This window comes from Bacteroides sp. NSJ-48 (genome assembly GCF_014287405.1).
Taxonomy (GTDB): domain Bacteria; phylum Bacteroidota; class Bacteroidia; order Bacteroidales; family Bacteroidaceae; genus Bacteroides; species Bacteroides stercoris.
The window spans coordinates 1-54154 of the sequence record NZ_JACOOD010000026.1 but is presented as its reverse complement, the minus strand read 5'-3'; the positions used below and the strand labels follow the sequence as shown (position 1 = coordinate 54154).

The window sequence follows — 54154 nt, the reverse complement described above, 5'->3', positions numbered from 1 at the left end:
GATAGAATTATGTGAGAAAGCACCGAAAAATGGCAATAAGAATGGCATATGAAGTGGTCATGTCCTATCATCTTCATATGCCATCTTATTTTTTAGGGACATTTACTGAATATCCCTAACCTAAAGATGAAATGGATAATGGGGTATTCTTCGGATGCAGAGTTATACCGCTTGGGTCTTAGGGTGTGGCAGGACTGTCCCCGGCGGGAAGAAGCCGGACTGTGAGTACCCGTTTTGTAGAGGCATCGATGCGGAAACGGTTGTCCGTTCTTTCACCTATCAGCCAGATAATCTCTTCGCCGCAACATAATACCCATTGCTGCTCTTTGCGCAAAAGGGAGAACTTCCGGTCGGTCATATAGTCGCTTACTTTTTTCCGGCCTTTCATGCCGAATGGAATAAAAGAGTCCCCTTGTCGCCAGGGGCGCAGAAGGAGAGGATGTGTCAGTTTGTCCGCATCAAAGCAGGCAGTGCTCTTGTCGCGGGGAATGACAAAGTCCGGGGTAAAGGCATACTCTTCCATTGCCAGTGCGGGTTGTATGGGTTGTCGGTGTGCTTCAATCAGCAGATATTCGCGGTCTTTCACAATGCACCAATATTCCGAAGTGAAGATTTTTCCCGGCTGTCCTTCCAGCGAACGGTATATGTCTCCGATTTGGGCGGTGTTAAAGCCGAGCGGGTATAGGATTTCAAACAGTAATGTTGCGGGGGCCGGTTCCTGCATCAGTCTCTCGATGCAGATGCCCTCTGCTGTCCGCACCCGTTTTATGCCTTCGTTTATCCCTTGTTTATATATGGCGGATGCGCCATCCAGATGCTCGGCGGTATTGAGAATGCTTTCTTTGACGGATGGGTTGATTTCCTGCATCATGGGCAACAGGTTCAAGCGTATTTTGTTACGAGTGTATTCATCCTGCAGATTGGTGCTGTCTGTTACGTAATCCTGCCCTATGCGGTTCAGATAACTGATGATTTCTTTGCGTTCCAGGCAAAGCAGCGGACGTACGATGTGCCCGTTTTTGGGGCGTATTCCCCGTAACCCGTTGATGCCCGTACCACGTATCAGGTTCAGCAGGAGGGTTTCCACGCTGTCGTCCTGGTGATGGGCTACGGCAATGGCGTCGGCATTGATTTTCTGCCGTATTTCCTCAAACCATCCGTAACGCAGTTCGCGTGCGGCCATTTCAATGGAGATATGCCGTTCTTCGGCAGTGCGCGCGGTGTCGAAGTGGACGGTGTGTAGCGACACTTGTTGTTTTACGCACAGTTGGCGGACAAATGCCTCATCTCTGTCGGATTCTGCACCTCGCAGGTGAAAATTACAGTGCGCAGCTTCGCAGTCGTAGCCCGATGCTTGCAACAGTCGTAATAAAGCGACGGAATCCGCACCGCCGCTTAGGGCGACAAGTACCTTGTCTGTCGGTTGCAAAAGCTGTTTCCGGTTGATATATTGTGCTACTTTTTCCTTTTCCATAGCGGCAAATATACATGTTTCTTCCCGGATTTTGTTACTTCCGTGCCGAAAGGTTGCTTTGGCAGACCGTTGTCAGCTTGCTTACAATGCAGAATCGGCTCTCTTTGATGTCTCTTATTTAAAAACATTCTAAATTATTTGCGCTATACGGACTTATCCTTTATCTTTGCGGCAAAAATAAAAAAGGCAGAAAACTATGCGTTTGTCCGAATTGAAAACCGGTGAGAAGGGAGTAATCGTTAAAGTGCTGGGACACGGAGGTTTCCGTAAGCGAATCGTGGAAATGGGATTTATCAAGGGGAAAACCGTTGAGGTGTTGCTGAACGCCCCTCTAAAAGACCCCATCAAGTATAAGGTGATGGGATATGAAATCTCTTTACGGCGTCAGGAAGCTGAGATGATTGAGATTGTCGGTGAAAAGGAAATGTGTCGGGAGTCCGTGCAGCTCGACTATCACGAGGGGTGGAGCGAAGATATGCGTTTGGACGAAGAGGAACTGAAACGTATCGCTTTGGGAAAACGCCGCACCATCAATGTCGCTTTGGTGGGTAATCCCAATTGCGGCAAGACATCCCTTTTCAACATCGCCTCGGGTTCGCACGAGCATGTGGGTAATTACAGCGGTGTCACCGTAGATGCTAAAGAGGGGTATTTTGACTTTCAGGGGTATCATTTCCGCATTGTCGACTTGCCTGGCACTTATTCGCTCTCTGCCTATTCTCCCGAAGAGATTTATGTGCGCCATCACATCATCAACGAAACTCCGGATATCATTATTAATGTGGTGGACTCTTCCAATCTGGAGCGGAACCTGTATCTCACCACCCAGTTAATTGACATGAACGTGCGCATGGTTATTGCGCTTAACATGTACGACGAACTGGAAGCAAGCGGGAACACGTTGGATTACGTAAAACTCGGTCAGTTGTTTGGCGTGCCGATGCTGCCTACCATCAGCCGCACCGGAAAAGGCATAGAACAGCTTTTCCATATTATCATCGGTATTTACGAGGGTGGTGATTTTCTGGATAAAAAAGGTAAGATACGTGCCGAAATCCTGAATGATTTGCGCAACTGGCACAAGGAGTATGTACCCGACCACGATTTTGGCACTCACAAGGAGGAGAAAGAGCATCCGGCAGGCTTCTACCGCCACATCCACATCAATCACGGGCCGGAATTGGAGCGGAGCATTGAAGAGGTGAAACGCATAATCAGTGTCAACGAGAATATACGGTATAAATACTCCACGCGCTTTCTTGCTATTAAGTTGCTGGAGAATGACGAGGATTTGGAGAAGACCGTACAGGAGTTTCCCAATGGGAAGGATATTATTGAAGTCCGTAACCGTGAAGTACAACGCCTGCGCAATGCAATAAACGAAGATAGCGAGCAGGCCATTACAGATGCCAAATACGGTTTTATCGCCGGCGCGCTTCGCGAAACCTATGTGGACAAGCAAGAGGATACGGCACGTACAACGCGTGTGATAGATTCCATTGTGACGCATCGCGTATGGGGGTATCCCATCTTTTTTCTGTTCCTGTATCTGATGTTTGAAGGAACATTCATCTTGGGAGATTATCCCATGCAGGGCATTGAATGGCTGGTAGGTGCGTTGGGCAGTCTGGTGCGTGACAACATGTCTGAAGGGCCGCTGAAGGATTTGTTGGTGGACGGCATTATCGGCGGTGTAGGCGGGGTGATTGTCTTTTTGCCCAATATCTTGATTCTATATTTCTTCATATCTTTGATGGAGGATTCCGGATATATGGCGCGTGCCGCCTTTATCATGGATAAGATAATGCATAAGATGGGACTACACGGCAAGTCCTTTATCCCTCTGATTATGGGATTCGGTTGCAATGTACCGGCTATTATGGCCTCGCGTACTATTGAAAACCGGAAGAGCCGACTGGTGACCATGCTTATCAATCCGCTGATGTCGTGCAGTGCACGTTTGCCTATTTATTTGCTGTTGGTGGGGGCGTTTTTCCCGAACAATGCCAGTTTGGTATTGCTGATAATCTATGCTATCGGCATTTTACTGGCTGTGGTTATGGCACGGCTTTTCTGTCGCTTTCTGGTAAAGGGAGATGACACGCCGTTTGTTATGGAGCTTCCTCCTTACCGCATACCGACGTCGAAGTCCATTTTTCGCCATACTTGGGAGAAAGGCGCGCAATATCTGCGCAAAATGGGAGGTATCATCATGGTGGCTTCCATTGTGATATGGGCGTTGGGGTATTATCCGGACCACGATGCATATCAGGATGTGGCCGAGCAGCAGGAAAACTCGTATATCGGCAGAATAGGCAAGGCTGTGGAACCGGTGATAGCGCCGTTAGGTTTTGATTGGAAACTGGGTGTCGGTATCCTTTCCGGTGTAGGGGCCAAGGAACTGGTGGTAAGTACGCTGGGAGTTCTGTATGCAGATGATGCCGAAGCCGATGCGGTGAGCTTGGGCGAACGGATTCCGATTACTCCGTTGGTGGCTTTTGGCTATATGGTGTTTGTATTGATATATTTCCCGTGCATCGCCACCTTAGCGGCCATTAAAGGAGAATCGGGCAGTTGGAAATGGGCTTTGTTTGCAGCGGTGTACACTACTGTCCTTGCATGGGTGATGTCCTTTGCAATTTATCAGATAGGGGGGCTGTTTGGATGAGTAATTGGCAAAATTGGGCGGTAGCTCTCATCTTATTGTTGTGTATCGTCCGTATCGGACAGCGTGTTTATGCTTTTTTCATGAAAGTAAGAGAAAAGCGTAATCCTTGCGAGAATTGTGCAACAGGCTGTGAATTAAAGCAATTGTACGAAAAGAAACGCTCGGAATGCAGTGGCGGTAAAAAAGAAATAAAGAAAAAATGCTGTTGATAGTTGGTAGTTTCAAAAAAATGACTACCTTTGCAACCGCAAACGAGAAAGATTGGTTCCTTGGATGAGTGGCTTAGTCAGCGGTCTGCAAAACCGTGTACGGCGGTTCGAATCCGCCAGGAACCTCAATAATCCCTCTCAGATTATTTCTGAGAGGGATTTTCTTTTGGGCACGTTCGGCACGAGCATTGTCTAACGGGGAGCAACGTAAAAATCTAGAACATCGGTAACTGATAAATGAATCCCACCGATACTCTGTTTGTAGAATAGTTCTCTTGTCCGAGTGCTTTGGCGCGGGCGGTGAAGTCATAGGAACGTCCTACGTATGTAAGGAAGAAATGCAAGTTGGTATTCATAGGATAGAACTCCACACCGGCAAAATAACCCCATGCAGTGCGGTATTTGCCTTTTTCCAAATCTCCCTGCTGTTTGGTGAGAGATGCTGTTTCATACATTCCTTTTACGAAAGCGTTCCATTTAGGCAGGAAACGGTAATTCAACTTGGTTACCATTGAAAAATATCCGGCATCGAAAGCATTGTGTCCTTCCATACTGCCCGTTATCCCTGTCATGATACCCTTGCGGTCGATACCTTCTTTGGAGTACATGAAGTCGAGGAACATGTTGAACTTATTCAAGTTCAATTCATTACCAAATGCAAAATAATAAAGATTCTTGTCCTTTGCTTCGTTCATGATAGAGGCGGACCAGCGTGTCTTGAATATGTCATTGAAATTACCGTTCCAGTTCAGGGTGTACACAAGCGGCAGCTTGCCCGATTCTATGGCAGGCTGTTCGCCGTCTTCGGTTTCAACCCCATACGTCTTGTTGAAAGAGCCGTTGCGGCTGTCCAGTATTTGCAGGTTCAGCTGTTGGTGGGTATTGATGTCATATCCGATGTTCAAACCGGTCATGAAGTTACTCATGTTCTCAATCATATCGCTGTATTCATATATTTCGATAGGATTCAGGTCGAACTCGATACCGCCGTATGCGGTGCATTGCTTACCGGCAAAAATAGAAAATCCTTTTCCCAGTTTCACACCTATCCCTGCAATGTCAATGGAAGTAGGAAGGTTGTCTATGTTGCCGCTACTGTCGTTCGAGCGGTTCAGCCGTTGTCTGTATCGGTACGAAAGCCAGTTGTTGATATTTCCTTTGGCTTCAATGCGGAGTTGTCTCATTTTGAAAGCTCCCTCTTCGAAGCCGTCGCGGAAGTTTGCATCGAAGCTGCCCTGCATATTAAGGAATAAGTTGAACTTATCTTGTTTTTTCTTTACATTGGTGAGTTCTTCAAACAGGGTCTTGTTTTCAAGGAACTTCTCGTTCTTCTCCGTGCTTTGGGCGTACATGATTTGTGTACAGCCCGCAGCCAGAAGTATAAATGTGAGTTTCTTTATCATTTCTATCTGTTTTTAATATTCGTTGAAATATTCCTGAATCTGTTTCCAATCGGTGGTTTTGGTCAGTGCAAGCATCAGCAGGACACGTGCTTTCTGGGGATTCAGTTCCTGTGATGCGACAAACTGATACTGTGCGTCGTCTACTTCTGCATCGAGCGAAGTGGGACCCGTCGGCACTCTTGACGAACGGACTACGAGAATACCTTTCTTGCGGGCTTCCGTTAATACGGGGAATATATTCTTGTGGATGTTTCCATTGCCTACTCCTGCATGGATGATACCCTTATAGCCATTGCTCAGCATCGGAGTCACCATGTCAGCCTCGATGTTTGAATAGCTGTAGACAATTCCCACTTTGGGGAGTGAGTTCAGATTGGTAACATCAAATACCGAGCGGGTGGTGTGTTTCTTTACAGACGACATATTATACGTGACCTTGCCGTTCAATACATAACCGAGTGCACCCGCGTTAGGGGCTTGGAAGGTCTGCACGTCAACAGTGTTCATCTTCAATACGCTTGCAGCACCAAGCACGCTTCCGTTCATTGCCACTAAAACGCCTTTCCCTTTGGACTCTTTTGCTCCGGCCACAACGACGGCATTGTATAAGTTAAGAGGTCCGTCGGCACTGATAGCGGTAGAGGGGCGCATTGCTCCGACCAGAACTACCGGCTTGTCGCTCTTGACTGTCAGGTTGAGGAAATAGGCCGTTTCTTCCATCGTATCGGTTCCGTGGGTAATTACGATGCCGTCGATGTCAGAGCGTTTCAGAAGCTGGTTAATTTTCTTTGCAAGAGTCAGCCATACATCATCGTTCATGTCTTGTGAACCTATCTTGACGATTTGTTCGCCGGTTACGTTAGCTATGTTTTTAAGTTCGGGCACGGCATCGAGCAGGGTACCGATGGCTACCTGTCCGGCAGTATAGTTGGTAGCGGTTGCAGATGTTCCGGTTCCGGCAATGGTTCCGCCGGTGGCAAGGATATGGATGTTAGGCTTCTGCTGAGCGAAAGCCATTGTGACGGAAAGCAGTAGCATAACGGCTACCATGCTGAGTTTTTCTAATCTTTTCATGACTTAATTTGTTTAAATTAAAAAATAGGTTAAAGGTAAATATGCTTAGAAAAATTGTATGAATAATAATCCCAAGGCTATGGCAACTGCCGTAGAGACGATACCCGGCATCATAAAAGAGTGGTTGAGTATATATTTGCCGATTCGGGTGGTTCCTGTACGGTCAAAGTTGATGGCTGCAACTACGGTAGGGTAGTTCGGGATGAAGAAATACCCGTTTACGGCAGGAAACATGGCTATCAGCATATATGGCGATATGCCCAAAGCAATGCCCAGCGGTACTAAAGCGCGTACTGTGGCTGCCTGGCTGTACAGCAGGATAGACATGACGAACAAAGCGATGCCGAACAGCCAGGGCATCTGGCGTACGATACCTTCGATAGAGGCGGTGAGTTGTGCCATATTTCCATTCAGAAATGTATCGCCCATCCAGGCAATGCCGAAGATGGCGATTACAGCCTGCATTCCAGCAGGGAAGACAGAGCCTTGTGTTGCTTTTATTCCGTCTGTCCTGGTTGCCAGCAGAATGAGGGCGGCAGCCGAAAGCATGATGATTTCGATAATGGCGGACATCCCTAAGGAAACTGTTTTTCCGTCAATCAGGAAAGAAGGACGCATCCCTTCGAATGAGCCGAAAAGAACGATGAATGCCGTGGCAAGGATAAATATGAGTACCGAAATCATAGCATGGCGTTTGTTTGTTACATCGTCGATTTTCACTTTCTTACCGTCGAAGTAGCCTTCTGCCATACGTTTTTGATATTCCGGGTCGTCAATCAGTTCTTTTCCCACGCGCATGGAGCACAATGCGCCTACCAGTACGCCGAGGATTGTTGCCGGAATCGTTATTTTGAGTATGTCGAATAAAGTGATGTCGAATCCGGCAAGCAGACCGAGCAGTGCAACCGTAGCCGCCGAAATGGGACTTGCCGTGATAGCCTGCTGTGAAGCGATGACAGCGATACCCAGCGGACGCTCAGGTCTGATTTTGGTTTCGGTTGCAACTTCGGCAATGACGGGAAGAACCGAGTATGCCACGTGTCCTGTACCGGCTACGAAAGTAAACAGGTAGGTGACGATGGGGCTGAGGATAGTAACCTGAGACGGGTTCTTGCGCAGCAGTTTTTCCGCTAACTTTACCATGTAATCAAGTCCGCCGGCCGCCTGCATGCAGGAAGCTGCGGAAATAACGGCGGCTATCATCAACATTACGTCTATCGGTGGTGCAGTGGGTTGTAAGCCAAATACAAAAGTCAGTATGCCCAAACCTACGCCGCCCATTACTCCGAGACCTATGCCGCCTAAGCGTGCACCTATGATAATAGCGGTCAGTACAAATAATAATTGTAAAACCATATACTTATTATTTAAAAAATTAGATAAGGTTGTTATGTTCTCTACTATTGGCTAATTTCTAAAATAATCCCTTATATAACAATAACAGGGGGGAAATTTGTTGTATTTATTATTTTATATTTTCTAAATTAAGCATATATTAACTATTTAATGGTTTGGAGTGATAATCCTGTGTGTTCTTACATTTTGTCATATTATATATAGTAATATGTGTATAAAAAGGCTTGTATTAAATGTTGTTAACCTAATAATAAGTATTATTGTTTACAAAACAATTTATGTTATCTTTGGTTATTCTTTGGTGACCGCTTATTGAAATAGTTAATAAACATATATTATGAAAGAAGAACTATCTACAAAAACTCGCACAGAAAGCGATTTAATCGGCAGCCGTGAAATACCGGAAAGCGCCATGTATGGAGTACAGACTCTCAGAGGTATCGAGAATTTCCGTATCAGTAAATTTCATCTGAACGAATATCCTTTGTTTATCAACGCTCTTGCCATTACCAAAATGGGAGCAGCCATTGCCAATTCCGAACTTGGTCTGCTTACCGGGCAGCAAACGGATGCTATCCTTAAAGCCTGTAAGGAGATACTCGAAGGCAAGCACCACGAGCAGTTCCCGGTAGACATGATTCAGGGGGGAGCAGGCACCACTACCAATATGAATGCCAATGAGGTAATAGCTAATCGCGCGCTTGAAATCATGGGACATAAACGCGGCGAATACCAATACTGTTCACCGAACGATCACGTCAATCGCTCGCAGTCCACCAATGACGCTTATCCTACTGCCATACATATAGGAATGTATTATACCCACCTTAAACTTGTGAAACATTTTGAGGAGTTGATCGATGCGTTCCAACGCAAAGCCGAAGCGTTTAAACACATCATTAAAATGGGACGTACGCAGTTGGAAGATGCCGTGCCCATGACTCTCGGACAGACATTCAACGGATTTGCCAGCATTTTGCGCAATGAGATAAAGAACCTGAACTTTGCGGCAGAGGAATTCCTTACGGTCAATATGGGAGCTACCGCCATTGGCACGGGTATTGCGGCAGAACCGGAATATGCGGAGAAATGTGTGAAGGCTTTGTCGAAGCTTACCGGATGGGACGTGAAACTGTCCGGTGACTTGGTGGGAGCTACTTCGGATACTTCTTGCCTTGTAGGCTACTCCTCGGCTATGCGAAGAGTTGCGGTGAAGATGAACAAGATATGCAATGACCTTCGTCTGCTTGCATCCGGTCCGCGTTGCGGATTGGGAGAAATCAATCTTCCCGCCATGCAGCCGGGGTCTTCCATTATGCCGGGTAAGGTCAATCCGGTTATCCCTGAGGTAATGAATCAGATATCCTATAAGGTAATCGGCAACGACCTTTGTGTGGCTATGAGTGGCGAAGCTGCTCAAATGGAGCTGAATGCAATGGAACCCGTAATGGCGCAATGTTGTTTTGAGTCTGCCGATTTGCTGATGAACGGATTCGATACCCTGCGCACGCTCTGTATCGACGGAATTACAGCTAATGAGGAAGTATGCCGCAGATATGTACACGATAGCATCGGTGTGGTTACGGCTCTTAATCCGGTTATCGGTTATAAAAATTCTACCAAGATAGCCAAAGAAGCTCTTGCAACGGGAAAAGGTGTCTATGAACTGGTTCTGGAACACAATATACTTCCCAAAGAAGATTTGGATACTATCCTGAAGCCCGAAAACATGATTAAGCCCGTGAAGTTGGACATAAAACCCAATATCTAAGGAACGGGCTTTCGGAGCGGTAAGGCTTTGAATATAAGTTGCGCGGATTTATACAAGACGGTTTATGAATGACTGAACGGTCATTAGATGCTGTCTGTGTAAATCCGCGCATTTCGTGTGGGGTATGAGTTAAATATTTGCAAAGAGTTCATACTCTATTTGTTTTGTTATGCCTAATTAGTTTCTTTTGTGACAGGAAATCTATTTATGAATACTTAAAAACAAAGAAAAATGAAGCGACTCAGATCATTGGTACTTGGCCTATTCGCATTGTGCAGCATGGTAGGTATGGCGCAGGAAGCAGAGGCAGACGATACCGGTTATATTGTGAAAGTGGGGCAGGTGGCTCCCGATTTTACCGTTACGCTGACAGACGGCAGGACCGTTACGCTTTCTGATTTCCGTGGCAAGGTGGTTATGTTGCAGTTTACGGCAAGCTGGTGTGGTGTATGCCGTAAGGAGATGCCTTTTATCGAAAAGGATATATGGCAGAAGCATAAGTCCGATCCGGATTTCATGTTAATGGGCATCGACCGTGACGAGCCGTTGAATAAAGTCATAGCTTTTGGCAAGTCCACGGGCGTTACCTATCCGTTGGGATTGGACCCGGGGGCTGATATTTTCGCCAAATATGCGTTGCGTCAAGCTGGTATTACCCGTAATGTATTGATTGATAAGGAAGGACGCATCGTGATGCTCACCCGCCTTTATAATCCGGAAGAGTTCTCGGCTTTGGTTAAGAAGATTGATGAACTTCTGAAATAACCTGTTCCCGTTTAGAACGAAAAGCTTGTTCCGGCATTTAGCGACATCATGATGTCGCTCCCCTGCACATTATCCTGCATTAGCAGTTCCTTGCCGTAAATGCGGATTTTGGGTTCGAGGAATACCTTGAAGCGGCGACCCACCCGGTAAGATGTTTGCAGTCCCGCTTCTCCGCCGATAAAGAAGCGGTTCTCATGTTTCATCCGCATAGAAGCCACTATTCCGGCAAATAGCTGTACGTCGTATTTGCGTTCGGGGTCATATCCCGTCATCAGATTGGTAAGGTTCAGCATATAGTCAAGGCTTCCGCTTGCCATATCATATTCCAAGGTTTTCCCTTTTCGGTCTGTGGACAGAGGTCCGTAATCCGCTGCTAAACGGAGCGATGATAATGGAGTGAAAATGCGCCCTGCACTTATCGTGGCCATGTAGTCGAAGTAGCGTTTCGGTTCGTATCGCTTCATTTGTATGGGAACGGAGAAACCGATTGCGCCGCTTACAAAGAAAGAAGGCTTAAACAAATCACGGTTTAAAGAGCGTGCCATGCGGTTTTCTTCATCGCTACGTTGTATCTCGATACCTATATTGATACTGTACAGATTATCTGTGAACTTTTTTGCCACGTATCTGCCTTCTTCCTTTTCGTTGGTCTTTAATGAATAGGATGCCAGACTGGTGCGTGGCTCTGCAAATAAAGAAACATCGCCCCAAAGCCGGTATTTAAATTGCAAGCCGCCTGTAAATCCCGTATATCCGCCTTTTGCGGGCCGATAACCATTTTCTTTTTGAATATATCCCAGTTCGCCGCCTGCCAATACATTGACGGAGAATTTAGGATTGAGTTGCCTGCCGTTAAAAAAATAAGTGGCATCCAGCATACCTTCCAGGCGTCCCCCGGCGTATGCGGACATCTCATAAAACTCTTCACCGGCCGAACTCGCCGAAGAGGCAATAACTTTCTTATGCCAGGTATCGGCCGATTTGAATGCCGACAGTCGTAAGCCGAATGCCGGTATCAGCCATTTGCCGGCAGACAGGCTGATGTGCGGGCCGATGGAGTTTGTCAGTCCCATTTCACTTGTCAGGCGGGAAGCTTGAAACTGCCCGCCGGCAGCGATGCTGATAAAGGTATTGTCCAAAAAATGATTGCCTTCCAGTATGCGTATTTTGCCGAAGGGTTTCCATGCTTTCAGGCGGTAGTTCATTCCTACGGTCGCACCGTAGGTCATGTCATATTTATGCCAGTTCTTTTGGAAGGAATGGTCTATGCCGTCACTCATAATGGTGAAGCGGGGTTCCAGATAAAAGTCCACATGTGCGGTAGGATGCAGTTTCAGTTGGAAACCTAAATGCAGGTCGGCCACATGTTCCACTCTGCCTGCCAGTGAAGATAATTGATAGCCGACTCCCGCTATAGTCAGAAACTCGAAGATACGTCCGGGATTGTAGCCGTTGACATAGGATGATACATTCAGCAGATAATCCGCCTGCAGTCCGAAACGCAATAAGGTTTCGTTATCAATTTTGCGCGAGAAGTTACCCGCCAGCAATGAGGCACGCAGGGCATGGGCGGGGGCGAACTGCCAATTAGCGGCGATACCGCCCACGGGACCGGTGTTGAAATCCGTGTTTCCGCGCGGAATCATTTTGTCCATGCCGCCAAACAAGGAGATATACACATTGTTTTTCCATAGTGTGTCGAAAGGCACTGCATCCGGATGCTGGTAACGTCTTTGGAACATCTGCCGGGTAGCATCGAATCCTATGCCGACGGTATCTTTAGGATGCGTTGCCGGAGAAGGATTATTGCCCGTTTGCTGTTGGGCAAAGGCAAAAGGTATCAGTGTGTGCAGTATAATCAATATAATCAGTGGTTTCTTCATGATGTTCAACTCTCCATATCCGTTTAATAAAGTTTCCAGTCGCCCTGGTCGTAATATTCCATAAATTCCTTGCTGATTTCACCGTCGTTAACGGCTATTTTGTAGTATTTCTCATCCAGTTTGACGATTTCTTCCAACTTCTTGCAGGCTTCGTCAAAGTCGAGGGCGTTATCGTAGCTCCATTCATACAGTTTCTTTTCCCGGATGTAAATCACCAGTTTCATGTATTTAGTCATGGCCGTTTCAGGCAGTTCTTCCAATGCTTTCTGTGCTTCTTTGTTGTAATTGTCCGTCTCCATAGCCATGCACATTACAATATTATTGAGCGGTGACGACTCCTTTACCAATTTGAATACCTTTTTACGTTCCTCGCCCTCCTTTACGGTGGCTGCACCCCGGTAGTCGTAGTATCCACCCAGACAGTTGGCAAATGCCTTTATCATCTGGAAGCGTTCGGTATTCGGAAGTTTGTCGGCAAGGATGCTGGCCTCTTCAAAGTTATAGGCGCGTATGTACATTGCGAGCTGGTTGGCAACGATTGTTTCGGGGTTTACTTCAGTCTTGGTTATGCTGATGCCGTCATTGAAAGAGTCCACCATGTTCACTTTCCGCTTAAGGTCAATCAGGGGTTTCAGTATCTCTACGTCAAAAGTATCCCTGCGCAGCAGTGCTATTGCAAGGTTGTTTGCCGCCAGAATCCACGGCTTTTCTTTCCCTTTCGTGTCGTAGGCCATTGTTTCCCTGTAAGCGCGCCGATAGAGTTTCTCCGCTTCTTCCGGGGCTTTTATCATCCGGAACAAATGCCAGTACTCGTATCGGGTAAACGATTTTTTGCCATCGGCGTATTGAGGGTCGTGCAAGTATTTGTCCAATATTTCATCCGGATTCAGTTCACGGAATATTTCATGTTTGTATTCGTACTGTACGGTGCGTAGTTTGGGCAGCCGTTCTTTGATGATGGTGGAGTAGTAGGGCAGACGCGATACGGCGGCAAACTGCGCATCCGGATTCTTATATTTCCCGGTGATTTCCCTTATCTCCCGCGCTTCCGCAGTGAGGCTGTCCCGTTCCAGTAAATCGGCTACTTCATTCCAAGTGGCAACACGGGTTTCCGTAGGATGTTTGTATACCCGGCTCCATTTGGCGGCAGGTATTACCGAAGTGATTTTCCGTAGGGCGAAAGCCGTTCGTTGCTTGGCAAGCGCAAGGTTGCTGGCATAGCGTCCTTCGGGAGACGATACGCCGGTTATCTTAAATTCTTTCAGTGTGGTGCCCTCACCGTTTACGATGTTCATCAGGTCTTCCTGCAACTTGTTCATCTGCACTGTGTTGGCAGAGTCGGCAGGATCCAGCTCAGCCTTGCCCACAAGGAATGTCAGCGAAATATTGCCTGCCGTATTCCGGCGTTCGCGCCGGGGCGTTTCCTTGTATTTATCGGGGTCTAATTCAAAATCGGGGAACGAGAACTCCAGAAACTGCAACGGGCGTTTTATTTTGCAGGTAGTCATTTTCCATTCCGCTTCGTATGTAGGGTGGGTATAGTCTGCTATAATAACTTTGGACAATACACTGTAAATGCGTCTGGGGTCTGGTACGGGTACCGAGTCGTTGATGTCCAGGTTGAAGCGTGTGGCATCCAGTTGGCGGCGGGTATTGATATAGGGAGCCAGTTTGTCGTTCCTGATGTCGTAGGCCATGCGGCGGTCTTGCGTCAGTCCGTATTCGGGGCCGTCCATGACTGTCGGGTCCATGTAGCTCACTATCTCTTCGGTGGTACAGTCCATGATATAAGGTTGCATGATGAGCCGGCGGTTGGGCGCGCCGTAATTGCTGGGAATGGCTACCGAGTTGTTTACAATCAGTTTGTTGCCCACTATTTTCCCGGCTACGGGCCGGGGTTGCGGGTTTGGGTTTTCTGCCACAACTTCCACCTCCTCAAGAGCGATACCGCCGTCGATGTTGGCGTTTATCTCCTGTTTGTAATTCACTTCGCGCAGTTCGTTTTTCATTTGCACGTTAAAGATTAGCGCGCCGTTTTCCGCTACACGTATTTCATAGTATCCGTCGGCGCCCGCCACGGCATCGGCGTCGAAGAGCAATGTTCCGCCACCGCCGGTTTCAAGCGCTTTCAGGGCATCGCGTGCCGAGGCCACAGTATTGAAAGCAAAAATACGCACGGTCTCTCCCATGGGGAAGGGGCGCGGCTTTTTTTCACCTTCGGGCAGGTTCAGCACTTTGCCGGACACGATAGTGATTTGTTGCGCCATGCTTGATGCGGAAGATAAAATCATAGCAATGCAAACGGCTGATGTTATGATGAAATTTTTCATGGCGGTTATTCTTTATTTGAAGATATAGGATATGGAGACACCTATTTTGATAGGCAGCAGTTTGTAGCCGTTGGCGTTGGCTTGTGCCGTTCCGTCGGTATAGTCCTCTATGTTATCGTTTTTGTAGTATTGTTTTTGCTTGAAGTACACGGCGCCGAATCCGCCGTAAAACTCTACGTTGAGGCGTCGGCTCAGGTTCAGCGCATAGCCGAAGGTAATCCCGGCGCCGGCAGCATCGCCCTGATAGATGCGGTCTCCCCATGTGATGTCGTAGGACACGCCGAGAGCGGCTATTCCCACAAATTCCCGTGTCATGGGGCGTCCGTTAAACCAATAGCGGTATTCGGGCAGAAGACCTATCATTTTGGCTTTGTTGCCGTAGATGTTGACTGCGCCGAAAGCCGAGATGTCGATACTGCTCCGTTCGCCCACAACGAATTCGCAGCCGATGTTGGGAGCCATGGCGGCAAGCATCAGACCGTTGGTCTTTACTGCCAGTTGCTGGGCGTGCAGGGTAGGGAAACTGCAAAGTAGCAGCAGAAAGAAGATGCTGCTTAAAGAGAGTGTATGGTGATTGGTTTTCGGCATATCGGTTTTTAGCGTTTTGTTGGTTGGGATTTGTAAGTTCCGTTCTATTGAAATGTATGTTCCGTACCCTTGTTCCAGTCGTTTACGGAAGCTTTTGCAGCCATGCTTTGCGTATATAGGATGTTGAGGGTGGTTATGCTGCCGGCTTCCAGTACGATTAGCGGGGGAGTGTTTGCACCGGCATCGGCTTCGTCGAACACTACGATGTCTTTTTCGCTTCCGTCCGGCTCTTTTATACTGAATGTCAAGCGGCGGAGCGCACTGATAGTCTCATGCCCGTATGGCAGCAGCAGATAATCCTTTTGAATGCCGGCTGTTCCGGGGATAAGGTTGAGCGGGGATGCTTCGTTCCGGTAATCGGAGCTGACGGATGTACCGGTGTCCGGATTGTCGGATGTGATGTCGCCTGTTTGCAGATCCATTGTCCCTGTTTGTCCCTCACGGGTGGTAAAACCGATGCTTTGCAACACCGGGTATGAGTCCGCCGTATATTCGGGGTGGTCGGTGGATATGTTGAGGCGTAGCCGTGCCAAGGCATGTTTCAAGGAGACGGCAATGCCTGCTGCGGTTGCAGCCGCTTTCTTGCTGCCTTTGGTTTCACCGGTGTAAAGGTAGTCTGTGGCGTCCTTTGCTTCCAGAGCGGCGGTAACGGGAATGGATACTTTACCGTTTTCGTCTGCAGCGGCTGTTGCCGTATAAGGGTAATAACCGTACAGATAGAGCGTGTCCTGCCGGGCAGGGTAGTACACTTTTGTTCCTTCCGGCTGCAAACTCAGTTGTCCGCCCTCTGCATATTGATAGGGAAGATTCTGCAAGTATGGGGTGCTGAAATTACTGTCTCTCATCAGGAATATACCTATTTCATCTCCTGTATTCAGGGCCGTGCCTTCAATGACGCTCCGGCTGACGGTAGTCTCTACGGTGCATACCGATGCCCTCAGCCGCACTTCCACAGCCCTCTCCCCGTCATCGGGAAGAGGAACTGTGGCAGTGTCTGTGTCGCATCCTGCCAGTAACAGGAATGCGAGGCCGAACAGGTACGATATGTTTTTCTTTTTACTCATTACACTTTTTCTGTTTTTATGCGGGTGCTTTCCGCCTTTACTCTATGGGTACGTCTACGGAGTCACCGCCCGGTTTCCAGGTAGTTAAAGTGGCGGTAGCGTTGATTTGTTGGGTGGCGTAGATGCCGATACGTACGTTGTAGTAATAGCCGGCATAGAACAAGTTATCACTTTTGCCTGAATCGAGGGCGGGAGCGGGAGCATTGACGGGGATGTCGCGTACAATCAGGTCTTGCGGCACTCCACTGGCATCGGGAGCCATGATGGTGACGTCCATCAGGAATTGTTCCATGTCCGGTTTCACCATCAGATAGCCTTGTATCAGCGGGTTGGTGCTTGACACGCCGTTAAGCGTATATTGTCCGTCTTCGTATTTCTGGACATAAATGTCTTTGGAAACTTCGACGGTTCCGTCGGCATTGTCGTCCGTAAAAGTAATATTGCCTTTGCCGTCGTCGGTGGCTTCCCGCATAAGCAGTGAACCGTTGTCGGTAAAGGTCAGTTTCCCGGTCAGAACGTTGAGGGTGGCCGTTGTGCCGTGGCTTTTGATGGTGATATTCTTCACTTTCATGTTTTGGACGGCTGTTCTGTCCTCTTCGGACTGCTCGGTGGCGGGAATCACGGAGAAACGCAACTGTGCCAGTTGGTGCTCGAAGTTGATGTTGGGTATCCACGGATAGTCCTGTAACTTTTCAGAGGCTGCCTGGTTCAGTTCGTGGTGATACTTCAACTGGCGGATGTATTGGGCTTTATAGCCGGTCAGGGAAGCGTCGTTCTTTACATCCTTTTTCAGGTAAATGCTGTTTGGCGCTATCTCTCCGGCGGTGGCATTGTTCCAGATGATGTCCTGCGAGCCGTCGAAGCGGGCGAATGTTATTTCCGGCTTTGCGGCACTTATGGTTTGGCCTTCCTGATAAGGGGCGTAGCCGTAGAAGCTATAGTCGTATTTCTTCTGCATCGGGTAGTAGTACACACCGTTTGCGGCATTGTTTTTATATAATGTGATTTTCTGTGCCAGGTCATTCTCCAAACCGTCCGGCTTTACATCGGACCCGTCTTGCTTGGGCCAGGCGGTTACTGCTGCCTGTATATTGTTCAGCAGAATTCCGTAGTTCTCCGTATCGCCCCATGCTGCGGCTCTGTTGACATCGGTAATGGCGGTGTTGGTTGTAGCGTCATTGGTGGCAAGGGCGAAAATGCCCAATCGGGTAGTAGCGCCTTCTGCCTCATCGTATAGCTTATCCAGCGGTGCGCGTGTTACGCCTACGCTGGCTCCTATACGTGTCTCTATTCCACCCAATTGGATGATTAGCCGTCCGTCCGGCGATTCGAAGTCGTTGTCGCTGACCGGTTGTTCTATTACGATATCCTCGTTTTGCGAGCAGGCTGTCATGCAAAGGGCGGCTGCCAGCATCCATAAATTCTTTTTCATGATTGTAGTGAGTAATTGGTTAAACATATCGTTGCTCTCCTATGTTCCTCGGTATGGTACTTCCGGTACCATGCTTTGGTATTCCTTGTACCAACGTTTGGTAGCTTCCGTACCAACAGTTGGTAGCTCCTGTACCACGCTTTGGTATTTCAAGTACCAACGGTTGGTAGTTCTCGTACCGCCCGTTGGTAGTTGGATTGTCCTCAGGAGTTATTTCCCGATAGAGGAGCCGGTTCTTATTTTCCGTCTTCGATGTCGGTTTCAATGTCACCACCGTCTTCCCATGCGGTCAGCACTGCGGTAACCTCTATCTTTTCGAAGCCATAGATTGTAATGTATACGTTGTAAGAAGCACCGGCCTTGAATTCTTTCACATCTTTTGAAATCTTGGACTGGTCGATGATTAAGGGAGTATCCAGCTTCTCAACTTCTTTGTATGTAATCTTGTCACCGTCTGTTTCGTCTTTTGTATCTTCTACGTATTGTTTAAGGTCTATGGACAAGTTGATGTTTCCGTTAGGGAAAAACATAACAGGTTCACCCACTTGAGTTCCTTTAGCGTCGGGGTCACCTTCTGCCGGAATATTTTCGTGGCCGTAAGGATACTTGGGCACTACCGGAGTGATTAAACCTTTGTCCGGGTCTAACTTGTTTTTGTTATCAACATCTTTACTGCATACAACAAAAGGAGCGGTGGAGGCTCCGTTTCTTGCGGAAGTCGTAGTAGCCAGATCCATGTCGACAACATTTACCATGTCTTTCAAGGTAATCTTAGTAACTTGCATACCGAGTGTATTATCCTGGCCGTCAGTGCTTTTGCGTTCCATCCAATTGCTGCCTTCATATTTATAGCCGGCTGCGCTTTCACTGCCAGCCCTTACGAAAAACTTCAAACGTGCCAGCTGATGGTTGAATTTCAGGACAGGAACAATTCCTTTACGGGCTGTACGGGCGCCGAACTGGTATTTCATAAGTTCCGTCCACTCGCCGCTTAGCTTGGTAGCTATGTCTTTATATAAACTTTGGTCATTGGAAGCATCGTTCTCGGCCATATCTATGGTACTGGCTGCCAATAAGTCTTGAGTACCGTTGATTGTTACATTCTTTACTTTCTTCTCATCTGCCGTAATGGTTGCATCATCGTGGGTTGCATCGTCAACATGATAACCGTAGAATGTATAGGTGCCGTTGGTCGGGTAGTATTTGTATTGAATCACGCCGTTGTCGGTATCTTCTACATAATTGTTATAGATTCTGATTGCACCGTTATTGCCTTCGGTTGCTTTGGGAGCTCTGAACTGGAGAGTTGCGTTATCGAGAATCGGAGTTTTTGCTCCTTCAGCGCCTTCTTCGGCTTCTAAGCCGGTGGCTCTGTCTACCATGTGGATATACAGTCGTTGGCTGTTCCACTTGTTGTTCTCGCCTTCTACATCGCCCACAGAGCCGGTTCCTCTGCTGAGGGCCGTAACCGTAGGTACGTCCACGCCTAATGCAATCACTGCCTTGTCATTGTTGTCGTCCGGATTACCGATACCCGGATCATTGTCCTTTGAACAGCTGCTCATTACTGCGAGCGCCATTGCTGCATAGAAAAATTGCTTTTTCATACTTCATTGAATTTTTAATTAATAAAAGAAAATATATAAATCTCTGTCTGTTTCAATTTTATTCTTCTCCTATCTCTATATCTCCACCGTTTACCCACGAGGCAGCCTGTACATTCAGCTTTATATCCTGCGGACCGTATATATAGGCGCTGATGTTATATTCGCGTCCGCCCATAAATCCACTGGAGAGATAAGCGCCGTTTTCGTCTTTGTTGTACACGGCATCCTTTAAGTCGTAGCTGAAAGTCGTGATATAGGGTTCACTCCCGGTTGCGTCGGGATAATATACCGTATTTATAAGGAGCGTGGCATTGTTGCCCGGCGGCAGCAGGAAAACCCCGCCGTCTGTTGCCGGACGCTGGTTTACTTCCTTGTCCGCATCTTCTTCCCTTACTTGCATCGGATAGAGTGATTTTCCTTCTTCATCGGTCCAAGCTATTTCTTTTCCCTCTGCATCACGTGCCGGTAATTTTCCCCGCTCTCCGTCTGTGGGGAAATGGACGCCTACGTTTGCAGGGTCGGACGAGGCTACAGTGAAAACGCCTTTGTTGACGCATTCTATCCAGACACCCGTGATGTAAACGATGTCTTTCGTGCTTTTGCTGGCAGGATAGAATTTTAACTTGACGTATGAAAGCTGATGCTTCATGCGGATTATGGGCCAGATGTTGCGGCGTGCCGTGTACGTGCCGTAATAGCAGCTGCGCATGAGCTGGCGTTCATCGGCGCCGAGCTGTTTCAGGCGGGCAGCCTGTTCGCTGTAGTCGGCAGCTATCTTTCGTCCGTTTTCCACGTCTTCTATCAGCGCTTTGAGGTCGGCGGCAGCGGCGCACATCAGGTCTTGCGAGCCGTCTACGGTGACATCGAAACAGATACGGTCTGCTTCGCGCTTCACTTCGCCCACTTGCGCATTGTCGTAGTAATAAGCAAAGAAGTTGAAGGCGTCGAATTCTTCCTGCAAATTGTAATAGGGGATGTAACCGGAACTTTTCCAGTTAATGAACGAGCCGTTTCCTGCATAAGCCGCCCGTTTGCCGTGCAGTTTGCATTGCTCGGCGGTGAGTCCCAGTGCCGTGCATTCTTCGGCGGAGATTTCGTCCAGACTGCCGTCGATGAGGCAATAGCGCCGGTCGGCATCTTCAGCACGGCGATGGGCATAGGTCATTCCGTTGGGATTATCGCGCCGGAATGCGTATACGAAGAAAGTGCCGTCGGCTATGCGTTTGCTGAAGTTTGTTTCGTCTGTGGGATTCAGTACTCCCGCACCGCGTGTCAACACATTATATATAGGGTCGCTGAATGCTACCATGACGGGCAGTTGCGTCTGGTCGCCCTGGTTGTCCTGATGATTAGGGTCATAGAGCGACTCGTCGCCGGTGTACAGATTACCGCAACCGGTAACAAGCAGCAGTATGCACCATAACGGCAGAATAAGTTTGTGCCGGTGTCTCCGCTTTTGCATGCTATTGCTATATGTCAGGCGTTTCATCTTTATATCTCTATTATTATGTCATCGTCCGGATTGGTGGGATCGTGCGGTTGCCATCCCATGCCGGTATCGTTGGGTACTATCTGGTCGGCCTTTATTACTAAAGGTGTTGTGATTTCGATGTTTACATCTTCTTTGCTGTAACGCAGGTATATTTTGCCGTCGCGCACTTCAATGAGCTGCGCTGCGGTCAGTTCGTCATAGGGATTGATGGCGCCGTAGATGTAGCGGCTGTTTTTTACGGGATTGCCTTCCTCATCCAATACCGGTGCACCGGAAGAATCCAGTTGGGGAGTGGATACCTGCAAGGCAACTTGCAGGATGCCCGGTCCGTTGAGATGTCCTTTTGCCGCGCTGGGGATGACGCCGAGGGTGTGGAAATGGACCACGCATCGGTAAGTACCCTCTCCGGTTTGCGTAAACTCGTCCGGTTGTACCTGATGTGCCATCCGGTAGAGGCGGGTGGTGTCCAGACAGGCGTCGGCGATGTTGAAGCGTCCGCAAGCGCCGGACAATTCGATGATGGGCGCCGAGAGGTCTTCTCTTTTTATGTTTCCTTCGGTGCGGATATTGAAGACGATATTGATACGCTGGCTGATGCGTTGCATATCAAAATCCAGGATGGTCAGTTGTCCGGTTTGGATGTTTATGTTCTTTTGCACCGCATAGAATATGGGCGACTTTATTTCCTGCAGGTATTCATCGTCAGGATTGAAATCGGGCAGGTCATTGCCCTCTACAATGTCGGGCTTTTCATTGCCCATACTGCTGATTTGCAGATAAAGGTCTTTCACGCTTACCTTATTGTCGTGGATGTAATTGTCCAGATTTTCTATGCTGATGATGGGAGTAGGGGACTGTTCCGTATCGCCTGTCTGTGCCGGAACATCCGCATTCTGCTCGTTGATGATAAAAATGTTGTACTCACCTCCGCGCAAGTAAAAAGAAGAAGCGGTTTCTTCCGGACTCTCTATTGAGTTATCTTCCGAATTTTCTTTTGCATTTGAAGCAGTCCGGGTGTCGGAAGACGTTTCCTGTTGTGTTATGTTATTATTTGTGGCAGGGTCTATGGATGTATTGATGATGCCGCGGGTGCGCCAGGTGTTTATGATACGGCTTGCTACGATGTGCATTTCTGCCGGAATCTCATCTTTGCTGATGTCGCCCCAGTTGAGCCGTACACGCATGTCGGTGATGTGCGGATGTTCCGCTTCCGGACAGAGGTCTACCGAGGTGCAGGCACAGATGCAGCACAGCAGGCTGAGGGCAAGGTATGTCAGTGTCTTGTTCTTCATCCTTTATCCTCCTTTTCATCTTCTTCTTCACCGGAAGCATCTCCCTTTTCTTTGTTGGTGGCTTCCGCTTCCGGCTTTCCGTCTTTTTTCCGGTTTTTCCCGGAGTCTTTATCTTTCTTCTCTTTCTTTTCCTTGGTATGCAGTTTGGCTTTCTTGGCAGCACGTTTGCCACGTTTGGCAGAATCTTGTATTTCGGCTTTCTGCATCAATTGGTCTTCACGTACTTTCAGTGCCTTGCGTATGGCCTTTTCCTGCTCGGAAGTGAGTGTATCGCTAAGTTGTATGCCCAAAGAATCGGCTACCTGTTTGCGCAGTTTGTCGGCAGCTTCTTTCAAAGCGAGTTCCTTGCGCTCTTGCTGCATCAGCTTCCATTGTTTCAGCTCTTCTTTGGTAAGCAGGCTGTCCGGGCGGCTGAAGCCTTGTTTCCGTACCGCATTGTCGATGGAGTCGATGCGTTCGCGCATCTTATTTATCTTTTCATTAAGTGCCTGGCGGGCGAAGTCGCGTATCTGTACACGGCGGTACACCGATTCCTTATACTTGCTGCCTGCCGACATGAACCGGTAAACGAAAGCCACGCGTAAATCCGTTATCAGAGGGAACGGCACGATGTGCCCGCTTTTGCATTTCTCCGCTATGCGCGGGTAACAGTCGCTTTCCTCATCGTGCGTATAAACATCGTATGAGGTGTAAAGCAGTCCGGCGGAACCTCCCAACTCCAGGTCTATGTAATTGTTGCGGTAGCCGTAAAGCGGAGCGGTATATCCCACGCTGATGCCGGCTCCGTAGGCGTTACCCTGCTTGCCTTCCTTACCGATTTTAAAGTTGTAGCTGGCGGCGTTGACATATACGCCCCAGTAGTAAGCGCGTTCCTGGCGCGGATTCTTGCGCTGGGTGGTGAATACGGTTTCCTTGAGACGTGTCATCAGATTGGCATCTTTGGTGACGCCGCCTCTTTTACGGGTGCGAAAATACTGACGCCACTCTACCCGTGCATCGAATACATTGAAAATAAGGGATGGGGTGTACTTTTGCGAGGTGTTCCAGTTCCACTTTATATTGGCACCGATTGTACGTTTGTTCCGGATGGTATTGCCCAAGTCAAATTCTACGCCAATATTAGGAACGGTCAATAACCAGTCAACAGCATTTGTCTTGATACCCCAACGGTCTTTGAAAGATATTAATTCGGCTTTCGCATCGTCTTTCTTGCCGCGTTGCACCTGGGCATATGTGTTATTCAAAGTTATTGATATAAAAAAACACACTACAAGTTTTCTGGATAAAAAAAAGTAGTGCTTTTTTTTATACTCTTGTGATAAAATCACTTTCTTTTTAATATTATTTGTTTGTTTGCGACGTCAAAGATATATATTGTTTGTATAAAAACAAAACTTGTCATTAACTTTCTTTTATTTATCAGACCTTTTTTAATGTAATATATCTAAATAGCGTTTTGATTGGATAATTTTTCAATGCTTCTCTGTAATTCGGGTAGGTATGGTATAAAAAAGAAGGTGTAAGTTTTTCCCAACGGGACTTACACCTTCTTATCTGAAAAAATAATTATTATTTTCCTTTATGCCTGTTCGCGCGTTTCCTGCGGATTTCGGCTTTCATTTTCGCCGCACCGGAACCATGCAGGCCGGTGATATAGGTCTTTTTCTTGGCTTTGGTCTTGATTTTGTTTTCTTCTTTAGGCTTCTCTTTCTTGCCTTTGAAAACAATACCGCCCATCATTGCTTCTTCTATACTCACGTTGTTGATGTATTAAGTAATTAATAGTAATCCTCTTGTTGCAAAGTATGCCGTACAATTTACTTGGCGGGCAGTATTTCAATCCAATAATCGTCGGGGTCGTTGATGAAATAGAGTCCCATGGCGGTATTTTCGAAACATACCCAGCCGTTTTCCTTGTGATATTGGCGGATTGCATCATAGTCTCCGGCCACGCGGAAGCAGAGATGGCTTTCGTTCTCGCCCAGTTCGTAGGCTTGGGGATGTTCTTTCAGGCAGGTCAGTTCCAGAAGAAAACCCGTGCTGCCGTCGGTGAGGTAGACCAGCGTGAAAGAGCCGTCCGACGACTCTTTCCGATGATGTTCCTTCAGTCCCAATGCTTGTTCGTAGAAAGCGATGCTGCGTTCCAGGTTGGTGACGTTTATATTAAAATGGTCAAATTTGCTTTTTATTTCCACTGTTGTTACTTTTTTAGGTTTATAGTATCGGTTTATTTAATTTTTGCTTTCAGGATTTCGCCGATGTATGTACGCGGCATACCTTCTATCGGGGCTTGTGACGGCACTTTCTTACATTCCAGAATGACGGAAGGCTCTGTCTGTCCGTTGGGGTAGAAGCGTACGGTATAATTCTGGGCCGCTTCCATCTGTGCATAAGGCTGTTCCGGTGACAGAATGGTGAAGATTACCGGCTTGTTGCCTGCTATCTTGCCTAACGAGCCGCCGGCATTGGCAGTCATCATCGTCATGTTGAAAGGTTCTTCGCCAATTACAATCACCAGCTTGCCGTTGCCGGTCTGGATGGCATCGGCGGGAACAGCATCCGGGGCTACCTCTTTATAGGCGTTCTGTGCAGCCTGTACATTGGTTTGCGGTGCGGCGGCAACCGTAACCGTAGCCGTAGCCGGTGTCGTAGCGGTGGCCTTGGGAGTCTCTACTGTAACTTGCGTTTTGGGGGCAATCACCGTTGTACCCGAATTGACGAGCGCCTTTGTCTCTTTCTTTTCTTCTTTCTTTTCCTCTACAGGAGCTTGGGCGGCGGTGCTGGCGCTTAAGGCTTCCGTTACCTCAATGCAGAGGGCATCGACGAAGTCCACAGTCTTTCTGCGCCATTTGGCAAGTCCGCGTACCAGTTTGGTTTGAGACTTGTTCAGGGCGTACTTGTCGGTAATCCATTCTTCGGCGGTATATTTCTCTTTTCCTTCGCGGTAGTTGAAACGTATCTTCTCTACTTCAAAAACACATTTTTCCGGTTGGCAGGTGACGGTGAGCTGATAAAGAATTTTCGTTCTGTCCAGTGACAATGCGGTGGAGCTGAACACAATCCATTCGTCGCCGATGCCTACAATCTGTCCTTTCTCCTTGTCGGAAAAGACTACGCGGCTGTTATTCCCGTTCTTTGCCAGACGTGCATCCATCCACCTCAACAGGCGGGAGTAGATTGTGTCTTGAGACATTCCGGGGATACTGAAATCTTTGGTGAATACTACCTTGCCGTCCACTTCCGGAACAGCACCGGCCAGATATTTGCTGTCATCCCTCTGGGCATGCAGCAGGGCAGGCATGCAAAGGCAGAACAGCATAATAAGAACCTGTGTTAAATTTTTCATAATGCTATGTTTTATTTAGTAATGTCAAAACTCTCACCCCGGCGGGAGATTGTAAGGAAACGGCAACCCCGGCTTTCGGCAAAGGTGCGGAAAGCGTTGCCGCCCCGGTAATCCTCACTGAAGTGCATAGGTGCAAATATAGCGGTTTTTATCCGTTCCACGAACTGTTCCGCACCGCGCATGTAATCTTTTCCGATGCGGCTGTCCACCGGAAACATGGCTATATCTACCCGGGGAGCCTTTTGTTGCAGTTTTTTTATCTCTGCAAGAAAGTCGCTTTCCGCCTTGCGTATCTCCTGCGGAGTGGACTCTTCGCTCCAATGCCAGTTGTTCAGGTCGCCGGCATGGAACAGGCGTACGCCTTGCAAATCTATCAGGAAAGAGATGCCTACATCGGTGGAGCCGAAGGCTTCGATACGGATATTTTCGTCTTCGTAGACATCCCCCTTATTTATGTAAACGGCATCTTCCGCCGTGGCACGCCGGTGTTTCAGAATATCTTTGGAGAAGATATACCGGATGTCGGGCCGCTGTTCCTTCCATGAAAGGATGTCTCGGTTGAAGTGGTCGGGGTGGAAATGCGAGGAAAGCACGTAGAGCGTTCCCGGCTTCTTTAGCAGATGGTCATGTACGATTCCCCGGTCCGGCGCCTCTTCCGAGGAGTCTTTGTAGTAATCGATAATGACCGTTATTCCGTCCGCTTCGATTGCGAAGCCGCTGTGGTAAATATAATCAAGTTTCATTGTACGGTTTCAATTATAGCGCAATATTACAAAAAACACCACACAAACTTCCGGTTTGGCTGTTATTTTATGCAAAAGTCCTACATCGGGACTTCAATCAGCAGGATATGCGAATCTTGCAGCGTTTCCAACTCAAAGCTGTCGGTTTCGTATACTCCCATACCGTCGCGGCGGGACAGCACTGTGCCGTCTACCTTTATTTCGCCCTCTATGAGGAAGATGTACACGCCGGCGTGCGACTGGTGCAGGTGATACCCCAGCTTCTTTCCGGCCTCGACTTCTCCGATGGAGAACCATGCCTGTTGCAGCATTCCGGCAGGAGCATTGCCGTCGGGCGATACGATAAGCGAAAGCTTGTTCTTGTGCAGATAGGGACGGATGTCATAATCCTGATAGGCGGGCGGGGTATTCAGCTTTTCGGGTATTACCCAGATTTGGAGAAACTCTGCCGGTTCGGTATCGCTTCCATTCATTTCGCTGTGGTAGATGCCCGTGCCTGCACTCATGGTCTGGATGTCGCCTATGGTGATGGTACGGCTGTTTTGCTTGCTGTCGCCATGCTTCAGCTTGCCTTTCAGGGGAATGGAGATAATCTCCATATTCTTATGCGGATGGGTTCCGAAGCCTTTTCCCGGAGCTATCCGGTCGTCGTTCAGAACGCGCAGGGCGCCGAAATTCATCCGGCGGGGGTTGTAATACTTGTCAAAACTGAATGTATGGCGGCTGTCGAGCCAGTCATACGAAGAGCGTCCACGGCTTTCGGCTTTGTCTGTTACTTTTTTCATAATCTGTCTTTTTAGTGATTTATCTGTGTGTAACAAGCAGGTGGGCCTGAAAGTTTGAGCCGTGGATGATTAATGTTCTATAAACGCTTTTTTACAGTCTGACTTCGTTTTCCAGCTTCTTGTGTTCCATGAAGTCCTTTATATTCATCAGGGTAGTGGATGCGATATTGGCAAGGGCTTCACGCGTGAAGAATGCCTGGTGGGAAGTCACGATTACGTTATTGAATGACAGCAGGCGTGCCAGCGTATCATCGTCGATAATCTTGTCCGACCGGTCTTCGTAGAAATATTCGCTCTCTTCCTCGTACACATCCAGCCCGGCAGAACCGATTTTCTTGTTTTTCAGTCCTTCTATCAGGGCATTGGTATGGATGAGCTGTCCCCGGCCGGTGTTGATAATCATCACGCCGTCCTTCATCTTACTGATGGAGTAGTCGTTAATCAGGTATCTGGTCTGCTCCGTGAGCGGGCAGTGCAGGGAGATGATGTCCGAGCTGCGGTACAGTTCGTCCAGCGTGGTGTATACCACCTGGTGCTCGCGGGCGAAATTGTAGTCGGGATACAGGTCGTAGGCGAGGATGTTCATGCCGAAACCGCGCAGGATGGCGATTAACTTCTTGGCTATTTTGCCTGTGCCGATGATACCTGCCGTTTTGCCATACATGTCGAATCCCAAAAGGCCGTGCAGGGAGAAGTTGCCGTCGCGTGTGCGCCAGGTGGCACGGGGTATCTTCCGGTTGAGGGAGAGCATGAGGGCAACGGTGTATTCCGCTACCGCGTAAGGGGAGTAGGCGGGGACGCGCACCACGGTGATGCCGTTTTCCGCTGCCGCTTTCAGGTCTACATTATTATATCCGGCGCAGCGCAGGGCAAGGAGTTTCACTCCGTTTGCCGCCAATTGCCGGATAACTTCCGCGTCGGCAGTATCGTTTACGAAGATACACACGGCATCCACGCCTTGCGTCAGTATCACGTTGTTCAGGTTGAGGTGTCCTTTGTAATAGCGGAGTTCAAAACCGTATCCGCTGTTTTTTTCATTGAATGAAGCCTCGTCGTAGGGCTTGCTGCCGAAGAATGCAATAGTATATGCCATGAGATTTTAAGTTTTGGTGAATATTCGCAGGTTATTAAGTGTGCATGACGGATGCGCTTCGTATAAGTGCACTTTCTGCATTTGTTAAAAGGCGGCATGCACAAAGAATATAACGTGCGCAAAGGTAAGAATGTTCGGGACATATCCGGCAGGTTGTGCCCATAATCTGTTGTCCGGATGATGAGTGCCGGCGATAGCAGGCGCTATGTTGTTCCGACACGGAGAAAGTTTTGTTCCGTCATGGTGGAACGGAACTTTCTCCGTGGTGGAATGAAATTTACCCCATGGTGGAACGATTTGGCATCGGCTGCTTTTCCCTTTGGGCATAGGGGCAATATATGCAAGCGGCAGGGACGGCAAATGGAGCAATCCCTTGTCTGTTTCAGCATGAATATTAGTGAATGTTTCAGTAGAAACTGTTGATTTTTTCAATTAAATTCTTCGGTTCTCCTAAATTAAATGCGCAAAATTGTTATTTATGTGCAATATTATTGTACCTTTGCGCCCGAAAACAATAAAAAAGATTTAGATGAGAAAAATTTCTTTGATTAGCATTGCGATGTTAATCGTTTCAATTCCAACTTTTGCAGGAGGTCTCCTGACAAATACAAATCAACACCCTGCCTTTCTTCGTATGCTGTCGCGCGGCGCAAACACCACCAGTGTGGATGCTGCCTTGTCCAACCCTGCGGGTCTGGCTTTCCTGCCGAAAGACGGGTTTTATACATCCTTGAGTATTCAGAGTGCGTTCCAGACAAGAAATATCGATGCTTCGTGCGAGGCTTTGGGTCTGGACAAATATTATGAAGGCAAGGCTTCTGCGCCTGTCATTCCCAGTGTGTTTGCCGCTTATAAGAAGGGCGACTGGACTATCTCCGGTTTCTTCGGCATTACCGGCGGAGGCGGAAAAGCTTCGTTCGATGACGGCTTGTCCATGTTCGATGCCATGGTGATAGGCGGATTGCTGCAACAGGGTATTCCGGGCAAAGCCTATACACTGAACAGCTACATGGACGGCAAGCAGTATATCTATTCCGTGCAGTTGGGGCTGACCTATAAGATAACGGACTGGCTGTCTGCCTTTGCAGGCGGGCGCATGAACTACTTTACGGGTGGTTACAAAGGTGCGCTGAATGCCAGTGCGGCCGTTGATTTGCCTTTGCCCACCGGTGGGGCGATACCCGTTGGAACCGAGCTTATCGGCATCGACCTGGATTGCAGCCAGACCGGTTGGGGATTTACTCCGGTTATCGGTTTGGATGCCAAGTTCGGCAAACTGACGATTGGTGCGAAATACGAGTTCAAGGCCAATCTGAACATTGAAAATAACACGAAGATAAATTCGCTACGCATGATAGGCGCTCCCGAAAGTGAGCTGGAGGACTACAAACACGGTGTAAATACGCCGAACGACATTCCCGCCATGCTTTCGGTGGCTGCTGCCTATGAGTTCCTTCCTGTGCTGCGCGCATCGGTGGAGTATCACTTCTACGACGATAAGAACGCAGGCATGGCAGGTGGCAAACAGAAGTTCCTGACGAAAGGGACAAACGAGTATCTGGCCGGTATAGAGTGGGATGTTATCAAAAGACTGACCCTGAGCGGCGGTGTGCAGTTCACCGATTATGGTTTGTCCGATGACTATCAGAGCGACACAAGTTTCTCGTGCGATTCCTACTCGCTGGGTGTGGGCGCGAAGTTGCAACTTTCGGAAAGAGCCGATTTGAATGTGGGCTATATGTGGACCAACTATGAGGATTATACCAAAACCGGCCAAAACTATCAGGGTACAAATCTGCCCGGTACAAACGTGTACAGCCGTACCAACAAGGTATTCGGCCTCAGCATAGACTATCGCTTCTGATCTTTCATAATCCTTTATATACGTAAGAGAGGATGTGTCGCAAATTCGGCTGGCACATCCTCTCTTTGTCTTATGCCTTTAGGGCTTTTATTTCTTTCCTTTTTATTTCTTTCCTTTTACGGATTTCCGTGCAGGTTTCAGAAGGAATATTGCACCAGCAGGTTCATGCGGTTGGCATGGTTGGTGGAATTGTCGAAATTCGTACGCCAGCCGCGCAGATACTCCGCACCTACCTGCATGTTTGGGGTGACATTCCAGAACAGGTTTGCTACGAAATATTGTCCATAGCGGTAAGTGGACGGTTCGTTGGCAGGATACCCGTTTTCGGAATAGAGGCGTGACATGCTGTATGTGCTTGAAAGGAACACTTTCGGACTGATGTTGTATTGCAGTCCGGCATACCAGCCCAGCATCGGCAATGCTTGCATTTTGCCTGCTTCATCGGGATTGGGAACGATGTCCACGTTCAGGTTGCTGAGGTCGTTCAGGTATTGCCCGATGCCTTTCCCGTAGGTGGCTTGCCCGAACACCTGCCATTGTTTGCCCAGATTGAAGGTGGTGGATGCCTGTATGCCGAAGCCGGTAACGGCATGCGCCTTGTCGCTCAGGGTGCTGGTGTAGGTCATGCTGCGGATAAGTCCGCCTACGCGCACATGGCTTTTGCTGTTCCAGCCGTACTGCGCATAAGCGGTGAAGTCGGGCATGCGCTGTTGTGCGATGTCAAGCTCGCTGTTGGTCGTGCCGTCTACCGCAGGCACTTCGACAGAGGCGTTGAAACGGAAGTTTTTCAGCCCTTTGTAGGTGTATGACACTTGGGTGGCGCGGTAAAAGGTGGCTCCGTTAGGCCCCTGGAAGTCGATGGTGGAAGGCATTGCGCCCAGGTCCATGAAGCCGCCGTAGGTGTAGCCCACCGTCACGTCGCGGAAAGACACGTAGGCATTGCGCAGTTGGAAGCCTTTGTTGGAACCGTCGCGGAAGTTGCCGGCAGTGTACACCACGAAGTCGCCGAGAATCTTGGTATGCCCCACCAGTTTCAGGAAAATGGTGGACGTGCTGGCATCCATTTGAAACTGGTTTCTGATTTTGCTCCCGTTGGGGATGTAGGCGGGGATAAAGTCAATGTTGTCGACGATGCCGCCGAAGTCGTACTCTGCCGTGGCGCGTACATAGCCGCCGATGCCCAGGGCGAACTTCCCTTTTCTGTCCGTCAGCAGGAAGCGGGGCGCCTGCGGTTCGTGGATGTAGGGCATTTGCGACTCGTTCATGATGCGGATTATCTCGTCGCCCGCTTTGTCTATGGTGACCAATACGACACCTTTGGGAGACTCATCCTCGATAATCACTTTTTTCTGTGCGTGGACTGTGAGGGCAGACAGTGCCGCACCGCACAACAGAAACATTGTTTTTAAGATTGTTTTCATTTAAGTTAGGTTTTGGTGAATGTGCTTTGAACAACTTAAATCTAAAATGGTTTTGCAGTCACCGGAAGAAAGCGTATCTTTGCGCCCGATTTAACAAGAGTGAAATCATTAGTTACATGTATGATGCCGTGAATAGCGGTCGTGTATTCTAGAACACCACGTAAAAAACAGGAATATGAAGCAAAAAGTATCTGTACCCTTTATGCTGCTGGGCATTCTGTTCAATGTCTGTCTGATAGCGGCCAATCTTCTCGAGACAAAAGTAATCCAGGTTTTCGGCATTACCGTTACTGCCGGACTGTTAGTGTTTCCCGTTTCTTATATCATCAACGACTGCATTGCCGAGGTGTGGGGCTTCCGCAAGGCGCGCCTGATTATCTGGAGCGGCTTCGCCATGAACTTCTTTGTGGTGATGTTGGGACTGATTGCCGTGGCACTGCCTGCCGCTCCCTTTTGGGACGGGGCGCCCCATTTCAACTTCGTGTTCGGCATGGCGCCGCGCATTGTTGCCGCCAGCTTGACGGCATTTCTGGTAGGTTCGTTTCTGAACGCCTACGTCATGAGCCGCATGAAAGTGGCGAGCGGCGGACGTCATTTTTCCGCACGTGCCATCTGGTCCACGGTAGTGGGTGAGACGGCCGATTCGCTGATATTCTTTCCGGTGGCGTTCGGAGGCATTATCGCATGGCAGGAATTGCTGCTGATGATGTGCACCCAGATTGTACTGAAATCCATGTACGAGGTGATAATACTGCCGGTGACCATCCGGGTGGTGAAAGCCATTAAAAGGATAGACGGTAGCGATGTCTACGACGAGGGGATTTCTTACAAGGTGTGGAAAATCAGTGAAATTTAAATAGTAGAGGTTGTCATAAATATATAATAAGGTGAATAAAGAAGCAGCATTGGTCGTATTCAGCGGTGGGCAGGATTCGACAACTTGCCTGTTTTGGGCAAAGCGTGAGTTCAGGAAAGTATATGCGTTGAGCTTTCTGTATGGGCAGAAGCATCAGAAGGAAGTGGAGCTTGCGCGGGAGATAGCGCGTAAAGCGGAAGTGGAGTTTGAAGTAATGGATGTTTCCTTCATCGGCAAGTTGGGGCATAATTCGTTGACGGACCCCGATATGGTGATGGACCGGGAGAAGCCGGCAGACAGCGTTCCGAATACCTTTGTGCCGGGGCGCAACCTGTTCTTCCTCAGCATTGCCGCCGTCTATGCCCGCGAAAAGGGTATCAACCACATCGTGACGGGTGTGTCGCAAACGGATTTCAGCGGGTATCCCGATTGCAGGGACGCATTTATCAAATCGCTCAACGTAACGCTCAACCTTGCCATGGACGAGCAGTTCGTACTCCATACTCCGTTGATGTGGATTGACAAAGCCGAGACTTGGGCGCTGGCGGATGAACTGGGAGTGCTCGACCTGATTCGTCATGAAACGCTGACCTGTTACAACGGCATTCCCGGCGACGGCTGCGGACACTGCCCCGCATGCAAGCTCCGCAGAGAGGGGCTGGAGAAGTATCTGGCGGGAAAATGACGAATGTATTATACCACAAAGGAAACAGAACCGATTATAAACCGATTGTAATATGACCGAATTAAAAGACCAACTTTCCTTATTAGGAAGAAAGACAGAGTACAAGCAGGATTACGCCCCCGAAGTGCTGGAGGCATTCGACAACAAACATCCCGGTAACGATTACTGGGTACGTTTCAACTGCCCGGAGTTCACCAGCCTTTGCCCGATAACGGGACAGCCCGATTTTGCGGAAATCCGCATCAGCTACATTTCCGATGTGAAAATGGTGGAGAGCAAGAGTCTGAAGCTCTATCTCTTCAGTTTCCGCAACCACGGCGCTTTCCACGAGGATTGCGTCAATATTATAATGAAAGACCTCATCCGTCTGATGAATCCCAAGTACATCGAGGTTACGGGCATCTTCACCCCGCGCGGCGGCATCTCCATTTATCCCTATGCAAACTATGGACGTCCCGGCACGAAGTACGAAAAAATGGCGGAACATCGCTTGATGAACCGCGAATAGAATGGTGGAATATACCTATCAATAGCGATTGCGGGTGTGATACTTTCTTAGCATGGCGTCGGTATAATTACCTAAAAGAGGTGATTGTGAGGTTGCTTTTTTCTAATGACCTTTGCATACGGTATTAGTAACAACTTAACAATCACTTCAAATTGAAAACAGCCATATTTAGTTTATTATTTTTCTTCTTGACGGCATGCGCCTTTCCTGTATATGCGCAGAGACCGGGCAAGACGATGATTTCAGGTAAAATCCTGTCTACGGAGAAAGAAGTCGTGGATTTTGCAACGGTCTATCTGAAAGGGACCGGTTACGGGGGAATAACCAATCAGGAAGGTATCTATCATGTGAGTGCGCCTGCGGGCGACTATACGCTGGTGGTGTCGGCCGTCGGCTATAAAACCGTAGAGAAACCGGTGACGCTGGTCAGAGGGCAAAGGGTGAGGCAGAATGTCACAATCACCCCCGAAACTCAGCAACTGGACGAAGTAACGGTGGTGTCGACGGGCGTGAGCCGTGTCAAGCGGTCGGCATTCAACGCCGTGGCGGTGGATACGAAAGAGTTGCAGAACACAACCAGGAACCTGAGCGATGCATTGACCAAAGCGCCGGGAATGAAACTGCGCGAGTCGGGCGGGGTAGGGTCGGACATGCAGCTCATGCTGGACGGCTTCAGCGGGAAGCATGTAAAGGTCTTTATAGACGGCGTGCCGCAGGAAGGTGTCGGAAGCTCTTTTGCGCTGAACAATATCCCCGTGAATTTTGCCGACCGCATCGAGGTGTACAAGGGCGTAGTGCCGGTGGGATTCGGCACGGATGCCATCGGCGGGGTTATCAATATCGTTACGAACAAGAAACGCCGCCGCTGGTTTCTGGATGCGTCCTACTCGTACGGTTCGTTCAATACGCATAAGTCCAACGTACACTTCGGGCAGACTTTCAAGAACGGTTTTACGTACGAAATCAACGCGTTTCAGAACTATTCGGACAACGACTACCGCATCGACTCCCCGGTGGAGGACTTTGAAACGGGCAGGATAGACCGTGACAAGAAGGTGCGCGTACGGCGCTTCAACGATACTTACCACAATGAAGCAGTTATCGGCAAGGTAGGCGTTATCGACAAGAAGTGGGCGGACCGTTTGATGTTCGGTTTCACTTACTCCAATATGTACCAGGATGTACAGACCGGCGTACGGCAGGACATCGTGTACGGGCAGAAACACCGCAAGGGACATTCGCTGATGCCTTCGTTGGAGTATAACAAGCGCAACCTGTTTGCGAAGGGACTGGATGTAGTGCTGACCGTCAACTACAACAAGAACCTGACGACCAATGTGGATACCGCTTCCTATAAATACAACTGGTACGGGGAAAGGAAGCCGCTGAACTCTCCCGGAGAGCAGTCCTACCAGCACTCGCGCGCCGATAACAATAACTGGAACGGTACGTTTACAGCCAACTACCGCCTCGGCAGGGTGCACACGCTGACGTTCAACCACGTGCTGAATGCTTTCAGCCGTTCCAATACTTCATTGCTTGCCAAAGAAGAGCAGTCGGATGCCATTGCCAAGGAGACCCGCAAGAATATCTCCGGCCTCTCTTACCGCCTGATGCCGTCCGAAGACTGGAACTTATCCGTATTCGGCAAGTACTACAACCAGTTTGTCGCCGGACCTGTGGCTACGGATGCCAATCAGAACGACTATGTACGCACCACCCACAGCGTACATTCCGTAGGCTATGGAGCGGCGGGCACTTACTTCATCCTGCCGGGACTGCAAGCCAAGCTGTCCTATGAAAAGGCCTACCGTCTGCCCACCATCGAAGAGATGTTCGGCAATGAGGACCTGGAAATGGGCGACATCGGCATCCGGCCGGAGAACAGCGACAACATCAACCTGAGCCTGAGCTATAACAAGACTTTCGGCAAGCATTCCGTGTACGTGGAAGGCGGCTTTGTCTACCGTAACACCAAAGACTACATCCAGCGCAACATCACCGACCTGAGCGGCGGCAAGTCCGCAGCCACTTACGTCAATTACGGCAAGGTGCTGACGAAAGGATATAACATCTCCGCCCGCTACGGCTTTGGCAGGTGGTTGAGTGTGGGCGGCAACTTCACGCAGATGAACGTGTGCGACAATATGAAGACTTCCATATCCGGCAGTGCGGAGAATATAGCTTATAAGGAACGCATGCCCAACCTGCCTTATATCTTTGCCGATTCCGACGTGACCTTCTACTGGCGCGACCTCTGGAAAAAAGGCAATGCGCTGACCGTATCTTACGACAACCAGTACTTGCACAGCTTTACCTATTATTCTTCCAAAATCGGTTCGAACAAGGGCGACTACGTGGTTCCGAGCCAGTTCTCCCACAACCTGAGCCTTTCCTACAGTCTCCGTAGCGGACGCTACAACCTCTCGTTCGAGTGCCGGAACTTTACGGACGAGCAACTGTACGACAACTTCAGCCTGCAGAAAGCCGGACGGGCATTCTATGGAAAGGTGCGCGTATACTTTGGCAATTGAAACCATGAATCAATAACGATTAGTGTAATATAATAAAACAAAACAACATGAAAAAGAATCTTTTATCAGCCGTACTTCTTACTTCTGCGATGGCAGGAACGGCATTGACATCCTGCACGGATACGGAGGTGCCGGGCGGCGGAAACAATAATGGAACCAAAGGCGATTTCGTGATCGCTTCCTCTGTCACCGCTTCGAGCAATACGACTAACGTATTGCTGACTTCCAGGACTTTGGACGAAGGCTCTGTTTCTACCATCAACAACGGACTCGTCAACGACGGCGCTTCCCAATGGGTGTTCTACAAGAACCGGTATCTCTATGGACTGACTTACAATCAGGGAAATGCCGGAACCACCCGTTCTTATGTCATGAACTCCAACCACGAAGTGCAGGCGCGTTCGGGAGAGTTTGCAGTGAAGAGATTCACTACCTACGGCATCTACGATAAGTATATCATAACTGCCTCTACCGGCGACGGACCTGCGGAGTATGCCGACGGCAACCTGTATCTGCCTAAAACCTTCCTGCTCTCTTACCTGGATGTAGCGGACGAAACCTTCAACACCAACGATACGAAAAACAAGGCCTACCAGTCCGAGAATTTCCTGGGCAACGGCGAGTTCGTGACATTGGCCGGAATTCAGGAGCATAACAACAAGATATACAGTGCAGCCGTTCCCATGGGTCTGAGCCAGTATGGCGCTGCCGTAGACGGCGGTAAGTATATATTGCCGGGCAATGAGGATTTGGTAAAGACCGAAGACGGCGGTTCCAACAGCAGCTCGTATAAGAAAGGCGAATTGCAGTGGACACAGTATCCCAATGAATGCTGGGTGGCAATCTTTGATGATGCTACGATGACAACGAAGAAACTCATCAGTACGGATAAAATCAGTTATGCCTGCGGCCGTTTCAAGTCCCAGTATTACCAGACTATCTGGGAAGCCGGTAACGGTGATATTTACGTATTCTCTCCAAGCTATGCCAAGACGATGAAGGATGCCCGCCAGCAGACAGTCTTACCGGCAGGTGTGGTACGCATCCCCAATGGCCGGGAAGACTTCGACAGCTACTACTGCGACCTGGAGAAACAGAGCGGCGGAAAATCCTTCCTGCGTTGCTGGCATATTGCAGATGACTATTTCCTGTTGCTGATGTACGACCGCCCTCTGACGGAGACGGGCTTTGAAGCCAAAGAACTGGCTGTGTTCAAAGCGGAAAGCAAGAAACTTACCTATGTCACCGGCCTTCCGTCGGCAGACCTGATTTCCGGCTTCGGCAACACTCCGTATACGGAGAACGGTTATGCCTATATGGCTGTGACTACCACAGACGGCCATCCGGCTGTTTACAAGATAGCCCCGTCCAGCGCTACTGCCACAAAAGGTGTTACGGTAGAGGCTACGCAGATTACAGGTATCGGCAAGTTGAGCCCTCTTAACTGACTGCAATGAAGAAAGCATTTCGTAAAATACATCTGTGGCTGTCTGTCCCTTTCGGGCTGATTATTACGGTTATCTGCTTTTCGGGAGCTGCGCTGGTATTTGAAGACGAAGTAATGGAGCTGTGCAGGCGCGACCTCTATTATGTGGAAAAGGTAAGCGGCGATCCGCTTCCCGTGGAGTACCTGATAGAGAAAGTCTCCGAAACACTGCCGGACGGTGTTGCTGTTACAGGCATCTCCATCTCTTCCGATGCGGAACGTACCTGTCGGGTCAGTCTGTCGAAACCGCGGCGGGCATCCGTTTATGTAGACCAATATACCGGTGAGGTAAAAGGCAGGTATGAGCGTGCGCCGTTCTTCCTCACCATGTTTCGCCTGCACCGCTGGCTGCTGGACAGCATGAAGCCGGACGGCGGAATATTCTGGGGCAAGATGGTTGTAGGGGTAAGTACGCTGATGTTCGTGTTCGTACTGGTTTCGGGCATTGTCATCTGGTGGCCCCGCACAAAGAAAGCCCTGAAGAACAGCCTGAAGATTGTCGCCGATAAAGGCCGGCTCCGCTTTTGGCACGATTTGCACGTGGCGGGAGGTATGTATGTACTTATCTTGCTTCTGGCAATGGCGTTGACCGGGCTCACATGGTCTTTCCCCTGGTATCGCGCAGGCTTTTATAAGGTATTCGGAGTAGAGGCCAAACAAGGGACGGGGCATCATGATGCCCCGCAAGCGACTGCCACTTCATATGCTTGCTGGCAGCAGGTTTATGAGGAACTGAAAGAACGTAACGACGGCTATAAACAGATTACGGTTTCCAACGGTTCTGCCACCGTATCTTTTGAACGTTTCGGCAATCAGCGGGCTTCCGACCGTTATACCTTTAATCCGAGTAACGGCGAAATCACCGGAACCGCCTTGTATAAGGATACCGATGCTTCGGGCAAGATACGCGGCTGGATATACTCCGTGCATGTGGGCAGTTGGGGCGGTATGTTCACCCGTGTACTGACATTCATTGCCGCATTGCTGGGCGGAACGCTTCCGCTGACGGGCTATTATCTGTGGATACGGCGTATCGGCCGCAAAGCTAAAGCCGCACCGAACCGATAAGGGCAGCTCTTTGCTCTACCTATAATTTGTATCTCTTTCAGGCCTTACTTTGCCTGCATCCTTTTCTCCGGACGTGGCTAAGGTGCCGGCAGATATGTTCCCCACCGTGAAACTAACCGTTTCCCGGTGGGGAACAACTTGTTTCACGGCGGGGAACGGTTAGTTTCTCCTGAGGAAACTTCCGTTTCCATCAGGGGAAATTATTGTTTTCATCAGGGGAAACCGAAGTTTCTCCTTAATGAAACGTTTGTTGTCTTTTATGCAGGATTGATTATCCTTCTGATTTCAGCCTCTGTTCCGCAGAATGGTCCGTGTGTTTGCAGCTTGATGGTGCACATGGCAGCGGCAAAGCAGCCTGCTTCCCGATAGGATGCGCCTTTGTTCCGCATATACAGATAGCCCACCATATAAGTATCTCCGCATCCGGTGGCATCCACTATCTGCAGGGCGGAGTAGGCGGGAATTTCATGGAACTGTCCTTTGGCATATATCAGCGAACCTTTGTCTCCCAACGTCAGCAGCACTTCTTTCACACCCCAGTCTGCAATGAGCAGGGCGGCTTCGTGAGGCTCTTTGCAACCGGTAAGGACTTCCATTTCGGTTTCGTTGGCCTTTAAGATATGGATGTGCTTCAAAGCTTCTCTCTTTTCCGGCCAGTCTACGGGCAGCACCTTTTCATTGTCCACCTTGCGCAGGAATCCTTGAACGTCTACCGACAGCAGACCTTTGCCCGACAGGTATTTGATGACGTCCAATGAAAAGTCATCGGCAAGCAGACTGCCCAAGTGAATAATCCGTGCATTGACGTCCTGCAGGCCTTCCATTGTGAACGGGTCGGCCTTTGCCGTGACGCGTTGCGTACGTTCGTTCTGGTTTTCCCCGTATATGTTTTCAAAGCAGACGGAGCAGGCGCTGGGCAGAGCCTTTACCTCAATGCCCTCTTTCCGTATGTCTTCCACAACGTTCATCTCCGTGTGGGCAAGGGATGTGACCAATAAAAAGCCGTTCGGGTCGAGATGCTTGATGGCATGCGCAAAGTAAAAGGAAGTGCCGCCCGGCATGTATATCGTGTTCTTGGTGGTAACTATCTTGTCTTGTGTAATATAACCGATGCAGCATAAATCGTGTACACTCATTGTTCCCTATTGTTTTGATTCGTTTATTTGTAATTTTGCTGCAAAGGTAATGAATTATTGAGAAAAACGGTAATACTTTGTCAGTCCAGTATCTTCTTCATGAGTTCGTCATACTTCTTGTCGTCACCTGCCATGACCTTCAGTTGCCGGGTAAGCAGTTTGAGGTGAAGGCTTTCGTCCGCAATCAGTTTTGTCAGCAGCTTGCGGGCAATGTCTGCGGTTGGTGTACTTGCGGTAATTCGTTCCTTCACTGACTTGTAGAACCCGATAGTGGCCACTTCCGAATGCGCGGCGAGGGTGAGCGCTTCGACGGGTGTTTCGCCTATATTGACGTTCTTGCTGTCATACGGTTTGGGAAGTGTACCGCCCAGTGCTACGATGGCGTCCCGTATGTGTGCGTAATGCTTCATTTCCACCAAGGCAATGCCCAGCATCAGTTCGCCGATTTCATCTTCAAAGACGGCTTCCTGCTGGGTATATTGCAGGATAGCGGTAATTTCGGAATACTCCGCATTTTCTATGGCAGGATAGAACCATTCGGGCTGTACGCCGTCATTGGGTTTCATGTCATCGGGCTCCACCCATTCCACATCCTGGTTCGAATACTTTAGCACATCCACCAGGGCATCCGCCATTTTATCCACATAATTAATCATATCAGTTAAGTTTTAGAGTTATGTGGGGGACAACAATCGGTAAAGGCACTTGGTTTGGAGTATTTTAAAATATTCGGGAATGTTTGCAGTATATTCGTGCGATTTAACCGTTTGTGGCGTTTGTTTTGTGCCAATGCCGGCAAGATAATCCTTTTTAATTCTGTGCATATTTATATTCCGTCGGTGTCATTCCCGTTATCTTCTTGAACAGGCAGGTGAAGTGCTGTGAGTTTGCATATCCCAGCTTCCTGGCTGTCATGCCGACCGTATAATCCTTGTTCCGCAACATCTTCTTAGCCATGTCCAGCCGCATCAGTTGAAAGTATTCGTGCATGCTTTTTCCGGTCTCGAACTTGAGCAGGTCGCGGAAATAGCTAGGTGACAAGTGAAGAGCGTCTGCACAATATTCTTCTGTGGGCATCGCACCGCCTTCCAGTCTGCCGGACAAGATGTATCCGTTCAGAAGTGAATGGATTTTGTGCAGAATTATTTTATTGGCCTCGCAACGGGTAATGAACTGGCGTTCGTTGAAACGCGCACAATAATCCAGCAATAGCTCGATATGGCGCGATATCAAAGTTTTGCTATGGCGGTCTATGGCATGCCGAAGTTCTTCTTCGATATTGCGGATGCACTCTGTGATTTTCATCTTTTCGCGCGATGAAAGATGCAGCGACTCGTTCGGTTTGTAGAAAAAGAAGGAATAGTCTCCGATGTGGTTCCCCAATGCAGTGTGCGCCATTAAATCCGGATGAAAAGCCAGCATTCGCCCTTTGGGGGCAAGCATATTGTCTATACCCAGCTTAATGGACTCGCCCGGCATACGGAATATCAGTGTGGCGTTGGAATAGTCGTAGTATTTGCGTCCGTACATAAGTTTTCCGGCTTCCCCTTCTATCAGGATAATCGTATAGAAATCACATCGGATGGTACGCTGCTCCAGATTGGCTTCGGATAGGTCAACGACACTTACCAGCGGATGCAGCGTCTTGCAGCCCATACAACAGTTACACTGATGTACGGTCTCTATATTCAGTATTTCTTTTTTCATAAGGATAATCTTATCGGTATCCTTTATATTTGCAACTTTCTGTATTCTCCGGGTGTATATCCCGTATTCTTCTTGAAGATGCGATTGAAATGCTGCGAATATTGGAATCCCAGTTCATAGGCAATCTGGCTGACCGTCTTTTCCGTTCCTGCAATCATCTCTTTGGCCATGTCAATCATTCTGGTCTGGATGTATTCCTGTGCGCTTTTTCCGGTTTCTTTCTTTATCAGGTCGCCGAAGTAGTTGGGTGACAGGAACACTTTGTCGGCGAAGTATTTTACGGAAGGCAGTCCGTCCGTTTGCGGTTTGTCGCTTTGGAAATAATCGTCGAGCAAGGCTTCGAATTTTACCAGTATACTTTTGTTGCTTTCCGAACGGGTAATGAATTGTCTTTCGTAGAAGCGCATGCAGTAATCCAGCAGCAGTTCGATGTTCCGTGAAATCAGACGTTTGCTATGCTTGTCGATCGGATGTTGGAGTTCCATTCTTATTTTCTCCAGGCAATCCGTGAATATGCTTTTTTCTTCTTCGGATAGGTGCAGGGCTTCGGCCGAGGCGTACGAAAAGAATGAATAATGTTTGATGTCTTGTCCTAAAGAAGTTCCTTTAATCAAGTCGGGGTGAAACAGCAGGCCGTGGGCGTTCGGCCGTACTCCTTGCAGCATGTCCACCTCAACCACCTGTCCCGGGGCAAAGCTGGTGACCGTTCCTTCCTGATAATCGTAAATCTGCCGGCCATAACGGATGTCTCCGCATTTGACGTTTTTCAGGAAAAGGGCATACACCCCGTAGTTCATCGTGAAATGCGTTGGAAATCTGGTGGCTTCCGACAGGTTTACCACACTTACCAGCGGATGCAGTGTTTCGAGTCCGAAGAGTCGGTTGTATTGGTCTACCGTGTCCAGTTTAATAACTTCTTTCATAAGGTATTGTTCTTTAGTTCTACGCAAATGTAGAGAATAAAAGCATAGGTAGTACATCTCTCCGCACAGAAACAGTAAATAGGTTACAAATGTCCGTAATTCATTCACACGGGCGCTGCCGCCATTCGTTTACATTTGCAGTGTAATCTATGTAATATTCAGAACCATGACACTTGATAATTTTTTAGAATATGTAAAGACACGAAAAGCCCTTGACACGGAAGATATACATCGTTTTATGGATGAAATGAGCAATGAGGCAAGACGTATCACATTCAAACTGAATGCATCTTTCCATGCTCCGGATGAGGTGAGAGCATTGCTCTCCGAACTCTTTGGAAAGCCCGTTCCACCCTCATTGCGGGTGTTCCCGCCGTTTTATACGGATTTCGGAAAGAATATTGAAATCGGCAATGACGTATTTATCAATGCCTGCTGTCATTTTCAGGATCACGGCGGGATTACATTGGGAGACGGTTGCCAGATAGGGCATAACGTCGTTTTTGCAACCCTCAACCACGGGCTTGCTCCCGAAGACCGCCATAAGACTTATCCTGCACCTGTCATACTTGGCAGGAATGTGTGGGTAGGTTCAAATTCCACTATTCTGCAAGGCGTGACGATTGGCGATAATGCGGTGGTGGCAGCCGGAGCGGTGGTGACAAAAGATGTTCCGGCGGATGCAATCGTAGGGGGAGTACCGGCTAAGGTTATCAAATATATCCGATAACTCCATTCATCGCCATGATGATGATTTTGGCAATACGGTCTGCTTTAGTTTGTTCTGTTTTTGCAGAATTAACCCAATCAACGAGCGCCTTTTTCTGAACGTTACTATATGCTTCAATCTTTTCCTGTGCGCCTTCTTCATATTGCATACACAAAAGTAATTCTTCCGTTATCCGGTTCTTTTCAACCTCATGATATAGTAAACAGAGCATCATACAGATGCTTTTCATGCTTTTTCTTGAAATAATTTAAAGCAAGTGCTTATAGTTTAAAACTTTGTACTATATTTAAAATTGAATTACATCCGGTAGAGAAATAGGTTTGCCTTTGTTCCGGATGATTATAGGGAAAGAGCGGATAAGAAGTGAAAAAGAAATTAGTGAAAAAGTATGACTCTATAAGAAAGAATTCAATAGATTTGCTTTGAGAAAAATAAGTAAAATAAGGGTTGAATTATGAATATCATAGAACGTATAGACAGACCTTGTGAATATGTAGAAGTGGCACAGACAGCCTTGATTGCCTGCCAATACTTATATTTATGGTTGTTTGCCGGACCGGATGATGCCTATAAGGTATATTCACTGGCAATCCTGATGGCATTTGAATTTGTTATGGTGCATTCGGGATTTTTTATGGCAGCTATGCCGCTCAAGGCTTCAATACGGCTGTTTATTCCGTTGTATGGACTTTTTGCATTCGCAGTTGGGTATTCAATGCGGGAGGGGGATTATACAATCATCATTCTTTACCTTGCAACTGTGCTCAACAGAATGCGTTTCGCTTTTTTCAATGTCAGTAAATCGGTCAAGCAGCGGGTAGTCAAACAATCGATGATTGCCTTGGCCGTTTATTTTGTGTTGACGGTATCGGTGGTATGTGCAGAATCTGTCATTCCTTCTTTCAGCTTAGGAGCCGCTTTTTCCGAATCGGCATCCTATACCCGTGAAGTACGTGCCGGAGGATTGTTTGTTGAAAAGCCTTATGTACCAATATGTCTCGGATTTCTGTATTACAGTGTACTTTCTTTTTTTAATTTCAAAACTGTATGGCGGGAACGTGCTTTCATTAAAAGAAGATGCACCGGAGGCTATACTGAAGAAGTGACAAATAAGAGACAACAGAAAAATAAATAATTATGAAAAATGCGATTTTAACAATTGTGCTGTCAGGTATGGAACTATTCTTATAATAAAGTGGTTGCTCTTGAAAAGAAAGACACGAATGACAATTGAAGCGTTGCACAAGTTTGAAGCAGGGATATTGAAAAAAATCATTCCGGTACTTCACAGTCCGGAATGAAAGCATAATGTTACAAGAGTTTTATGAATGAGAGATCAGAATATCTTTTTACCTTTTTTACTAATACGTTCTAATTAACACTTTGATTTCTATCTTACAAAGATACTGTAGGTTTCAATGATAGTATAACAAAGGCTGTGCCAAAAACGGTATAAAAAGGTAAGTGGTTTAATATCAGTTATGTAATGCTGATGGCTTTTGCGCTATTGTGGAAAATTATGCTATAATTCCACATTAATATTCCACAATTCCACATTAAGATGAAAAACTATTGTTTCCTATCTTGTTGATATTTAGTTCTCTATCTTGTATTTCTAATTTTGGCACAGCATTTGTCCGGAATTTTATGTCCTAAGATGTAGACTAACTGAATTATTCCAAGCTTATAGTTGTGTAAAGTTAGTATTGATAATGTTTAAGAGATAGTGTTCTCGTAAAAATGTTGTAGTGTCGTCCCGGTGTTGTGAAACATCGGGACGATATTGTCTTGGTAAGCAGCAGAAAAATGAGTCTTTGCGCTTTCCGGCAAGGGGTAAAAGTCAGCCATCCGTTATCCCGGACTATTCCGATTATTATGCGTTTCAGGTGCTTTTTCACTTGACCCTAAAAGGACCCTGAATTTGCACCTGACATACTTCGTAGAAACGCTATATTCTGCTTCACCTCAAACAAACAAAAAAGCTCTAATTCCGTTGAGAATCAGAGCTTTTTCTAATTTTGCTTTCTTGAGAAGCGGTGCGTACGGTACTTTAACCTACAATTTTACAAAATATCATAAACTTGCAACTATCTACTGGTAAACAGTTTATTATGATTGGTATATATCGTAAAATATCACCTAAAATCTTTTGCTATCTCAATAATTGGGTGTATATTTGGGTGCTAATTTAATTACACCCGAATATGAATATCAAGAGAAACATCATCTTTTCTTTGGAAAGCCGGAAGAAGAACGGCGTACCAATCGTGGAGAATGTGCCTATCCGTATGCGTGTGATATTTGCCAGCCAGCGCATCGAGTTTACAACGGGCTACCGCATCGACGCAGCCAAATGGGACACAGACAAACAACGTGTAAAGCCGGGCTGCACCAACAAGCTGAAACAGAGCGCATCCGAAATCAATACCGACCTGCTGCGCTACTATACGGAAATACAGAACATCTTCAAGGAGTTCGAGGTTCAGGGAACCATGCCTACCACCGCACAAGTAAAGGAGGCTTTCAACAGCCTGCACAGCGAAAAGAGGGAGGAAGAACAGCAGAAACCCCTGACGTTCGCCCCTATGGAGGTATTCGGGGAGTTCATCAAGGAATGCGGGACACAGAACGGCTGGTCTGACGCCACTTATGAGAAGTTCGCCGCAGTGAGGAAACACCTTGAGAAGTTCGACAAGGAACTGACCTTCGAGACACTGGACGAACCCAAGCTGACAAGCTATGTGAATTTCCTCAAGGACGTGGAAGGCTTGCGCAACACGTCCACCATGAAGCAGATAGCCTACCTGAAATGGTTCCTACGGTGGTGCACCAAGAAAGGGTACTGCATGAACAACGCCTACGAGAGCTTCAACCCGAAGCTGAAAAGCGTCCAAAAGAAGGTGATATTTCTCACATGGGAAGAACTGAACAAGCTGAAAGACTACAAAATACCCCCGACCAAGCAATATCTCGAACGGGTAAGGGACGTCTTTCTGTTCTGCTGTTTCAGCGGGCTGCGCTATTCGGACGTGTACAACCTCAAACGGAGTGACATCAAGCCCGACCACATAGAAGTGACCACCGTCAAAACAGCGGACAGCCTTATCATAGAGTTAAACAACCACAGCAAGGCGATACTGGAAAAATACAAGGACGTATACTTTGAAGACCATAAGGCACTTCCGGTCATCAGCAATCAGAAGATGAACGATTATTTGAAAGAACTGGGGGAGCTTGCGGAAATCAACGACCCGGTAAGGGAAACTTACTACAAGGGAAACGAACGTATAGACACCGTCACACCCAAATACGCCTTGCTGGGAACCCATGCCGGAAGGCGGACATTCATCTGTAACGCTTTGGCATTGGGCATTCCCGCACAAGTGGTGATGAAATGGACGGGACACAGCGACTACAAGGCGATGAAACCGTACATAGACATAGCCGACAACATCAAAGCTAATGCGATGAACAAATTCAACCAACTGTAACCACAATTATATCATGGAAGAAAGAATAACGTCAATGATACCCCGCTACGGGAAGCTCAACAAAATATACGCCGAAATAATATCCGGCGGCAGTTTCTCTTTTGAGAAGCAACAGTTCATTTCTGATTTTTACAGAGAGTACGGGGACACGCAGACCTTTGAAACCGCACTTATCAGCCTCATGCTTGAAGCGGACGCCGCGCACTTCTCCATATTGCTGAACAGCCTGAAACGGGAGATTGAGGGCAACATCTCGACTTACAGCGCCTGCAAGGAGTTTTTTGACTGTCTCGATACCGGATATGTCTGCCGACAGCATGAAGAGCGCTTCGACTGGAGCATCGACAGACAGATGAAAGTCACAAACGGATATTACCGGGAACTCATGGCAGCTAACGGCTCTTTGGAAGCAGTAGGTTTCAGGGAACACGACCGTCAGGAAGAGGAACTGCTGGAAAGAAGGTACGACCGGTGCAAACGGGAATACGACAAGGAGAAAGCCAAACTGGATGAACTGTACAGGCAGAAGGAGCAGGCAAGGCGGGAAGCCCTGCAATGCCTGCAAAACCGTTGCGGGGACATTTGCAGGCTGGGAGGCTCACTATTGGCAATCCTTGATAAATACCTGACCGACCAAAAGAAAAAGGAGGGGGAAGAAAAGGAAATTCCCTCATCCGGTACCACCCCGGCAAGCCCACCCGCCTATTTCCCCATGCGACTGCTGTCAGCCATTTATGAGAAATGCAACGACAAACAGTTTGAAGCCGTTCCCGAAGCCGATTTCTACGCCGGAATGAACTTGCAGCCATGCAGGAACAGGCTGAAGATAAGACCGGGAGAAAAGGCGCGTGTATGCTACCTGATATTCCTCATGGGTGAGACCCTCTCCAATCAGGACAGAGAGAAGTGGAAGGATGAAATCATGAGATTGCTGGATATAGACATAAAATATTACAAATCCAAATACAAGGCACCCGTTCCCCGTACTGATTTAGCCAGTGACAGCAATCAGGAATTTGCCAAGGAAATGCGGTTAATATTCCGATAGCCGGTGATATGTCCCGACATTCCACGACACGACCACTTTTACCACTCAAAATAATTTCTACCACTTTTTATTACTTGTTGATAATTAATGAGATAGCGTGATACCCCAATCACGCTATCCACATCCTTACCACCCATACCCGGAACTAACTTTGCACTGTTCGAACGAAATAAAAAGCCCATGCGCAGGGCTTACAGTACAAACGTTAATTCATTCTGACATGGAAATTAGAGACCTTTTATCAAAGCCCGTATGGCAGATGACGGGCGAAGAGTTCATATTCCTGAACCGACATGCCTTGCAGGGAAGCGAAACGAAGCCAGCCCAGCCAGCAGCCGACAAGGACAAGAAATACGTGTACGGGATAGGCGGCATAGCCCGGCTGTTCGGGTGCAGCATACCCACTGCAAACCGTATTAAGAAAAGCGGGAGGATAGACAGAGCCATTACGCAGATAGGGCGCAAAATCATCGTCGATGCGGACATGGCACTGGAACTGGCAGGACGTAAAAGCGGGGGACGCAGATAGGGAGGTGCCATATGGAAAACAAGGAAAGAAACATCACGCCCGAAGAGGCGATAATCCTATGGCATGCCTCGCGGCTTGACCTTTCGGAAGACTACGAGCAGGCACCTGAAATCCTGAAAGTGCAGGGCTCCGTCATCGGCACGCTGGGAAACTTCAGCGCGTCAATCGGAAAAGCCAAAAGCAAGAAAACATTCAACGTCTCCGCAATCGTGGCGGCTGCGCTGAAAAACGGGACGGTACTGAACTATACGGCGGAACTGCCCGAAAACAAGCGGAAAATACTCTATGTGGACACCGAACAGAGCTCCTACCACTGTGCGAAAGTGGCAAGGCGCAGCCTGCGCATGGCGGGACTGCCGACAGGCAGCAACCATGAGAACCTCGAGTTCCTCGTCTTGCGGAAATACACGCCCGAAGAGCGCATAGCAATCGTGAAGGAGGCAATCTACCGGACTGAAAACGTCGGGCTGGTAATCATCGACGGAATACGGGACATGGTGTACGACATCAACAGCCCCGGCGAATCCACGAAGGTAATCTCCCTGCTGATGACATGGACGGGGGAAAGGAACATCCACATCCATACCATACTGCACCAGAACAAGGGGGACGAGAACGCAAGGGGGCACATCGGAACCGAGCTAAGCAACAAGGCGGAAACGGTGCTGCAAGTGGAGAAGGACAGCAAGAATCCCGACATAAGTACGGTCAAAACCGCACATATCAGGGCGGTGGACTTCGAACCGTTCGCATTCCGCATCAATGAGGAAGCATTGCCCGAACTGCTGGAAGACTACCAGTTCAAGGACAAGGATGAGACAAAAGGAAACAGGGAGAAGTTCGACCCGTACAAGGACATCACCGAGCGGCAGCACCGTATCGCACTGGAAGCGGCGTTCACCCTGAAAGACGAATACGGCTATCAGGAACTTGCGGAAGCCTTGCAGGAAGCATACGCCTCTGTCGGTGCCACACTCGGCGGCAACAAGGTGGTAAAACTCATCACCGTACTCAAAAGCAAGCGGATGATAGTGCAGGAGAACGGCAGGAAATACACTTTCAACCCCGACTTCCACTATTAGCGGCACAGACCGGAAACCACTTTACTTTAGTCAGGGTATATATATATGTCAGAGTAAAGTGAAGTGTTCCGGTTGCTGATAAAAGCACTTTACTTTATTCCCGTACCATATATATACGGAAGTAAAGTAAAGTGGATACAGCCCGTAATATACGAAAAGGTACGGGCGAAAAGAAAAAAACAATATCCACTTAAACAGAAACCTACATGAATACGAATGAAGCGAAACAGATACGCATAGAGGAATATCTGCACAGTCTCGGCTACGACCCGGTAAGGAAACAGGGCGACAGCCTATGGTACAAGTCACCATTCAGGAATGAACGGGAACCGTCCTTCAAGGTCAACACGGAACGCAATCTATGGTACGATTTTAGCGCAGGCAGGGGCGGGAACATCATCGCACTGGCGCAGGAACTCTACGCATCCGACAGCCTGCCCTACCTTTTGGAACGGATAGCGGAGCAGGCGCCCGGCGTGCATCCGGTCTCCTTTTCTTTTGGCAAGCAGGCACTCTCAAAACCGAGCTTCCAACAGTTGGAGGTGGTGCCGCTCTCTTCCCCCGCCTTGTATTCCTATCTGCGGCAGAGGGGGATAAATACGGAGCTGGCGAAAAGAGAATGCAGGGAAGTGCGCTATCTGACCGACGGCAAACCATACTTTGCCGTCGGCTTCCCCAACCGTTCGGGAGGCTACGAGATACGCAACAAGTTTTTCAAAGGGTGCATCGCACCGAAGGACATCACCCACATACGGCAGGAACAGACGAGGGAGACCTGCTGCCTCTTCGAGGGCTTCATGGACTACCTCTCCTTCCTTACCCTGCGGCTGGAAAGGTGTCCCGACCGTCCCGACCTTGACGGGCAGGACTACATCGTGCTGAACTCGACTTCCAACCTATCCAAAGCAATCCGACCTTTGGGCGGTTACGGACGCATCCATTGCTTTCTTGACAACGACAAGGCGGGAATGGAAGCCGTTCAGGAACTGCGGGAGAAATACGGAATGCGTGTCCGGGACGCATCACACATATACGGAGAATACAACGACCTGAACGACTTCCTTTGTGGTAAACGGTCAGGACAAGCGGAACGGCGGCAGGAGAAACCGGAACCGGAGAAAGAACAACGGCAGGCAAGGCAGCCGGAGAGGAAAGGCAGAGGTTTCAGGATGTAACCGCACAGCCGGCAGATGGCTTTAAAAAAAGCCATAGCTCATTAGGGCTTTTTCTTCACGCAATGCACGCATTGCTAAAAAAGCCCCAATGAGCAAAAGGGACGCCGCCCCTTTTGAAACCCCGGAGCCATGCGGCATGGGAACAAGGCAGGGGAAGTATTAACCGAAAAATATATTACAGTTATGGGATATGCAGTTTTGCATTTGGAAAAAGCAAAGGGTACGGACAGCAGGATGTCCGCACACATAGAGCGCACCGTCCACCCCAAGAACGCGGACAGAACGCGCACGCACCTGAATCGGGAATTGGTGCAATTCCCCGAAGGAGTGAGGAACCGCACACAGGCAATAGCGCACCGGATAGAGACAGCAGGTATCAGGCGCAAGGTGGGTACCAACCAGGTGAAGGCAATCCGGGTACTGCTCACCGGAAGCAACAAGGACATGAAGCAAATGGAAGTGGACGGACAGCTTGACGGATGGTGCAACGACAGCCTGCAATGGCTCCGGGAAACATACGGGGAGCGGAACCTCGTGTCGGCAGTTCTGCACATGGACGAAAAGACACCGCACATACACGCCACTATCGTACCGATAGTGACCGGAGAGCGCAGGAAAGCCAAAAAAGAAGAACAGAACGGGAAAAAGAAATACCGCAAGAAGAGCACGCAGGACGTGCGGCTGTGTGCAGATGATGTCATGGCAAGGCACAAGCTGAAACACTATCAGGACACCTACGCACAAGCCATGGGCAAATATGGCTTGCAAAGAGGAATAGACGGTTCGCTGGCAAAACACATCTCCACCATGCAATACTACAAGGAGCTGGTAGAGCAACAAGACAGTCTGCAGGAGAACATAGAAACCCTGCTGGGACTGGAAGAGGAAGCGCAGAAGAAACTGAAAAAGGTCAAGGGAGAAATCAACACGCAGAAGATGAAGAATGCGGCGGTAAACGCCACCACAGCCATAGCGGACGGGGTGAGTTCTCTTTTGGGAGGCAGCAAGGTCAGGAGGCTGGAAACGGAGAATGAAAGTTTGAGGCAGGGCATTGTGAAGCTGCAAAAGCAGGTACAAGCCGAACAGAGGGAACAGAAGAACATGGAAAACCGCCACAACAGCGAGATAGTCAGGATAGACCGGAATTACCAACAGAAAATTGCAGGGTACGACAATAGGCTGAAACAGATAGACACCTATTTCCCTATCGTAACGGAACTGCTGCCCATAGCCGAACAATGCCGGGAAGTGGGGTTTACCGAGGAACTGACAAGGCGAATCGTCAGCCTGCAGCCCGTAGGGTTCAAAGGCAGGCTCTATTCGAAAGAACACAAGGAGAAGTTCAGGACGGAGCACTCAACGGCTACCGTAGAGAGAAACCCACAAGAGAAAGGTAAATTCCAGCTGTGTATTGACGGTATGCCGATACTTGAATGGTTCAGGATGAAATTCAAAGAGCTCAAAGAAAAGCTGGGTGTAAGCCACACCCAAAAAGAAGAAAACAGACCGAAGAGGGGATTAAGGTTATAAAACACAAGAAATGAGAAAATAAGAATGGCTTTTACAGAGTTTATTTGATTATTTTTCATACTTTTGCACCGGATTGAGCACACACTCTCTCCAGACATATTAGTAAAGAAAGAAGCGTTATGCTTATCTTGTAGATGAAAACGTAGGAAATTTTCAAAGAGTACAAGGGATAGCATAGTGGTTCTCACGCTATAGCGTGGGCTGCTATATCCATATCTGTACTCAAGGTATTTTTCCTACGACCTTCATCTAAGACGTGGCATTGCAGTTCCACGCTTCGTGTTTTTATAAACTTCTTCATGGAGCTGGGAAGAATAAAAATATTGTAGTACATGACTAAAAAGTTACTATGTTTTGTATTTCTTACGGTTTCAATATTTGCTAATGCACAAAACCGTTATGACACTCCCGCTAACGCAACATTTACTAACACTTATGTTCCGATGACACATGAAGAAATGATGTTAAGAGCGGCGGCAGAAGTGTATAGAGAGAAGCGAGCTCGAGAAGATTTTGACAAGTATTCACGGACTGCTTATGAATACCTACAAAAGAAACAAATTGGATATTTTACGAGTTATGCCAATGCTGCTTTAAGTACTGGCTATTACAATAGCCAGTTATACTACAATTTGGGAATATCATACTACTTGTCTGGACAAAAAAGAAAAGGAAAGAAATTTCTAAAAAAGGCTTTAAAAAAAGGCTTTCTTGAAGCAAATCGTGCATTGTTCGCGATAAAGAAAAAGGAGATATTATCTTATTCATGGTTTATATATTAAAAATTACAATTATGAAAACATTATTTACAATCGTTCTTTTATGCATTTCTACCCTATTATGGGGACAGAATTATACGCAAAAATACAATGAGCTATATGATAGAACAGAGTTTTACAATTCCTATGGCAATCTCATTGGATATGCCAAATATAACTCATTATATGACCGCTTAGAGTATTACAATGCAAACGGAGATTTGTTAAAAACAGAACAATATAATAGCTTATATAATAGAAAAGATATCAAAGATCAATACGGAAACCAGCAGGGTTATGAGAAAAGAAACAATCTTTATAACCAAAATGAAGAATATGACTCATATGGCAATGTAAAATATAAGAAAAAGTGGAATGACTTATACCAACGATATGAGATTTACGATACTTATGGGAATATGGTAGGTTACTATAAATGGAATGAGTTATATAGACGGTGGGAGTTTATCTCCAAATAAATAGAATGTTATGAAAAATATACTTTTACTTCTTTCGTTTTTAATGAGCATATTTACTATGCACTCTCAAAATATTCAACAATTGGAAGCTAAACCTTCCTTTAAAGGGATAACTATCGGAATGCCAATATCTGAAATATCTAATAAATTGAGTTTTGAGAAAAGTTCAAATGGTTACTCTATTTACAAAGTGACAGATGCTTATTATTATAGCATTTTTAATGTAACTATGAATTATGTAAGAGTTATCGGTTTGAATGGAAAGGTACATGCTATAGAAGTGATAAAAATGGTTAAAGCTACGAATGAACATGCTACAGTATTTGACGCAAGTGAACTGGATGTTATTCAAGCAGGTCTGACCAGATTATATGGTGACCCCCAATATAAGCTAACTGAAAACAATTCCCAATATAATAGAATAGGAGTACAGTGGATTTCTAATAGCAAGGAAGCTAACTGTTTTATTGACTTTTATGGAACTTTTGTCGGATATAAACTACAGTTCTCTTTATGTGAACATAGTGAGGATTTTTAGTATTAAACATACGTTTTATAGTAGCGGGACGAGGATGTTTTCTTGTCCCGCATTTTTACCCTACGTGTAGTTATTAAAGTAAGTAATAACAAATATTTGAACAACTAAAATTGGGATATTCAGTAAATGTCCCTAAAAAATAAGATGGCATATGAAGATGATAGGACATGACCACTTCATATGCCATTCTTATTGCCATTTTTCGGTGCTTTCTCACATAATTCTATCCGA

The 54154-nt window shown here is 47.9% G+C and carries 49 protein-coding genes and 1 tRNA gene; 23 read left to right on the top strand and 27 right to left on the bottom strand.

Annotated elements, in window-relative coordinates:
- Window positions 1-178 precede the first annotated feature (178 nt).
- Window positions 179-1474 carry a tRNA lysidine(34) synthetase TilS gene (tilS, locus tag H8S52_RS12725; RefSeq protein ID WP_186909950.1) on the bottom strand — a complete coding sequence of 432 codons (1296 nt, stop codon included), beginning with the start codon at window positions 1472-1474 and terminating at the stop codon, window positions 179-181.
- 196 nt (window positions 1475-1670) lie between these two features.
- Here tilS and feoB point away from each other — a divergent pair, with 196 nt between their 5' ends.
- From feoB to H8S52_RS12715, 3 genes are all read left to right on the top strand, one after another.
- On the top strand, window positions 1671-4142 hold the full coding sequence (gene feoB, locus H8S52_RS12720; RefSeq protein ID WP_186909949.1) for a ferrous iron transport protein B: 2472 nt from the start codon (window positions 1671-1673) through the stop codon (window positions 4140-4142).
- Window positions 4139-4351 carry a hypothetical protein gene (locus tag H8S52_RS19980; protein WP_255470058.1) on the top strand — a complete coding sequence of 71 codons (213 nt, stop codon included), beginning with the start codon at window positions 4139-4141 and terminating at the stop codon, window positions 4349-4351. Before feoB ends, H8S52_RS19980 begins: the two co-directional genes overlap by 4 nt.
- 54 nt (window positions 4352-4405) lie before the next feature.
- Window positions 4406-4477: transfer RNA gene (locus H8S52_RS12715), tRNA-Cys, on the top strand.
- An 89-nt stretch (window positions 4478-4566) separates the two neighbouring features.
- Here the strand turns inward: H8S52_RS12715 and H8S52_RS12710 are convergent.
- Genes H8S52_RS12710 through H8S52_RS12700 form a run of 3 tightly spaced genes read right to left on the bottom strand, consistent with a single transcriptional unit; the run spans window position 4567 to window position 8184 of the window.
- Complete coding sequence (locus H8S52_RS12710) at window positions 4567-5751, bottom strand: OprO/OprP family phosphate-selective porin (RefSeq protein ID WP_186909953.1); 1185 nt, start codon at window positions 5749-5751, stop codon at window positions 4567-4569.
- 15 nt (window positions 5752-5766) lie between these two features.
- Window positions 5767-6828, bottom strand: a complete 1062-nt coding sequence (ansB, locus tag H8S52_RS12705; protein WP_117904296.1) for an L-asparaginase 2 — start codon at window positions 6826-6828, stop codon at window positions 5767-5769.
- A 45-nt stretch (window positions 6829-6873) separates the two neighbouring features.
- Window positions 6874-8184 carry an anaerobic C4-dicarboxylate transporter family protein gene (locus tag H8S52_RS12700; RefSeq protein ID WP_186909948.1) on the bottom strand — a complete coding sequence of 437 codons (1311 nt, stop codon included), beginning with the start codon at window positions 8182-8184 and terminating at the stop codon, window positions 6874-6876.
- A 337-nt stretch (window positions 8185-8521) separates the two neighbouring features.
- On the opposite strand from H8S52_RS12700, the gene H8S52_RS12695 reads away from it, so the two are divergent.
- Entirely contained in the window at window positions 8522-9955 is a 1434-nt protein-coding gene (locus H8S52_RS12695) for an aspartate ammonia-lyase (protein WP_186909947.1), read from the top strand.
- 231 nt (window positions 9956-10186) lie between these two features.
- Complete coding sequence (locus tag H8S52_RS12690) at window positions 10187-10720, top strand: TlpA disulfide reductase family protein (protein ID WP_117667540.1); 534 nt, start codon at window positions 10187-10189, stop codon at window positions 10718-10720.
- 11 nt (window positions 10721-10731) lie between these two features.
- Here the strand turns inward: H8S52_RS12690 and H8S52_RS12685 are convergent, their stop codons facing one another.
- From H8S52_RS12685 to H8S52_RS12605, 17 genes are all read right to left on the bottom strand, one after another.
- Window positions 10732-12603: an outer membrane insertion protein gene (locus H8S52_RS12685; RefSeq protein ID WP_186909946.1), complete on the bottom strand. Its 1872-nt coding sequence runs from the start codon at window positions 12601-12603 to the stop codon at window positions 10732-10734.
- Window positions 12604-12626: 23 nt separating this feature from the next.
- Entirely contained in the window at window positions 12627-14870 is a 2244-nt protein-coding gene (locus H8S52_RS12680) for a hypothetical protein (protein ID WP_186909952.1), read from the bottom strand.
- A gap of 75 nt (window positions 14871-14945) precedes the next feature.
- Window positions 14946-15521 (bottom strand): DUF3575 domain-containing protein, encoded by a 576-nt coding sequence (locus H8S52_RS12675; protein ID WP_186909945.1) that lies wholly within the window; start codon window positions 15519-15521, stop codon window positions 14946-14948.
- Between the two features lie 44 nt (window positions 15522-15565).
- Entirely contained in the window at window positions 15566-16585 is a 1020-nt protein-coding gene (locus H8S52_RS12670) for a fimbrillin family protein (RefSeq protein ID WP_186909944.1), read from the bottom strand.
- 37 nt (window positions 16586-16622) lie between these two features.
- Complete coding sequence (locus H8S52_RS12665) at window positions 16623-18017, bottom strand: hypothetical protein (RefSeq protein ID WP_255470056.1); 1395 nt, start codon at window positions 18015-18017, stop codon at window positions 16623-16625.
- 19 nt (window positions 18018-18036) lie between these two features.
- A complete protein-coding gene (locus tag H8S52_RS12660; RefSeq protein ID WP_131796850.1) occupies window positions 18037-18282 on the bottom strand; it encodes a hypothetical protein in 246 nt (81 codons plus the stop codon).
- A complete protein-coding gene (locus H8S52_RS12655; protein ID WP_186909942.1) occupies window positions 18254-19624 on the bottom strand; it encodes a fimbrillin family protein in 1371 nt (456 codons plus the stop codon). Before H8S52_RS12655 ends, H8S52_RS12660 begins: the two co-directional genes overlap by 29 nt.
- 58 nt (window positions 19625-19682) lie before the next feature.
- The gene (locus H8S52_RS12650; RefSeq protein ID WP_255470055.1) at window positions 19683-21113 is read right to left on the bottom strand and encodes a hypothetical protein; all 1431 of its coding nucleotides are present in this window, start codon (window positions 21111-21113) and stop codon (window positions 19683-19685) included.
- A 2-nt stretch (window positions 21114-21115) separates the two neighbouring features.
- On the bottom strand, window positions 21116-22408 hold the full coding sequence (locus H8S52_RS12645) for a hypothetical protein (RefSeq protein ID WP_186909941.1): 1293 nt from the start codon (window positions 22406-22408) through the stop codon (window positions 21116-21118).
- The gene (locus H8S52_RS12640) at window positions 22405-23736 is read right to left on the bottom strand and encodes a DUF3575 domain-containing protein (RefSeq protein WP_186909940.1); all 1332 of its coding nucleotides are present in this window, start codon (window positions 23734-23736) and stop codon (window positions 22405-22407) included. Before H8S52_RS12640 ends, H8S52_RS12645 begins: the two co-directional genes overlap by 4 nt.
- A 241-nt stretch (window positions 23737-23977) precedes the next feature.
- Complete coding sequence (locus tag H8S52_RS12635) at window positions 23978-24166, bottom strand: hypothetical protein (RefSeq protein WP_005652688.1); 189 nt, start codon at window positions 24164-24166, stop codon at window positions 23978-23980.
- A gap of 59 nt (window positions 24167-24225) precedes the next feature.
- Entirely contained in the window at window positions 24226-24603 is a 378-nt protein-coding gene (locus H8S52_RS12630; protein WP_005652687.1) for a VOC family protein, read from the bottom strand.
- Window positions 24604-24635: 32 nt separating this feature from the next.
- Window positions 24636-25754 carry a DUF4468 domain-containing protein gene (locus tag H8S52_RS12625; protein WP_186909939.1) on the bottom strand — a complete coding sequence of 373 codons (1119 nt, stop codon included), beginning with the start codon at window positions 25752-25754 and terminating at the stop codon, window positions 24636-24638.
- A gap of 11 nt (window positions 25755-25765) precedes the next feature.
- Window positions 25766-26497 (bottom strand): MBL fold metallo-hydrolase, encoded by a 732-nt coding sequence (locus tag H8S52_RS12620; RefSeq protein WP_186909938.1) that lies wholly within the window; start codon window positions 26495-26497, stop codon window positions 25766-25768.
- Between the two features lie 80 nt (window positions 26498-26577).
- On the bottom strand, window positions 26578-27282 hold the full coding sequence (locus H8S52_RS12615) for a pirin family protein (protein WP_005652683.1): 705 nt from the start codon (window positions 27280-27282) through the stop codon (window positions 26578-26580).
- Window positions 27283-27373: 91 nt separating this feature from the next.
- The gene (locus H8S52_RS12610; RefSeq protein ID WP_005652680.1) at window positions 27374-28375 is read right to left on the bottom strand and encodes a 2-hydroxyacid dehydrogenase; all 1002 of its coding nucleotides are present in this window, start codon (window positions 28373-28375) and stop codon (window positions 27374-27376) included.
- An 84-nt stretch (window positions 28376-28459) separates the two neighbouring features.
- Entirely contained in the window at window positions 28460-28807 is a 348-nt protein-coding gene (locus tag H8S52_RS12605) for a hypothetical protein (protein WP_186909937.1), read from the bottom strand.
- Window positions 28808-28904: 97 nt separating this feature from the next.
- On the opposite strand from H8S52_RS12605, the gene H8S52_RS12600 reads away from it, so the two are divergent.
- Window positions 28905-30239: an OmpP1/FadL family transporter gene (locus tag H8S52_RS12600; RefSeq protein WP_005652676.1), complete on the top strand. Its 1335-nt coding sequence runs from the start codon at window positions 28905-28907 to the stop codon at window positions 30237-30239.
- 137 nt (window positions 30240-30376) lie between these two features.
- Here H8S52_RS12600 and H8S52_RS12595 read toward each other — a convergent pair whose 3' ends face one another.
- Window positions 30377-31660: a DcaP family trimeric outer membrane transporter gene (locus tag H8S52_RS12595; protein WP_186909936.1), complete on the bottom strand. Its 1284-nt coding sequence runs from the start codon at window positions 31658-31660 to the stop codon at window positions 30377-30379.
- A gap of 175 nt (window positions 31661-31835) precedes the next feature.
- Here H8S52_RS12595 and H8S52_RS12590 point away from each other — a divergent pair, with 175 nt between their 5' ends.
- From H8S52_RS12590 to H8S52_RS12565, 6 genes are all read left to right on the top strand, one after another.
- Window positions 31836-32516, top strand: coding sequence for a queuosine precursor transporter (locus tag H8S52_RS12590; RefSeq protein WP_005652671.1), 681 nt, complete (start codon window positions 31836-31838; stop codon window positions 32514-32516).
- Between the two features lie 31 nt (window positions 32517-32547).
- Complete coding sequence (gene queC / locus H8S52_RS12585; protein ID WP_005652670.1) at window positions 32548-33201, top strand: 7-cyano-7-deazaguanine synthase QueC; 654 nt, start codon at window positions 32548-32550, stop codon at window positions 33199-33201.
- 52 nt (window positions 33202-33253) lie between these two features.
- The gene (gene queF, locus H8S52_RS12580; RefSeq protein WP_186909935.1) at window positions 33254-33709 is read left to right on the top strand and encodes a preQ(1) synthase; all 456 of its coding nucleotides are present in this window, start codon (window positions 33254-33256) and stop codon (window positions 33707-33709) included.
- 236 nt (window positions 33710-33945) lie between these two features.
- Window positions 33946-36243 carry a TonB-dependent receptor gene (locus tag H8S52_RS12575; protein ID WP_186909934.1) on the top strand — a complete coding sequence of 766 codons (2298 nt, stop codon included), beginning with the start codon at window positions 33946-33948 and terminating at the stop codon, window positions 36241-36243.
- A 47-nt stretch (window positions 36244-36290) separates the two neighbouring features.
- Window positions 36291-37691: a DUF4374 domain-containing protein gene (locus H8S52_RS12570; RefSeq protein WP_117985367.1), complete on the top strand. Its 1401-nt coding sequence runs from the start codon at window positions 36291-36293 to the stop codon at window positions 37689-37691.
- Between the two features lie 5 nt (window positions 37692-37696).
- Window positions 37697-38797 carry a PepSY domain-containing protein gene (locus H8S52_RS12565; RefSeq protein WP_186909933.1) on the top strand — a complete coding sequence of 367 codons (1101 nt, stop codon included), beginning with the start codon at window positions 37697-37699 and terminating at the stop codon, window positions 38795-38797.
- A gap of 257 nt (window positions 38798-39054) precedes the next feature.
- Here the strand turns inward: H8S52_RS12565 and H8S52_RS12560 are convergent, their stop codons facing one another.
- From H8S52_RS12560 to H8S52_RS12545, 4 genes are all read right to left on the bottom strand, one after another.
- Window positions 39055-39933, bottom strand: a complete 879-nt coding sequence (locus H8S52_RS12560) for a PfkB family carbohydrate kinase (RefSeq protein ID WP_186909932.1) — start codon at window positions 39931-39933, stop codon at window positions 39055-39057.
- A gap of 80 nt (window positions 39934-40013) precedes the next feature.
- On the bottom strand, window positions 40014-40589 hold the full coding sequence (locus tag H8S52_RS12555; protein WP_022104551.1) for a hypothetical protein: 576 nt from the start codon (window positions 40587-40589) through the stop codon (window positions 40014-40016).
- 154 nt (window positions 40590-40743) lie between these two features.
- Entirely contained in the window at window positions 40744-41640 is an 897-nt protein-coding gene (locus tag H8S52_RS12550) for an AraC family transcriptional regulator (RefSeq protein ID WP_117985363.1), read from the bottom strand.
- Window positions 41641-41663: 23 nt separating this feature from the next.
- Complete coding sequence (locus H8S52_RS12545) at window positions 41664-42563, bottom strand: AraC family transcriptional regulator (protein WP_117955695.1); 900 nt, start codon at window positions 42561-42563, stop codon at window positions 41664-41666.
- A gap of 166 nt (window positions 42564-42729) precedes the next feature.
- Between H8S52_RS12545 and H8S52_RS12540 the strand changes: the two genes are divergently transcribed.
- Window positions 42730-43293, top strand: coding sequence for a DapH/DapD/GlmU-related protein (locus H8S52_RS12540; RefSeq protein WP_186909931.1), 564 nt, complete (start codon window positions 42730-42732; stop codon window positions 43291-43293).
- Here the strand turns inward: H8S52_RS12540 and H8S52_RS12535 are convergent.
- Window positions 43277-43504, bottom strand: coding sequence for a YdeI/OmpD-associated family protein (locus tag H8S52_RS12535; protein ID WP_255470059.1), 228 nt, complete (start codon window positions 43502-43504; stop codon window positions 43277-43279). The genes H8S52_RS12540 and H8S52_RS12535 overlap by 17 nt on opposite strands.
- A 243-nt stretch (window positions 43505-43747) precedes the next feature.
- Between H8S52_RS12535 and H8S52_RS12530 the strand changes: the two genes are divergently transcribed.
- From H8S52_RS12530 to H8S52_RS12485, 10 genes are all read left to right on the top strand, one after another.
- Window positions 43748-44428, top strand: a complete 681-nt coding sequence (locus tag H8S52_RS12530) for a hypothetical protein (protein WP_117955690.1) — start codon at window positions 43748-43750, stop codon at window positions 44426-44428.
- A gap of 1069 nt (window positions 44429-45497) precedes the next feature.
- Window positions 45498-46784 (top strand): site-specific integrase, encoded by a 1287-nt coding sequence (locus H8S52_RS12525; protein ID WP_008659984.1) that lies wholly within the window; start codon window positions 45498-45500, stop codon window positions 46782-46784.
- A 13-nt stretch (window positions 46785-46797) separates the two neighbouring features.
- On the top strand, window positions 46798-47832 hold the full coding sequence (locus H8S52_RS12520; RefSeq protein WP_032497411.1) for a hypothetical protein: 1035 nt from the start codon (window positions 46798-46800) through the stop codon (window positions 47830-47832).
- 220 nt (window positions 47833-48052) lie between these two features.
- Entirely contained in the window at window positions 48053-48361 is a 309-nt protein-coding gene (locus H8S52_RS12515) for a DUF3853 family protein (RefSeq protein WP_007759946.1), read from the top strand.
- 11 nt (window positions 48362-48372) lie between these two features.
- On the top strand, window positions 48373-49443 hold the full coding sequence (locus H8S52_RS12510; protein ID WP_117667134.1) for an AAA family ATPase: 1071 nt from the start codon (window positions 48373-48375) through the stop codon (window positions 49441-49443).
- 206 nt (window positions 49444-49649) lie between these two features.
- Window positions 49650-50618, top strand: coding sequence for a toprim domain-containing protein (locus tag H8S52_RS12505; RefSeq protein WP_117667136.1), 969 nt, complete (start codon window positions 49650-49652; stop codon window positions 50616-50618).
- A gap of 183 nt (window positions 50619-50801) precedes the next feature.
- Window positions 50802-52148 (top strand): MobV family relaxase, encoded by a 1347-nt coding sequence (gene mobV, locus H8S52_RS12500; RefSeq protein WP_117667140.1) that lies wholly within the window; start codon window positions 50802-50804, stop codon window positions 52146-52148.
- Between the two features lie 332 nt (window positions 52149-52480).
- Entirely contained in the window at window positions 52481-52930 is a 450-nt protein-coding gene (locus H8S52_RS12495) for a hypothetical protein (RefSeq protein ID WP_008659974.1), read from the top strand.
- A gap of 11 nt (window positions 52931-52941) precedes the next feature.
- Complete coding sequence (locus tag H8S52_RS12490) at window positions 52942-53385, top strand: hypothetical protein (protein ID WP_008659973.1); 444 nt, start codon at window positions 52942-52944, stop codon at window positions 53383-53385.
- Window positions 53386-53395: 10 nt separating this feature from the next.
- Window positions 53396-53923 carry a hypothetical protein gene (locus tag H8S52_RS12485; protein ID WP_117857221.1) on the top strand — a complete coding sequence of 176 codons (528 nt, stop codon included), beginning with the start codon at window positions 53396-53398 and terminating at the stop codon, window positions 53921-53923.
- Window positions 53924-54154 lie beyond the last annotated feature (231 nt).

Coding starts and splice junctions, on each gene's coding strand:
- H8S52_RS12655 (WP_186909942.1), bottom strand. CDS start 19,624: ATGAAAAAGCAATTTTTCTATGCAGCAATGGCGCTCGCAGTAATGAGC.
- H8S52_RS12545 (WP_117955695.1), bottom strand. CDS start 42,563: ATGAAAGAAGTTATTAAACTGGACACGGTAGACCAATACAACCGACTC.
- H8S52_RS12645 (WP_186909941.1), bottom strand. CDS start 22,408: ATGAAGAACAAGACACTGACATACCTTGCCCTCAGCCTGCTGTGCTGC.
- H8S52_RS12575 (WP_186909934.1), top strand. CDS start 33,946: ATGATTTCAGGTAAAATCCTGTCTACGGAGAAAGAAGTCGTGGATTTT.
- H8S52_RS12515 (WP_007759946.1), top strand. CDS start 48,053: ATGGAAATTAGAGACCTTTTATCAAAGCCCGTATGGCAGATGACGGGC.
- H8S52_RS12595 (WP_186909936.1), bottom strand. CDS start 31,660: ATGAAAACAATCTTAAAAACAATGTTTCTGTTGTGCGGTGCGGCACTG.
- H8S52_RS12565 (WP_186909933.1), top strand. CDS start 37,697: ATGAAGAAAGCATTTCGTAAAATACATCTGTGGCTGTCTGTCCCTTTC.
- feoB (WP_186909949.1), top strand. CDS start 1,671: ATGCGTTTGTCCGAATTGAAAACCGGTGAGAAGGGAGTAATCGTTAAA.
- H8S52_RS12540 (WP_186909931.1), top strand. CDS start 42,730: ATGACACTTGATAATTTTTTAGAATATGTAAAGACACGAAAAGCCCTT.
- H8S52_RS12490 (WP_008659973.1), top strand. CDS start 52,942: ATGAAAACATTATTTACAATCGTTCTTTTATGCATTTCTACCCTATTA.
- H8S52_RS12650 (WP_255470055.1), bottom strand. CDS start 21,113: ATGAAACGCCTGACATATAGCAATAGCATGCAAAAGCGGAGACACCGG.
- H8S52_RS12535 (WP_255470059.1), bottom strand. CDS start 43,504: ATGCTCTGTTTACTATATCATGAGGTTGAAAAGAACCGGATAACGGAA.
- tilS (WP_186909950.1), bottom strand. CDS start 1,474: ATGGAAAAGGAAAAAGTAGCACAATATATCAACCGGAAACAGCTTTTG.
- H8S52_RS12550 (WP_117985363.1), bottom strand. CDS start 41,640: ATGAAAAAAGAAATACTGAATATAGAGACCGTACATCAGTGTAACTGT.
- H8S52_RS12590 (WP_005652671.1), top strand. CDS start 31,836: ATGAAGCAAAAAGTATCTGTACCCTTTATGCTGCTGGGCATTCTGTTC.
- H8S52_RS12485 (WP_117857221.1), top strand. CDS start 53,396: ATGAAAAATATACTTTTACTTCTTTCGTTTTTAATGAGCATATTTACT.
- H8S52_RS12625 (WP_186909939.1), bottom strand. CDS start 25,754: ATGAAAAATTTAACACAGGTTCTTATTATGCTGTTCTGCCTTTGCATG.
- H8S52_RS12525 (WP_008659984.1), top strand. CDS start 45,498: ATGAATATCAAGAGAAACATCATCTTTTCTTTGGAAAGCCGGAAGAAG.
- H8S52_RS19980 (WP_255470058.1), top strand. CDS start 4,139: ATGAGTAATTGGCAAAATTGGGCGGTAGCTCTCATCTTATTGTTGTGT.
- ansB (WP_117904296.1), bottom strand. CDS start 6,828: ATGAAAAGATTAGAAAAACTCAGCATGGTAGCCGTTATGCTACTGCTT.
- H8S52_RS12685 (WP_186909946.1), bottom strand. CDS start 12,603: ATGAAGAAACCACTGATTATATTGATTATACTGCACACACTGATACCT.
- H8S52_RS12610 (WP_005652680.1), bottom strand. CDS start 28,375: ATGGCATATACTATTGCATTCTTCGGCAGCAAGCCCTACGACGAGGCT.
- H8S52_RS12615 (WP_005652683.1), bottom strand. CDS start 27,282: ATGAAAAAAGTAACAGACAAAGCCGAAAGCCGTGGACGCTCTTCGTAT.
- H8S52_RS12495 (WP_008659974.1), top strand. CDS start 52,481: ATGACTAAAAAGTTACTATGTTTTGTATTTCTTACGGTTTCAATATTT.
- H8S52_RS12690 (WP_117667540.1), top strand. CDS start 10,187: ATGAAGCGACTCAGATCATTGGTACTTGGCCTATTCGCATTGTGCAGC.
- mobV (WP_117667140.1), top strand. CDS start 50,802: ATGGGATATGCAGTTTTGCATTTGGAAAAAGCAAAGGGTACGGACAGC.
- H8S52_RS12520 (WP_032497411.1), top strand. CDS start 46,798: ATGGAAGAAAGAATAACGTCAATGATACCCCGCTACGGGAAGCTCAAC.
- queF (WP_186909935.1), top strand. CDS start 33,254: ATGACCGAATTAAAAGACCAACTTTCCTTATTAGGAAGAAAGACAGAG.
- H8S52_RS12555 (WP_022104551.1), bottom strand. CDS start 40,589: ATGATTAATTATGTGGATAAAATGGCGGATGCCCTGGTGGATGTGCTA.
- H8S52_RS12695 (WP_186909947.1), top strand. CDS start 8,522: ATGAAAGAAGAACTATCTACAAAAACTCGCACAGAAAGCGATTTAATC.
- H8S52_RS12510 (WP_117667134.1), top strand. CDS start 48,373: ATGGAAAACAAGGAAAGAAACATCACGCCCGAAGAGGCGATAATCCTA.
- H8S52_RS12675 (WP_186909945.1), bottom strand. CDS start 15,521: ATGCCGAAAACCAATCACCATACACTCTCTTTAAGCAGCATCTTCTTT.
- H8S52_RS12700 (WP_186909948.1), bottom strand. CDS start 8,184: ATGGTTTTACAATTATTATTTGTACTGACCGCTATTATCATAGGTGCA.
- H8S52_RS12680 (WP_186909952.1), bottom strand. CDS start 14,870: ATGGCGCAACAAATCACTATCGTGTCCGGCAAAGTGCTGAACCTGCCC.
- H8S52_RS12665 (WP_255470056.1), bottom strand. CDS start 18,017: ATGAAAAAGAATTTATGGATGCTGGCAGCCGCCCTTTGCATGACAGCC.
- H8S52_RS12570 (WP_117985367.1), top strand. CDS start 36,291: ATGAAAAAGAATCTTTTATCAGCCGTACTTCTTACTTCTGCGATGGCA.
- H8S52_RS12600 (WP_005652676.1), top strand. CDS start 28,905: ATGAGAAAAATTTCTTTGATTAGCATTGCGATGTTAATCGTTTCAATT.
- H8S52_RS12560 (WP_186909932.1), bottom strand. CDS start 39,933: ATGAGTGTACACGATTTATGCTGCATCGGTTATATTACACAAGACAAG.
- H8S52_RS12620 (WP_186909938.1), bottom strand. CDS start 26,497: ATGAAACTTGATTATATTTACCACAGCGGCTTCGCAATCGAAGCGGAC.
- H8S52_RS12670 (WP_186909944.1), bottom strand. CDS start 16,585: ATGAGTAAAAAGAAAAACATATCGTACCTGTTCGGCCTCGCATTCCTG.
- H8S52_RS12505 (WP_117667136.1), top strand. CDS start 49,650: ATGAATACGAATGAAGCGAAACAGATACGCATAGAGGAATATCTGCAC.
- H8S52_RS12530 (WP_117955690.1), top strand. CDS start 43,748: ATGAATATCATAGAACGTATAGACAGACCTTGTGAATATGTAGAAGTG.